The organism is Bradyrhizobium icense (assembly GCF_001693385.1).
Classification (GTDB): domain Bacteria; phylum Pseudomonadota; class Alphaproteobacteria; order Rhizobiales; family Xanthobacteraceae; genus Bradyrhizobium; species Bradyrhizobium icense.
Genome location: NZ_CP016428.1, coordinates 6180618 through 6238288 on the forward strand (window position 1 = coordinate 6180618; position 57671 = coordinate 6238288).

The following is a 57671-nucleotide window of genomic DNA, read 5'->3' on the forward strand; positions in this document are numbered from 1 at the left end:
CTCAATAGCCGTCGTCTCTGCGTTCGCATTGCGTTCGCAGTGACGACGGTTTATCCGCCAGCCCAAACGTCCAGCACGTAGCGGTTCTTCGTGCCGAGATCGTCGATCCAGTGCAGGCCGGCTTCGGCGTCGGCACCCGACTTTTCGCGATAGATTGCGACCAGTGCGGCCTTGACGTCGGGCTCCATCTTGCCGCCGTCGCCGCAGACATATACGATCGCGCCCTGCTCGATCAGGCTCCAGACGCGGTCCTTTTGCGCCGTCACCTGGTGCTGCACATAGGTCTTCGGTCCCTCGGCACGCGAGAACGCGGTGTGCAGCGCGGCGATGCCGTCGTTGGCGAAGGCCTTCAATTCATCCGCATAAAGGAAATCCTGCTCGGGATGACGGCAGCCGAAGAACAGCATTGCAGGTCCCAGCTTGGCGCCCTGCGCCTTGCGGTGCGCGCGCTCCTGCAGAAAGCCGCGGAACGGCGCCAGCCCCGTGCCGGGACCGATCATGATCACGGGTTGGGCCGCATCATCCGGTAGCCGGAAGCCGGCCTTGGTCTCGCGAATGGTTGCATGCACGGTATCGCCGACCCGGCGTCCGGCGAGATAGTTCGAGCATACGCCTTTGTAGACGCCGCGTCCTGAGCTTGCCGGCGCCTCCACCACGCCGACGGTGACGCTGCAGCGTGCCGGATCGGAAGAAGGCGACGACGAGATCGAATAGTACCGCGGCGCCAGCAGCGACAGCATTTCCAGGTAGGCATGGAACGGCAGTTCGCAGGCCGGATGCTCTTCCAAGAGGTCGAACACCGATTTGCGTTTGGCCAGGACGTCCGAGCGATAGAGCTCCGTAGACGCGCCGTCGTCGCCGACATAGGCGAGCAGTTTTGGCTTGGTAACGGGACAGCGCGTGTGCTCCGACATGATCTGGATCTGCTTGCGGGTCGCGATCTGCTGCAACTCGACGAACTCGGTCAATAACCGCCCGACCGAGACGGCATCGCCGACCGGCAATTGCGCGCGGCGGCCTTCCGCGACATGAAGTCTGATCTGGTCGGCCGGCAAGAAGCCGAAACGGCGCGCGACGGAATCGACCAGCGCTGGATCGTTGCGCGGCACCACACTGAGATGGTCACCGACGCGATAAGCGATGCCGGGCGGCAATTCCACCTCGATGTGGCGGGTCGAGCGGTCGGAACGACTGGCGCCGGTCTTGTTCTGCAGTTCCGAATTGACCAGCACCTTCATCGGCGCGACGCCGCCTTGCGCCACGATGGTGTGCACGGCCGATGGCGCCACCGGCTCGATCGAATAAAGCGGCGCGTCGTCGGCGCTGCGGGCGAACCCGGAATCGACGCCCAGTTCCTTCATCGCCGCGGGTGCTGCCGCCGCGAACCATTTTTCGAACTGGCCGTCGAGATCGCTGCGGGCATCGCCCTCGCCGCGGGCGTAGAGGCTGCGCGCCCCATGTACCGCCAACCCCTCGTCGATCAGGCGCGGCACGGATTGATAGGTCGCGGCCCAGTCGCTGTTGCCGCAGCCGAACACGGCGTAGCGCACCTTGGCGAACGCATCCTTGGGCAGGCCGCTGTCCAGCCATTTGACGAACTGCGTGGCGTTATCGGGGGCGGCGCCATTATAGGAGGCGCAAAAGATCATCAGCGCGCCCTGCTCCGGCAGCTTGCCGACATAATCATCGAGTGCGCCGAGTTTTGTGGCGAAGCCGTTGACCTCGGCAAGATCAGCCACCCGCGTCGCCAGCTCTTCCGCGGTGCCGAGGTTTGAACCATAGAGCACCAATAGCGGCGTGTTGTGGCCCGGACGGGTCCGCGCCTGCGGCGCCGCCGCGCTCGAGGCCGCGGCCGCGACAGCGGTACGGCCGGCGAAGACGCCACGGTCCTTGTCACCGCGCGGCCGCACCTTGATCTTGAAACCGTCCGGCTTGACCGTCAGCGTTTCCTTCAAGTGCATCTGGTAGCGATGCACATCGACCAGCTTGAAGCGCTGCAGGATCATGCCGATCGCCAGTGCCGCCTCGTGCATCGCAAAGCCACGGCCGATGCAGGCACGCTGGCCGTTGCCGAACGGCTTCCAGGCGTTTATCGGTCGCTTGGCCTCGGCCTCACGGCTGAAATTCTCGGGATCGAACACGTCCGGGTTCGGACCCCAGACGCTGGGGTCGCGGTGCAGCGCCATCACCAGCACGGTGATGAACGTATTCTTCTTCAGCTTGTACTTACCCCCGCCGATGGCCTCGTCCTGAAGCGGCGTAATGCCGTAGGCGGGTGCCGGCGGCCACAGCCGCAGCGCTTCCTTCAAGATCTGCGTGATATAGGTGAGCTGCGTGACCTGCTGATAAGTCGGCCTGGCGTTGATATCGGGTCCGAGCACCCGGTCGACTTCCTCATAGGCCTTCTTCAGCACCTCGGGATGCTTCAGCAGCGCGTAGATGGTGCACGAGAGCAGTCCGCTGGTGGTCTCGTGGCCCGCAATCAGAAAGGTATTGATCTGGTAGCGGATGTTGATGTCGTCGAGCTGCTCGCCGGTTGAGCGGTCGATGCCGGTCATCATGGCGCCCAGCATATCCTTCTTGGCCTCAGTGGCTTCCGCACTACCGCGGCGCTCCGCGATGATCTCGTCGACCATCTTGTTCATGAACACGACATCCTGCGCCAGCGTCTTGCGCCGCTTCTGCATCCAGAGATTTTCCAGCGGCAGGCCGCGGGTCATCATGATGGTCTCTAGCGAGCGCACCAGCGATTCCACGAACGGATGGTAGTCGCGGCGGTAGAATGAGTTGAAGCGGTAATCGAAGCCGCACAGCCCGATTGTATCGAGCGTCAGCGCCGTCATGTCGTGCACGACGTCGATTTCCTCGTCGGCGTTGAGCCGCTCCCATTTCTTCACGAGCTGCTCGGCGATGTCTACCATGCTCGGGTGATAGGACTGCATCGCGCGGTTGCCGAACGGTTGCAGCAGGATGTTGTGCGCCTTGCTCCAGTTCGGCTCTGTCGTGTCGGCGGTGAACAGCCCGTCGCCGCCGACCGCGCGGACGCGGCGCAGCGAGCCGCGCACCGTCTTGTCGAAACGCTTCTCGTCGGACAGTTCGTCGATCAGATCGTGGCCGGCGACGATGACGATCGGCGCGCCCATCATGTCGAGCCAGAAGATCGGCCCGAGCTCCTTGGAGAGCTTGACCAGATGCTGCACCGGCGCGTTGGGATCCAGCGACAGCATGTTGCCGACGACGGGCTTCTTCGGCGGATGCGGGATCGGACTGAGTTTGTTGCTGGACGCCATTGTCGAAATGTCTCCCCTGCCCTGTCTCAACCGTCATCACGAGCGAAGCGAAGCAATCCATCGCTCGGCGAAAAGAAAGAATGGATTGCTTCGTCGCTGCGCTCCTCGCAATGACGGCTTGTTATGCGGACCTACCCAAATCTTTTCCTGCGCCACTCGATCAGCTTGCTACTGACCTCGTCCGGCTTTTCCTGCTGCGTCCAATGGCCGCTGTCGCGCACGAGATATTTTTCGAGATCGGGAACCAGCCGCTCCATGCCCTCGGTGGCCGACGGCGGCAGCACCGCGTCGTTCTCGGCCATGATCATCAGCGACGGCACACGCACGGTATGGTCAAGCCCTTCCGAGCGCTGCCAGTTACGGGAAAAATTGCGGTACCAGTTGATGCCGCCGGTGAAGCCAGTCTTGGCGAAGGTGTCGACGAATACCTGCTTTTCCTCCGGCGACAGGATCGGCGTGCGCGGATCGTGCTTGGCATCGTAATTCGCGATCATCTGTGGAAACGCCAGATTGAGTCGCGCCGATGCGCCGACGCCGGCAATCGGCTGCTCCTCCGGCGTACCCGCGGGCCGCGCCACCGGCTTGCGCATGAAGGCGTCGAAGGTCTGCTCGACCCGGCTGCCGAAAATCCTGTCAGGTTCGCGGCCAGGATCCTGGAACTGCACAATGTACATTTTGTCGCCGAAGCGCTGCCGAAACAGCTCGATCGGATCCGCCGGCATGCGATCCCAATGCGGGGTGTTGACGCCGATGACGCCGGCGACGCGATCAAGGTGGCGCAGCGGCATCTGCCAGACGACGAAGCCGCCCCAGTCGTGGCCGACGAAGATCGCCTTGTCGATCTGCAGATGATCGAGCAGCCCGACGAGATCGCCGGTCAGGTGTTCCATATCGTAATCCTCGACCGGCTCGGGCCGATCGGTCGCGCCGTAGCCGCGCTGATCCGGCGCAATCACCCGGATGCCGGCTTCGCTCAGGGCCTTGATCTGGTGACGCCAGGAAAACGCAAGCTCCGGCCAGCCATGGCAGAGAATGACCGGCGGCTTGTCGGACTTCGGCCCCGCCTCGTAGTAACCCATGCGAATACCGTTCACGTCGGCGAACTGCAGCGGTGGCATCTCAATCATGGCAGGCCCCTATTCAGCAGCGCTGGTCATGCTCGGCGGCGGCGCGAACGCCGCCTCCAGCGCTTCAAACTCGACCGGAAGCATGTCGCAGAGAACCTGGACGTGCGGAATGATGTTGGCGCCGGCAATGAAGCCGAAATCGAGCTGGTCGCGGTAGCTCTGCACGGTGATGTTGAGCGCGATGCCGTGCGTCGAGATCGACACCGGGAAGATGTGCAGCAACTCGGCACCGGCCGCATACAGCGTCTGCCGCGGCCCGGGCACGTTCGATACGGTGATGTTGGCTGCCGGCGGCAGCACGTCGGAGAGGTTGGAGCGGCTGTAGAGCAACGCAAGGATCTGGGTCACGATCGGCGCGCCCAGCATCGAGAGGTTGGAGACTTGCGGCATCAGTGCACGCAGCGGATGCGACATCTCCTTCGACTTGGTGGATTGCGCGATGATGGTTTCCAGCCGTGTCTTGGGATCGTCGACATCGGTGGCGATCGCGCAGATCATGCCGAACACCTGGTTATTGGCATCGGCATTGCCCTCCTCGCGCAGCGAGATCGGAACCGCGGCGGTCAGGGACTTGTTGGGCAGCGCCCCCTGGCTGATCAGATAGCGGCGCACCACGCCCGATGACAGTGCCAGCACGACGTCGTTGAGCTTGCCGCCGGACGCCTTCGCTACCGCCTTGGCGCGCGACAGCGAGATCGAGGTGCCGGCGAAGCTGCGTTCCGAGGAGATCGTCTTGTTGAGGATGGTCGGCGGCGAGGCCATGCTGGCCAGGCTGTCGCGCGACTTCGGATCCGAAACCTTGCCGACCACGTCGGACACGCTCTTGAGCATGGTCGGAATGCTGCTGGCGAACTTCACCGCGCTCTCGATCTGGAACATGGCGTTGTCGAACAGGATCGAACCGAGATCGCTTTTTCCCGAGCGCGGCAGTTCGAGACTCTTTGGCGCCGCCTTCGGGTCGAATGGCTGGGTCCAGAGCTGCTGGTAGGAATCGATCAGGTTGGCGGCGATGTCGCGCGGCTCCGGCGCGACCTTGCGCGCCGTCGGCGGATCGACCTGACGCGGCACCGGCGTGATGTCATAGATCATGCTGGTGAGCGCGGCGCCGGCGCCGCCGTCGATGCAGGCATGGTGCATCTTGGAATAAAGCCCGATCTCGTTGTCCTTCATGCCTTCGAAGACATAGAACTCCCAGAGCGGGCGGGCGCGGTTGAGCAGCTTCGCATGCATCCAGCCGACGATGCGCTCCAGCGTCGTGCGGTCGCGCGGCTCCGGCAGGCTGGCGCGGAAGATGTGGCGGTCGATGTCGAACTGGTCGTCCTCGACCCAGGAGGGATGATCGATGTCGAGCGGCGCCTTCTCCAGGCGGGCTTTCAGAATCGGCGCGACGTGCAGCCGCGAAGCGATCATCGCCTTGAACTCTTCGAAGAAGTCGCCCTCGTAGCCTTCGGGCAGGCGGAAGATCGCCATGCTGCCGACATGCATCGGCATTTCCGGGGTTTCCAGATACAGAAACGACGCATCCAGCGAAGACAGCTTCTTGGCGTCCGCCATATTCTCCTCCCGCAGTAGAAAAACGCGGCGCCTTGGCGGCGCTTCTGGCGTCTGGAATGTCTTTGTTATTGGAGCATATCCGAAAGCCGACAGCCATCCCGCATCAATTGCAGGGCGGGATCTTTCGCGATCATGCCCTTAGCTCAGGGCGTGGATTCAGGATTGTGCATTTTCGGGGGGCCCATAGGCAATGGCAAATGGTCCTGATCGGTCAAAATGCTTAAATTCGCCCTCTGCCTGCGCCAGGCGGTCGGCTACTGCCCACAATGCTGCGGGGTTGACGCCGAGCCCGATGTGGCTGGCAAGGTGCACCTCGATGTTTTCGGCGGTTGCGGAGGGGCGCAACAGGCTGGTGTGCCAGTTCACAATGCCGTCGGTCCGGGAATAGATCGATGTCGCCGGCACCGGCAGGTCGCCGGCAATGGCCAAGCGGATCTCCGGATTGTCGTCGACGGTTTCCCCCGACAGCACCTCATAAAGCCGCGTGGCGTTGGTCGCCCGGATATCGCTGGTAAACGGGCTGCCGAGCGTGATCACCGAGCGCACCATGTCCGGCATCTGCAGTGCGAGATCGCGCGCATAGACGCCGCCGAGACTCCAGCCGACCAGGCTGACCTTGCGGCCGGTCGATTCATGGATGCGCCGCAGCAGGTCGCGCAACGCAGCCCGCTTGGAAGCGACGCCGCCGAAGTTGCGGCCCATGCTCCAAGCATAGGTGTCGTAGCCAAGCTCTTTCAGATAGCGCCGCATCGGCGCCATCGATAGATCGCTGGCGAGAAAGCCCGGCAGCGCCAGCACCGGATGCCCGTCGCCCCTCGGCGCACGCATCAAGAGCGGCGACAGCAAGAGGCTCGAATTCAGTTCGAACAGCGCCCGCGTCTCGGCCAGCATCAGAAACAGGCTTGGCGGCCGAAGCCGCTGCTCTTCTGTTGCCGCGCCGCCTTCCGCGATGGCCACTCTCACTTGTCCTTCTTGGTCATGCCGCCGAGCCCGGCCATGGTCACGAACATATCCTGGAATCGCTCGGCGATCTTGGGATCGAACGTGAACCAACTCTGGATCAGCGATTCCGGCGAGACTTTTTCGATGTTGGCCATCACCTGCTGCTGCATCTTGTCCATCACGGCGGTCTGCATCGGCGAGACGTCGGGCAGTCCGAAGAACTGCCTGGCCTCCAGCGGCGTGCAATCGATTTCGACGTTAACTTTCATGACCGCTCCTTATCGCGCTGCCCTTGCTGCAGTATCGACACGACGGACCGAGTCATGCAAGGACCAGAGCCGGTCCCCGGTCCCTTCAATTCCCGATATGGTCAACCAAAGCGTTCGATGGCAAACGGCCTGACATCGGCAAACGGGGTCTCGCCGGTCATCATTTCGGCCAGCAGGCGGCCGGTCGCCGGTCCAAGCGTCAGGCCGTGGTGCTGGTGGCCGAAATCGAACCACAGCCCGCCATGGCGGGGAGCCTTGCCGATGACCGGCAGCATATCCGGCAGACAGGGCCGTGCGCCCATCCAGGGCTTGGTATCGACCGGTTCGCCCAGCGGGAACAGCCCGTGCGCCCGCGGCAACGCCCGCTCGACCTGGATCGGCGTTGGTTGTGCATCGCGGTGGGCAAACTCGGCGCCGGTCGTGAGCCGAATGCCGCGGTTCATCGGCGCCAGGAGATAGCCGAGATCGGTGTCCAGCACGGGATGATGCAAGACCGCATTGCCGCGCGGCTTGAGGTGCAGATGATAGCCGCGCTTGACCTGAAGCGGGATCGAATAGCCGAGCGGCGCGAGGATCTGGTCGGACCACGGCCCCATCGCTACCACCACGTCGCGCGCCGTAATGGTGCCTTCCAGCGTGGCCACCCGCCAGCGTCCGCTCGCTTGTTCGAGCGTTCGGGCATCGCCGACCAGATAGCGCCCACCCTTGCGGCCGAACAGCGTTGCATAGGCCTTGGTCAGCCCACCGGGATCGGGCACGAATCCCGGCGCGGGAAAATGGATCGCGCCGCTGAAATCGCCGGTCAGATGCGGCTCGCGCGCGATGATCGCAGGCCGATCCAGCACCTCGCCGGCGACGCCGTGCTGGCGTGCGCGCTCGAGATCCCGCACCGCATTCGCAAGCGTCGCCTCGGAGCGAAACAGCTTGATCCAGCCGGTCCGCCGCAACAGCTCCGGCACATTGGCTTCCGCAATCAGCGCCTCATGCTCGATCAGGCTGCGCTGGATCAGCGGCAATTCGGCCATTGCGCTGTGCAGCGCACGTTCCGGTGAAGAGGCGAGGAAATATCGGGTCAGCCACGGCAGGAAGGCCGGCAAATCCCTGAAATGGTAACGCACCTGCGGTGCGCGGAGAAACGCGTAGCGCAGGATCTGGCCCACGTCCCGCGGAAACATATAGGGAAAGACCGAAGCGCATTCGATCAGCCCGCCATTGCCGTAACTGGTTTCCTCGCCGGCTGTGTCGTGGCGGTCGATCAGAACCACGTTGCGACGGCGTTTCTGCAGATGCAAAGCGGCGCTGACGCCGACCATGCCCGCACCCAGGACGAGAACGTCGGCCTTCAGTTCCGCCATCCGGCACTCCGAAAGTTCAATGTAGCGTGCTTGCGCATGCGTCTTAAGGTGAGACTAGTCATTGCCGCACCGCCGCGCAAACCGGCACGCAGTGCGGGATAATGAAGCTTGCGCGGTGGCTGGACTCTGGCAACATGGCTCGGCAATATCCGGCGGAAATTGCTGATCAAAAGCGGGGAAATCGAACAAATGTCGGTACGTCAGACTTTGCTTGCAGCGGCCACGGCCTCCATCCTTGCCGTGGCAATGGCGCCGGCATCGGCCCAGACCCTGCGCTATGCCAATCAGGGCGACCTCAAGTCGCTCGACCCGTACACGCTGAACGAGAGCACCACCCACGCCCATCTCGCTCACATCTTTGAAGGTCTCACCGCCCGCGACAAAGACCTGAAGATCATCCCCGCTCTGGCGGAGAAATGGGAGACGCCGGAGCCGACCCGCTGGCGGTTCCATTTGCGCAAGGGCGTGAAATTCCAGAACGGCGACCCCTTCACGGCCGACGACGTCGTTTTCTCGGCGGAACGTGTTCAAAAGAAGGGCTCGAACCTGCAGACCCGCATTCCCAGCGGTACCAAGGTCGTCAAGGTCGACGACTACACGGTGGACTTCGTCCTGACCTCGCCCAATCCCATTCTCAATTCGCAATGGGATACTTGGTACATCATGAGCAAGAAGTGGGCCGAGGCCAACAACGCCGTCGAGCCCACGCCGGCGGCAGCAACGACACCGAGCTTTGCCTCGCTCAACGCCAACGGCACTGGCCCCTTCTCGGTCGAAAGCCACCAGCCGGGTGTCAAGACCGTGTTCAAGGCCAACCCGAACTGGTGGCGCAAGCCCGAACACAATCTCAAGGAAATCATCTTCACGCCGATCGGCTCGGATGCCACGCGCGTTGCCGCGCTGCTGTCCGGCGAAGTCGACGTCATCGAGCCGGTTCCAATCCAGGATATTACGCGGGTGGATTCCAGCCCGAACGCTCAGGTGCTGAAGGGACCGGAGCTCCGCACCATCTTCCTCGGCATGGATCAAGTGCGCGACGAACTGCTCTACTCCAACGTCAAGGGCAAGAACCCGTTCAAGAACAACAAGGTGCGCGAGGCCTTCTTCAAGGCCGTCGATATCGAGCTGATCAAGACCCGCGTCATGCGCGGCCTTTCGACGCCTTCGCCGCTGATGATCGCGCCGCAATTGTTCAAGCTGTCCGGCGACTTCACACGTCCGAAATTCGATCCCGACGGCGCCAAGAAGCTCCTGACCGAAGCCGGCTATCCCGACGGGTTCGAAGTCACGATGGACTGTCCCAACGACCGCTATGTCAACGACGCCGCGATCTGTCAGGCCGTCGTCGGCATGCTGGCCCGCATCGGCGTCAAAGTGACGCTCCTGGCCCAGCCCAAGGCGCAGTATTTCGCCAAGGTGCTGAAGCCCGGCGGCTACCAGACTTCGTTCTATCTGCTCGGCTGGACGCCCGGCACGCTCGACTCCCACAACGTTCTGCATGACATCATGGGCTGTCGCGACGATCCGAAGTCCAACCGCGGCGAGGCCAATCTCGGCGGCTACTGCAACAAGAAGGTCGACGAACTGGCCGAGAAGGTCTTGCAGGAATCGGACACGAACAAGCGAGACCTCCTGATCAAGGACGCGTTCCAACTCGCACAGAAAGATTTCGGCTACATCCCGCTGCACCAGCAGGCGCTGGCCTGGGGCGTTTCGAAGAAAGTGAAACTGAGCCAGCGCGCCGACAATCAGGTCATGCTCTACTGGGCAACCAAACAGGATTAGTCGGGCTCGACACAGTCCCGGTGGCTTGACGGCTTCCGGGACTTTTCGTTACAGGCGACAGCGACGCCCGCCGCCGCATCAGAGAGCAGTGAAAGGAATACATGCTCGCTTTCACTCTTCGCCGCGCTATCCAGGCCATCGGCGTCATGATCGCGGTCGGCGTCATCGCGTTCTCGATGTTCCGTTTCGCCGGCGATCCCGTCAACCAGATCGTCTCATTGGACACGCCGGCCGCCGAGCGCGAGGCGGTGCGCAAGTCGCTTGGCCTCGACGATCCCGTGCCGGTGCAGTTCGCCCGCTACTTCGCCAATGCCGCGCAGTTCAAGTTCGGGGTCTCCTATCAGTTCCGTCAGCCGGTTTCGAACCTGTTGATGGAACGAATGCCGGCGACGCTGGAGCTTGCCGCCTGCGCCACCGTTCTTGCCATGGTGTTCGGCATCCTGATGGGGGTCTATTCGGCGCTGCGGCGCGATACGATTCTGACAAAATTCTTCCAGGCGGTATCGCTGATCGGAATCTCGCTGCCCACGTTCCTGATCGGCATTCTCCTGATCTATCTGTTTTCGGTGACGCTGGGCTGGCTGCCTTCATTCGGCCGCGGCGACGTGGTGCGGATCGGGTGGTGGACCACCGGCCTGCTCACGCTTTCCGGCCTCAAGGCGCTGATCATGCCATCGATTACGCTGGGCCTGTTCCAGATGACCTTGATCATGCGGCTGGTGCGCGCTGAAATGCTCGAAGTGCTGCGCACCGATTACATCCGCTTCGCCCGCGCCCGCGGCCTGACCACGCGCGCGATCCATTTCGGCCACGCGCTGAAGAACACGCTGGTTCCCGTCATCACGGTCGCCGGGCTGCAGTTTGGCTCAGTTATTGCATTTGCCATCATCACCGAAACCGTCTTCCAATGGCCGGGCATGGGTTTGTTGTTCGTGCAAGCCGTGCAAAATGTCGACATCCCGATCATGGCCGCCTACCTGCTGATGGTCTCGCTGATCTTCGTCACTATCAATCTGGTGGTTGATATCCTCTACACCGTCGTCGATCCGCGCCTGCGCTCGACCATCCGCCGTCCGGCATAAGCGAGCGATCCGATGTCCGACGCCGTAGTCCAGCACCGAGTTGAGCCGAAAGCGCTAGCGACGCGTTCGGGAGCTAACTGGCTGAAGCGCGCGCTCGACAGCGACATCTTCTACTCGTTCCGCCGCTCCCGGATGACGATGGTAGCGGCGGCCGTAACCGTTCTGTTCTTTCTGCTGGCGATCTTTGCATCGCAACTCGCCGTGCAGAACCCGTTCGATCCGGCGCAACTGCAGTTAATGAATTCGCGCATCTCGCCGCTGTGGACGGCCGAGGGTCAAAGCCCGTTCCTGCTCGGCACCGACGAACAGGGCCGCGACGTGTTTTCAGCCATCCTCTACGGCCTGCGGATTTCGCTCGTGGTCGGCGTGCTCGGCGTCATCTTGGCCGGCACGCTTGGCATCACGCTTGGCCTCATCGCGGGCTATGTCGGCGGCGCGGTCGACGGGCTGATCATGCGCATCGCCGACGTGCAGCTTACCTTCCCCGCTATCCTGATCGCGCTGCTCGTCAACGGCGTCGCCAAATCGTTGTTCAACAACCGGCTCGACGCCGTGAGTACGCTGGCAGTCCTGGTGGTTGCGATCGGCCTGAGTTTTTGGGTGCAATATGCCCGCACCGTGCGCGGCTCGGTCATGGTCGAGAAGAACAAGGACTATGTCGCGGCCGCTCAACTGATCGGCCTTCCTGCGCCCAAGATCATGCTGCGGCACGTGCTGCCGAACACCATGGGCCCGATTCTCGTGATCGCCACCATCAACCTCGCGCTCGCCATCATCACCGAGGCAACGCTGTCCTTCCTGGGCGCCGGCATGCCCGACACCATGCCCTCGCTCGGCACGCTGATCCGGATCGGCAACAACTATCTGTTCGCCGGCGAATGGTGGATCGTCGCCTTTCCCGGCATCGCGCTGGCGGGGCTGATCCTTTCCATCAACCTGCTCGGCGACTGGCTGCGCGACGCGCTCAATCCAAAACTCCGATGACCGTTCCCGTCCTCTCCGTGCGTAACCTCGAGGTGGAATTCCTCACCCGGCGCGAGACGCTGCGCGCCATCAATGGCGTGTCCTTCGATATCGCCAAGGGCGAAGTGCTCGGCGTGGTCGGCGAGTCCGGTGCCGGAAAGTCGGTCACGGGACTAGCCGTGATCGGACTGATCGATCCTCCTGGCCGGATTTCAGGCGGCGAGATCTATCTGTCGGGAACGCGCATCGATCATCTGCCGCCGGAAGAAATCCGCCGTATCCGGGGCAAACGGATCGGGATGATCTTCCAGGATCCGCTGACCAGCCTCAATCCGCTCTACCGGATCGGCGACCAGATCGTCGAAACGATCCGGACTCATATGAACTTGTCGGAAACCGCAGCGCGCAAGCGCGCCATCGATCTCTTGGCCGAGGTCGGCATCCCCGCGCCGGACAAACGCATCGACGCCTATCCGCATGAATTCTCCGGCGGCATGCGCCAGCGCGTCGTGATCGCGCTCGCAATTTGCGCCGAACCCGAACTGATCATCGCCGACGAGCCGACCACCGCGCTCGACGTCTCCGTGCAGGCGCAGATCATCTCGCTGATCAAGCGCCTCGGACGCGACCACGGCACCGCCGTCATGCTGGTCACCCACGACATGGGCGTGATCGCCGAAACGTCAGACCGGGTCGCGGTGATGTATTCGGGCCGTATCGCCGAGATCGGCCCGGTGCAGGATGTCGTGCAGAATCCGTTGCACCCCTACGCCAAGGGCCTGATGGGCGCGATCCCGACGCTCGCCGGCGAAGACAAGCGCCTGGTGCAGATACCGGGCTCGATGCCGCGGCTGTCGGCGATCCCGCCGGGCTGCTCGTTCAATCCGCGCTGCGCCTTCGCATTCGACCGTTGCCGCGTCGATCGGCCGGAGCCGCTCAGGCACGGCTCGCACGCCGTGGCCTGCCATCTCTTCGACACCGCGCCCCATGAAAAGGCGAAGGAGACCGCGGCATGAGCCCGCCCTTTGTCGATGTGAGGAATTTGCGCCGCGCGTTCGACGTCTCGAAGCCGTGGCTCAACCGCGTGCTGGAAGGCGGCCGTCCGGAATTCCTGAAAGCCGTCGATGGCGTGACGTTCGACATCAGGAAGGGCGAGACTTTTGCTCTCGTCGGGGAATCCGGCTCGGGAAAGACCACCGTGGCGCGGATGGTCGTGGGACTGCTGCCGCCGAGTTCGGGCGAAGTCATCATCGACGGCGTGTCGATGACGAATGCCAGGCAAGCGCAGGCGCGGCAGCGATTGCGCCGCCGCATCCAGATGATTTTTCAGGATCCCTATGCAAGCCTCAATCCGCGCTTCCGGGTCGATGCCATCGTCTCCGAGCCGATCCGCGCCTTCGACCTGATCCAGGGCGAGCGCGACATACGCTTACGCGTCGGCGAATTGTTGAATCTCGTCGGCCTGCATCCCGACGACGGCCTGAAATATCCGCATGAGTTCTCCGGCGGCCAGCGCCAGCGCATAGCGATTGCGCGCGCGCTGGCGTCAGATGCCGAATTCATCGTCTGCGACGAGCCGACCTCGGCGCTCGATGTCTCCGTGCAGGCGCAGATCCTCAACCTGATGCGCGACCTGCAGGACAAGTTCGGCCTGACCTATCTCCTCATCAGCCATAACCTAGCCGTGGTCCGCCACATGGCGACCCGTATCGGCGTGATGTATCTCGGCCGCATCGTGGAGATTGCCGAGGGGCGCGAATTGTTCGCCAATCCGCGGATGCCCTACACCAAGATGCTGCTCGGCGCCGTTCCGGATCTCGCGATGTCCGGCCGCCAGCGGATTCCCGTCAAGGGCGAAATCCCCAATCCGATCGATCCGCCGCCCGGCTGCGCCTTCAACCCGCGCTGTCCGCTAGCGTTCGATCTCTGCCGCCGGCAGGCGCCAGCCCTGATCGATGGGGTTGCCTGCCATGCTGTCAACCATCCGGCCGAGACTGCCGCCGCGGTATGATCACGGGGATGGGAGCAATGCGTGGCATGCCGCCGGTTGGCGTTCAGCCTCGCCTGTGGTCAAGTGCAGGGCATCGCGATACCAGCACTGCATTGGACTCCCATGAGCAACATCAATCCCGATCCCTTCACCACCCGGCCGGAAATCGAAGGCACCTTCGGCGTGGTCACCTCGACCCATTGGATCGCGACCGCCGTCGGCATGAGCATTCTGGAAAAAGGCGGCAACGCCTTCGATGCCGGCGTCGCCACCGCCTTCACGCTGCAGGTGGTGGAGCCGCATCTGAACGGTCCCGGCGGCGACGTGCCGATCATCGTGCACGACACCAAACGCGGCCGCGCCGAAGTGATCTGTGGCCAAGGGCCTGCACCGGCAAAAGCGACCATCGCGCATTACAAGAGCGAAGGGCTGGACATGGTGCCCGGCACCGGGCTCCTCGCCGCCTGCGTCCCCGGTACGTTCGAATCCTGGATGCTGCTCTTGCGCGACTACGGCACGATGCGGCTGCGCGACGTGTTGGAGCCGGCGATCGCTTACGCCCGCGACGGCTATCCGCTGGTCGAGCGTGCCTCCGCGACGATCCAGGTCGTCGAGCAGTTGTTCAGGAAGCACTGGACGACATCGGCCGCGGTCTACCTGCCGAACAACGAGGTGCCAAAACCGGGCACGCTGTTCACCAACAAGCAGCTTTCCGAAACCTACGCCCGCATCCTGAAGGAGGCTGAAGGCGCCGGCTCTGACCGCATCGCCCAGATCGAGCGCGCGCGAGAATCCTGGTCGCAGGGTTTCGTGGCGGAAGCGATCGACAAATTCTGCCGCACCCAGGACGTGATGGACGTCAGCGGCTCGCCGCACCGCGGCGTGCTCTCCGCCGACGACATGGCGCGCTGGCAACCGACCGTCGAGGCGCCGCTTACTTACGACTATGGCCGCTACACCGTCTGCAAGCCCGGTGTCTGGAGCCAAGGCCCGGTCATGCTGCAGCAACTCGCCCTGTTGAAGGGGTTCGATCTCGACGGCCTCGATCCGGCCGGTCCCGAATTCATCCATCTGCAGATCGAATGTGCAAAACTCGCCTTCGCCGATCGCGAGAAATTTTACGGAGATCCGAAATTCACCGACATCCCGATCGCGACGCTATTGTCGGATGCTTATAATGACGAACGCCGCAAACTGATCTCGGGGGAAAAGGCCTCGCTCGATTTCGTCCCGGGCTCGGTCGAAGGTTTCGGCTCGGTCGTAAAGCTGCGCCGCGCCGAAGGGCATCGCGACGCGGTCGGCGCCATGGGCGCGGGCGAGCCGACCGTCGGCCGGTTCGGCGAGGTGCGCGGCGACACCGTGCATTTCGACATCATCGACCAGGCCGGCAACATGGTCTCGGCGACGCCGTCCGGCGGCTGGCTGCAATCCTCGCCGGTCATTCCCGAACTCGGCTTCTGCCTCGGCAGCCGCGCGCAGATGTTCTGGCTGGAAGAAGATCACCCGGCAGCACTTGCGCCTGGCAAGCGGCCGCGCACCACGCTCTCGCCCACCATGGCGCTGCGCGACGGCGAACCCTACATGGCCTGGGGCTCGCCCGGCGGCGACCAGCAGGACCAATGGACCACGCAATTCTTCCTGCGCCATGTTCACGCCAAGCTGAACCTGCAGGAAGCGATCGACGCGCCGGCGTGGCACTCCGAACATTTCCCGATCTCGTTCTGGCCGCGCACCGCGCGCCCTGGCGTGCTCGTGGTCGAGAACCGTGTACCCAAGGCAACGATCGATACCCTGAAGAGCCGCGGCCATGTCGTCGAGATCGGTCCCGAGTGGTCGGAAGGCCGCCTCACCGCGGCCTCGAGGGTGGGCCGCCGCCGCCGCGCCGCTGCCAATCCGAGGGGCATGCAGGGCTATGCGGCGGGGCGATGATTTGCAGAGATGATTTGAGATGACCTGGTCGATCATTGCCCGCGATGCCTCAACCGGCCAGATCGGCATCGCGGTCGCGACCCGATTTTTCGCGGTTGGCGCGCGCGTGCCGCATATCGCGCCCGGCATCGGCGGCATCGCGACGCAGGCGCTGGTCAATCCCTATTACGGCATTGACGGTGTGAAGCTGTTGCGCGAAGGCCGCAGCCCGCGCGAAATGGTGGACATTCTGCTCGTTGCCGACGATGGACGCGAGGCCCGCCAACTTCATGTCATGGATATCAAGGGCCGCATCGCCGCGCATACCGGCCGCGAATGCATCGACTGGTGCGGGCATATCCAGGGGGACGGCTTTTCCCTTGCCGGCAACATGCTGGCAGGCGCCGCCGTGCTCGATGACACAGCGAAAGCCTTTGCCGCCAATGCCAGCCTGTCCTTTGCGCAGCGGCTGATCGTAGCGATGAAGGCCGGCGAAGCCGCCGGCGGCGACAAGCGCGGCAAGCAATCTGCGGCGCTGTTGATCCACGGCGAAGAAGAATGGTCCGATCTCGACCTACGTGTCGATGACCATACCGATCCGTTGGCCGAACTTGAACGTCTCGAACAGGTGAGCCGCGAGCGCTGGGTGCATTTCCGCCCCTTCCTGCCGACGCGCAAAAATCCGGCGGGGATCACGGACCGCGCGATCATCGACGCCAGTGTCGCGGCCGCCACAACGGGCAAGACATGACGGCGAGCCCGCGATCGTGACCCTCATGGTGAGGAGGCGCGCAGCGCCGGCTAAATCACGATCTCCCGCATCACCCTTCGGCAATCCATCTCATATTCGAGGTCAATCACCGGCGGCCGTGCAAAATGCCAGGTCAAACCCGAACGCGCGGCGCCGCGGCGAACCAGCGCGTGGGCAAAGACGTGGTGGAAATCGTGGATGGTGTAGGTCTGCACATCCGTCGCGTCTTTCCAGCCGAACCCTAACTCGGCCATGCGCCGCTCCATGACGTCGGCGACGTAACGGACCTTCTCCGCAATGCCCTCGGGACTGACGTCGCGGTAACGGACCGTACGTTCGGCATAGCTCGCATTGCCCTCCTGCGACTCGCCGCTGCCCGCGATCACGAAGCTTGGCGCCGCGCCCTTGCTCGGCCGCGTAAACGAGAAGGCGTAGAACGATGGTTCAGCCGGCGGATCGATCTCCGGGCAGACATTGCTGCGCGCCACCGGATTGGTCGAGCCGTCATAGACGCCCCATTCGCTGAGCGTCTTGACATAGTGCAGGTTGAAATTGCGGAACCCCTCGTCGGTGAATGCCGCCGGCGAGCGCAATTCGCAGGCGCAGAATGACGTCAGCGACCTGCCCGCCGCCTCAATGTATTTTGCGATCTGCGCAAAGCCTTCGGCCAGCGGCAGCCATTTGTCGAAGCGCACCCGCTCGATCTCAAATCCGGGATTGGCTGCGACACCGCCCGAATACTGGAACACGGCGGGAATGAAGCGGTAGTTGCCGGCGGGAAAGTCGCTCGTCATGTTGGCTCCCTGCTTTTTCTATCTTTTAGCATGGAGACACACCGGCGTCGCATCTCCCGGCATGAAAAAAGCGGCGGCAACGATTTCCCGCTGCCGCCGCTTGCTATTCTGCGGTTACAGAGGCTCAGGTCGGCTTGAGCGTCGACCTACCAAGATCGAAATCCGCGATCTCCTTGGTCCGCTTGGAATCGGCCTTGGCCTGGTGATCGGTGGCCAACCAGACATAGACCGCCGGCAGCACGAACAGCGTAAACAACGTGCCGATCGACATGCCGGCTACGACCACGAGACCGATCGAGAACCGGCTGGCAGCGCCCGCGCCCGTGGCGGTCAGCAACGGGATCAGACCGGTAACCATCGCCGCCGTCGTCATCAGGATCGGCCGCAGCCGGATGCGGGCAGCCATTTCGATCGCCGAACGCTTGTCGAGGCCTTCCTTGAGCTGCAGCTCGTTGGCGAACTCCACCATCAGGATGCCGTGCTTGGTGATCAGACCGACCAGCGTCAGCAGCCCGACCTGGGTGTAGATGTTGATCGTCGCCACCCCAAAGAACAGCGGGATCAGCGCACCGACGATCGCCATGGGAACGCTGATCATGATCACCAGCGGATCGCGCAGGCTTTCGAACTGCGCCGCCAGCACCAGGAAGATGATGATCAGCGCGAAGCCGAAGGTGATCGCGAGCTGGTTGCCTTCCTGCACATATTGCCGGGAGTCGGCCAGATAGTCGTGGCCAAAACCAGCAGGCATCTTCTTCGCTTCGCCTTCCAGGAAGTCCACCGCCTGCCCAACCGTTACGCCCGGCATCGGCACCGCCGAGAAGGTCGCTGAATTGAGCTGGTTGTAATGCGTCAGTGCATTCGGATCGGTGGCGGTTTCGATCGAAACGATGGTCGACAGCGGCACTAGCTGCCCAGTGTTGGTCGGGACGTAATAGCCGCCAAGCGCGTCCGGCGACAACCGCTTGTCACGCGGCACCTGCGGGATCACCTGATACGAGCGTCCCTCCAGGTTGAAGCGGTTGACGTAATTGCCGCCCAACAGCGTCTGCAAGGTAGCGCCGACCTGCGACATGTTGATGCCGAGGTCGCTCGCCTTGGAACGGTCGATCGAGACGCGAACCACCGGCTGATTGAATTCGAGGTCGCTGTCGGAGACGATGAACAGACCGCTCTGGCGCGCCGCGTCCTTCAGCTTCGCCATCTGCTCATAGACAGCCTGGAAGCCGGCGGTCGAATTGATCACCATCTGTATCGGCAGGCCGCCGGGCCCGCCCGGCAACGGCGGCAGGTTGAACGCAAACGCCTGAACGCCTTCGATCTTGCTGATCTCCGCCTGCACCAGCGGCTTTAGCGCGATCGAGGAACGCTCACGCTCGTCCCACGGCTTGAGCAGCATGCCGGCGATGCCGCCCTGCGGCCCATTGATGCCGTTCAGGACGAAACGCAGGTCGGTTTCCGGAAAACTGGCAAAGGCCTTGTCGAGCTTGTCGCCATAGAAGTCGATGTAATCGATGTTGGCGTATTTCGGCGCCTTGGTCACGGAGAACACGATGCCCTGGTCCTCTTCGGGCGCGAGCTCCTTGGAGGTGTTCATGTAGAGGAAACCGACCAGACCCAGCATCGTCAGCGCGAACAAGCCGGTGATCGGGCGATAGTCGAGCGAGCGATCGAGCTGGCGACCGTACCAGCGTGTCATTGAGCCGAACACCCTGTTGACCAGCCTTGAGAACCGCCCCTCGTCGGCGCTCTTTAGGAGGACCGAGCACATCATCGGCGACAGCGTCAACGCGATCACGCCCGACACGATCACCGAGCCCGCCAGCGTGAAGGCGAATTCGCGGAATAGCGAACCGGTCAGGCCGCCGAGGAAGCCGATCGGCGCGTACACGGCGGCAAGCGTAATCGTCATGGAGATCACGGGCCCGACGATTTCGCGCGCGCCTTGCAGTGACGCCTGGACGGGCGTTTTTCCTTCCTCCAGATGGCGATGGATGTTCTCCACCACCACGATGGCGTCGTCGACCACAAGACCGATCGCCAGCACCATCGCCAGCAGCGTCAGCAAGTTAAAGCTGAAGCCCATGATCAGCATCAGGCTGCAGACGCCGATCAGCGACAGCGGAATCGTGACCACCGGGATGATGACGGAGCGGAACGAAGCCAGGAACAGGAAGATCACGATGACGACGATCAGCACCGCTTCGATCAGCGTGTTCTTGACCTCGTCGATCGACGACTGAATGAACTTGGTCGAATCGTAGGCCACCTTCATTTTCATCGACGGTGGCAGGTTGCGCTCGATCTCCGGCATCAACGCACGCACGCCCGTGACCAGTGTCAGCGGGTTGCCTTGCGGCGTCGCCTGTACGCCGATGAAGATTGCGCGTTCGCCGCTGAAGGCGACGCTCGCGTCCGAGCTCTGGGCGGCAAGTTCGACGGTTGCGATGTCCTCGATCCGCACGAAACCGCCGTCCTTGGACTTGACGATCATCTTCTTGAACTGTTCCAGATTCCGCAGGTCAGTGTTGGTCTGGACGTTCGAGACGATGAAGTAGCCCTTCGACTGACCGGCCGCGGCCTGGAAGTTGTTGGCCGCTATTGCCTGCGAGACGTCGGTCGGCGACACGCCACGGCCCGCCATGCGCACCGGATCGAGCCACAGGCGCATCGCGAAGGTCTGGCCGCCAAGAATATCGGCGGATGCGACGCCGTCGACCGTCGACAGCAGCGGCTGCACGACGCGCGTCAGATAGTCTGAGATTGCCGAGCCCGAGAGTTCGTCGCTGGAGAAGCCGAGATACATCACGGCCGTGGTCTGGCCGGTCGTCTTGGTCACGACCGGATCGTTCGATTCCTTCGGGATCAAATATTTGACCGAGTTCACCTTCGCGAGAACTTCGGTCAGCGCCTGGTTCGGGTCGAAATTCAGCTTGATGTAGACCTGAATCGTGCTGGTGCCCTGCACCGACGACGAAGTGATGTAGTCGACGCCCTCGGCGGAAGCGACCGCCTGCTCGATCGGCGTGGTGATGAAACCTTGAATCAGGTTCGCCGACGCACCCGGATATGAGGTGATGATGTTGACCACCGTGTTCGACAGCTTCGGATATTGCCGGATCGGCAATACGCTGGCGGCCCGCAGACCGATCAGGAGGATCAGCAGGCTGACGACGACCGACAGGACCGGACGCTTGATGAAGATATCGGTGAAGGCCATCGCAAATCATCCCGCTGGGTTCAGCATTTCCGGGCGCGGCCGAGCCATCAGACCCGCCGCCCATCTTTCGCCGCGGCTCCTCAAGGAAGCCGCATCATGTATCAGTAGCGCGGCGGCTTCGCCGGAATCGCCGGCACCGGATCGTTCGAAATCGTCACGGCAGCTCCGGACTGCAGCTTGAGCTGTCCCACCGCCACGACGCGGTCGCCCTCCTTCAGGCCCTTCAGGACTTCGGCGCGGCCCTCAAGGCGCTTTCCGGTCTGCACGAAGGTGCGCGTCGCTATCAGGCTGGTCTTGCCGTCCTCCTCCTTCTTTTCACTGAGGAGGTAGACCGAGTCGCCATAGAGCGTGTAGTCGACCGCGGTTTCGGGCACGGTGACGACCGGCGGCTTGTCCGGCAGCACCACGGTGGTGGTCGCGAACATGCCGGGCTTGAGGATTCTGTCCGGATTCCGGATCGTCGCCTGCACGCGAATGTTGCGCGTGTCCGCCGCGATCTGCGGCTCGATGGTGGTGATCTTGCCCTCGAAGGTGCGGCCCGGATAGGCGTCGACCGCGATCCGAACGGTCTGGCCGACCTTGAGCTGGCCGGAGTCCTTCTCCGTCACGGTGAAGTTCGCAAACAGCATCGACAGATCGGTCAGCGAGACGATCTGCGTGCCGGCAGTCAGATATTGTCCGACCTCAACCCTGCGAACGCCGAGTTCGCCATCGAATGGCGCCCGCACCAACTTCTGCGAAATGATCGCCTCGGTCCTGGCGATGCCGGCGCTGGCCTGATCGAACACAGCCTGGGCGTTATCCACCGTCGCCTGTGGTCCGACCTGACGCTCGGCCAACTGCTTGGCGCGATCGAGCGAGAGCTGCGCGAGCCGCTGCTGCGCCTTGTAGTTGGCGAGGTCTGCTTGCTCGGGACCGTCGAACAACTGCACCAGCGGCGTACCCTGCTTCACGCTGGCGCCCGCCGTAAACAGGATATCGGTGATGCGACCGTTGACGTCGGAGGTGACGTTGACCTGGTGCACGGCGGCGAGATCGCCGACCGCGGTCAGAAGATTCGGAATCGTCTCAGAGGTCGCCGTGGCGATGTTGACGCTGGTCGGCGGCGGCTTCATGGTCGCGAAGAACTGCGCGATCATCTTGCCGCGGAAGTAGTTGAACCAGACGAGGCCACCAACCAGCAAGGCCAGCAGCGTTCCAACGATGATGACCCACCGCACCATGCGGACCGGCCGCTTGTGCGGCTTCTCCGTTATCGGCTTGCCCGAAATCTTGTGTTCGGTCACGATATTCATGTCATGCACTTTCTGCAGTTACCGATTGTCCCGAATTCGGTGACAGCTCGCCGTCCAGATGAGAAGCAATTGCGGCTTCGGTAAGCCCGATGCCGCGCAGGATGAATTGACACAACTGCCGCTCCAGGTCGGCGGCGTTGCCGTAGGAAAGACAGGGCACGGCCGGAAGCCGCGTCAGCGCCGCCATCAGCACGGTGTGGTGCGCGAACCAGAACAGGTTGAGCGGATCGCTGCCGATCCGCGTCGCGTCGCCGGCCGCTACAGCGCGCTCGATCGATGCTGTGAACACCGGCCCGATCAGGCCGGCGATCTTGTCATAGAGCAGACGCGCGAACTCGCCGTCATCGAGATGGCTCGTCGTCATCAGCCGCAGCCGCTGCGCCTCCTCCTGATCCGAGCCGTCCGACACTTCCATGAAATGGTCAACCATGCTCTTGACCAGTTCAACCAGTGTGGCAGTTGAAGGCTCCTGGCCGAGCAAGTGCGCGAAATCCGGATCGGCCTCGCACTCCTCGGCGAGGATTTCGGCATAGAGCGCAGCCTTGGAAGGGAAGTGCTTGAACAACAGTCCTTCCGAAATGGCCGCGGCCGCCGCCACGCTCTTGGTCGTGGTGCCGGCAAAGCCGTGACGGGCAAAGCACCGCTTGGCGGCGCTCAAGATCAATTGCCGCCGCAAGTCACTGGTCATGCGCAAGGTAGACATGGGCGCGTGAGTAATCACTCACCTTGACGAAGTCAAGGATCCATTGCAGCGCACCAGGCGGATTCTGCCACCGGGTGGCGTCGAAGACACAGCCTCATCGCTTTGTTTGAGCACGATTTTTCGGAAAATCGAGCTTTCGCGTTGCAGACTTATCCCGAATTGGTCGCAACCCCAGGGCGCTTGGATCAATACGCTTTGGATAGTGTGGGCTGAAACCAGCGCCGACTTGACGCTTTGAAAGCGGCGTCTAAGATAGTTGCAAATGCGACTAATTTGACGGCCGCTTACCTTTTCCGTCTTCCCAACGAGTACGGCGAGCCATGAATCTGGATGCGCGCGAACTGGCGGCCACATTCGACCTCGAAAAGCTGACGCCGGAGTTCTATGCCAACCCCTACCCGACCTATCGCGCGCTGCGCGAGAACGAACCGGTCAAGCGGTTGCCGAATGGGTCGTACTTCCTGACCCGCTATGACGATCTGGTTGCAGCCTACAAGAACACCAAGGCCTTCTCATCCGACAAGAAGAAGGAGTTCTCGCCGAAGTATGGCGACTCCCTGCTCTACGAGCACCACACCACGAGCCTCGTGTTCAACGATCCTCCCGCCCACACCCGCGTCCGCCGGCTGATCATGGGCGCACTATCGCCGCGCGCGATGGCCGGCATGGAGCCCGATCTGGTCCGGTTGGTCGACCGCCTGCTCGACGCCCTCGCCGCCAAGGGCAAGGCTAAGGGGAAGGTGGACCTGATCGACGATTTCGCTGCTGCCATTCCGATCGAAGTGATCGGCAATCTGCTCGACGTGCCGGAGAGCGAGCGCGATCCCCTGCGCGATTGGTCGCTGGCCATTCTCGGCGCGCTGGAGCCGGTGATCGGCCCGGACGCCTTCGCCCGCGGCAACAAGGCGGTGAAGGATTTCCTGGCGTACCTCGAAGGGCTGGTGGCGCAGCGACGGGCCAAGCCAGGCAATCCCGACCGCGACGTGCTGACGCGGCTGATTCAGGGCGAGGACAATGGCGAGCGGCTGACTGAAAAGGAGCTGCTGCACAATTGCATCTTCCTGCTCAATGCCGGCCACGAGACCACGACCAACCTGATCGGCAACGGGTTGGTCGCGTTATTGAACCACGCAGGCGAGAAACGCCGGCTGATTGAAAATCCCGATCTGATCAAGACCGCGGTCGAGGAAATGCTGCGGTTCGAGAGCTCCAACCAGCTCGGCAACCGCATGACCGTCGAACCGTTCGAACTCGGCGGCGTAGCGATGCCGCCGGGCACGCCGGTGACGCTGTGCATAGGCGCCGCCAACCGCGACCCCGCGCAGTTCGCCGATCCCGAACGTTTCGATATCGGCCGTACGCCGAACCGGCATCTGGCCTTCGGCACCGGCGCGCATCAATGCGCCGGCATGGCGCTGGCGCGGCTCGAGGGTGCCGTCGCGATCTCGCGTTTCCTCGCGCGCTTTCCGGATTATGCGCTCGACGGCGAACCGGTACGCGGCGGCCGCGTGCGCTTCCGTGGATTTCTCAGCGTGCCTTGCACGGTCAGCTAGCTACGGCCAAACTGCGCAATCCTGCGTCGTAACATCGCAATGTAAGTCATCGCTGCGACGAACGATTCCTGCGCTTGCGCGTTGTTGCTTTCGGGCGGCGAAGCGAGGGAGTGAGATCATGCTTTCGAGCAGCGCTCGCATCGCAGCATTTCTTCTTGGCATCTCCGCGATAGCGGTGAGCACCGGCTCGTTCGCCCAACCTCGAGGAGGCGGTGGTCCGGCTGGAGGGGCTGCGCCAGCAGCCCGACCGGCTGCACCCCCACCGGCGATGGCCCGCCCAGCGGCGCCACCGGCGATGGCCCGCCCGGCTGCGCCCCCGGCCATGGCGCGACCCGCCGCGCCGGCGATGCGTGCAGCTCCTTCGCCGCAACGTCCAGCGATGGCCCCACGGGCCGCGCCACCGCGTATCGCCGCGCCACCGCGGCCGGCCGCACCGCGCGTCGTAGCGCCGCGGCCCGAGATGCGTCGCGCCGCGCCGCCGCAGCGACCGGCCATGGCGAGGCAGCCGGAACCGCGCATCACCGCACCGTCACGGCCGGGCGCATCGCCCGTTGTCGGCGCGCGCCCGTCGCGAAACGAACAGATCGAAACGCGTGCGCAGCAGCGCGAACAGCGTATGCAGCAACGCGAGCAGCGTATCCAGGAGCGGCGGCAAGCCGTGCAGGAGCGACAGCGTGACATGCTGTCGCGCCAGAGCACGGAGCGGCAGGGCCGCATCGATCGCTTGCAGCAGCGTGTGCAGCAATTGCAGTCGCAAAAGCCGGAAGGTCGCCGGGCGCAGCGCGAGCAGCAAAGATTGCTGCAGAATCAAAACCGCCTGCTCCAGCGCGAGCAGCGCATCCAGGAACGTGACCAGGCACGCCTGCAGCGGCTGGGACCACAGCCCTCGGCTGAACGATCCGCCTCTGCCGCGGCTCTGCAGGCGGCGGCTCGCGGGCGATTTTCCGCGCACTTCCGCAGCAATGATGCCCTGCAAGCCCGAGCGGCGCTCACTGCCCGGGAGAACCGCTGGGCTCCGCGCCACGCCTGGCGGCGCGGCCATCGCGCAGCGTTCGTGGCATGGCTCGGCCCGGTCTTCTGGCCCTACGCCTATTCCGACATATTCAGTTACACCTTCTGGCCCCATGCCTATGACCCCGGCTATTGGGCCTACGCTTATGACGACTTCGTCGACACGGTGTTTTGGGGCACGGACAGTCCGTATTCCGCTTACGCCAGATATCCTGAACCCGGTGCCGCAATCACCGATTTGCAATCACGCAAGCGCGCAAGCGTAAGCCGGCAGACTCTCCGACAATTGTGTGGCGAGCCGGATGAGGGCATAACCGCCTGGCCGATTGCGTCGATCGCGCGCGCAGTACAGCCCACCCCCGAACAGCGCGCCCTGCTCGATGAATTGAAGGCTGCTGCGGCAAAGGCCGCCGATGCGTTCAAGGAATCCTGCGCTGATTACTATGGGATGACGCCGCCCGGTCGCTTACGGGCGATGACGAACCGCGTCAAAGCCACGCTCGACGCAGTAAGGATCGTACGGCCGGCACTTGAGCAGTTCTATAATTCGCTGGACGACGAGCAAAAGGCGCGTTTCAACGCGCTCGGCCCGAACGTCGGCGAGCGTTCGCAACAGCCGCCGCAGCAGGAAGCGAATACGCAAACCGAGCGCTGCGGCGAGCCCAAGCCCAGCCTCACGCAGCTACCGATCGAGCGAATCGAAGCCGTGATACGTCCGGCAGGCAAGCAAAAGGACGCGCTCGATCTGTTGAGCAAGGCGACGAACGACGCGGTCCAGGAGTTGCAGGCCGCCTGCCCCGACGACGTGCCGCTCACACCTCTCGGACGGCTGGAGGCAATGGAGAAGCGGCTCGAAGCCATGCTGCAGGCAGCCGCGCTGGTGCAGCCGGCGCTGGACGAGTTCTATGCCACGCTGAGCAACGAGCAGAAGGCGCGCTTCAATACGATGCCGCAGGTCGCAAGCCAGTGACCAAAGCATGCCCACCATCCTTCTTGATGAGGATCGAATGAGGCAATCGCACTTTATCACGCAGCTCGTCCGGCCAACATCCAACAAGCGAGACGCGCGCTTGCGGCACAGTCGGGCGATCTTGATAGGCGCGTTGAGCGGGCTGGCGTGTATGCTTGCTTCGCCTTCCGCCCTGCCCCAGGCGCCGCAAGGCGCGGAGGGCGTCTCAGGACAACAGGCGTTCAACAATGCCTGTCGGACGTGCCACATCATGAGAGAGGGCGACAATCGGCTGGGCCCCAACCTGCACAAGATCGTCGGACGGAAAGCGGGATCGATACCAGACTATGCGTTTTCCAGCGCAATGAAGGAGGCAGGATTCGTCTGGGATGAGGAGAAGCTCGATCGCTTCATTGCAAACCCCGATGAGGTCGTGCCCGGCAACAGCATGAAGCCGTATGGCGGCCTCTCATCGAGCGAAGATAGAAAAAAGATCATCGCTTTCCTTGCTCAATCACGATAACGCCGCAGCCTGGGCTTTTTTCGAGAAAAGGGCCCCGGTCACTTCACCGCGCCAATGCCAAAGCGCGCTCCATCGCCTGCGTCACGATGACCGCAGAGCGTTCGTCGAGATGTACGCCATCCGCCCAGCGCAGCTCGCTTCGGTTCACTTCGAGCCGCAACCATCGGATCGAGTCCGGAAATGCGGCGTGGATGATTTCCCGCGTGACCGCCGCATATCGCGAGCCTTCAATCGGCTCGGAACAAGGCAGCTCGAACAGGAATACCCGCACCCCACGCCGCTCCAATACCTGGATCAGCTCCTCAATTCGTTTCGCGTTAAACTGTACTGCATCCGTCGGATCTTCCGCATTTAATTGCTGTAGCGCGCGATCCGCATAGACCCGATTATCGAAATCGTTCGGCGGCTGTGTAAGCAATCCGCGCAGCTCGATCGCGACCTGCTCGAGCGTCCGCGGCGCGTGAAGCCGCTGCTCATAGGCGGCTACCGCAGCCCTGACCGGGCGAAAGAACAACGGCTCGGCATCGCCGCGTGAGTAACGTTCGACCAGCGCGGCGTCGGTCGAACGGGCGAGAATATTCGCTTCGACCAGAATGAATTTCGGAAGCTGCGGCTGGTTCGCGACGATCTCCAGCCCGGTGAGCGGGGAGCCGCCCGCAAGCGCCAGATTTCTCAGTTTGGGCGTTGCAAAATACTCTTCCTTGAGGCGGAACGTGATCGAGCTGCCCACCAGCACGACGTCTGGCACCGGCTCGCGCAGGTATCGGCTCAAAGTGATCAGCGTGCCGTCCCGCGTCGTGGCTGCCGGCATTTGCAGCCCGCTTCCGAAACGCACGGTAGCGAAGCCGCAGGCGATCAAGACGATCGCCGCCCCGGCACCGCATTTTATCAACCACCGAACGGCAGACAATTTTTCCTCGCTCTCTTTGTTTTGAGCATGATCTTTTCGGAAAAACGGTTCCCACCTTTCCGGATCATGCTTTAGAACTGAAAGTAGATGAACGACGTTTCGAGACCGGCTTCCAGATACATCAGGGCGGCCATCGAGCCGTAGAGGTATGGCTCCGCCCAGCGCAACCTTCCCTCGGATAGTGGACGAAAACCGAGGTGCTGAATCATGACCGGAAGCGAATAGAGCAGCGCCAGGCTGTAGAACAGTTTTGTCGGATTGGGATTCGTGCTCGGCGTAAACATCCCCGCGAGGTAGCCGACCGCATGATCGAAGTTCGGCAGCTTGAAGAAAATCCAGAGCATGGTGACGCAGACGAAGACGACAGTCATCCGGGCTGCTCGAAATGCCGCAAAGTCGATCGACGCCAGCCGCGCCAACAAGGGGCGTTCGAGCACCAGCAACAGGCCGTGCAATAGTCCCCACATCAGGTAGCTGAGGCTGGCGCCGTGCCAGAGGCCGCCCAGCCCCATCACGATCATCAGGTTCAAATAGGTGCGCCATACGCCGTGACGGTTGCCGCCGAGCGGGACGTAGAGATAGGTCCGCAGCCAGGTCGACAGCGAGATATGCCAGCGCGTCCAGAACTCGGAGAACGAGGTCGAGATGTAGGGAAGATTGAAGTTGATCGGCAGGCGATAGCCGAACAGCAGGGCAAGACCGATCGCGATCGCGGAATAGCCGAAGAAATCCGCATAGATCTGATAGCTGTAGAGGAAAACCAGCAGCCAGCGATCCTGGGTCTGCAGCGTCTCGTAGAGCGGGAAGCTCATGTAAGACGTCATTTCATTGAGGTTGTTCGCAACGTAGAGCTTGAAGAAAAACCCGGTCAGGATCCATTTCGCTGCCTCGACGAACGGAATGTCCGCAAAGTATTTCGTCTTGATCTGCGGCATGAACATTTCCGCGCGCGTGATCGGACCGGAAACGAGCTGCGGAAAGAAGATGATGTAGAGGAATACGCCGGTCAGCGTCGGCGGCGCTCCCTTCTGCCGGGTCAAATCGACCAAGAGACTGATGTTGTGGAAGACGAAGAATGAAATGCCGATCGGCAACGGCAGCTTCAGAAGAAAATCGAGCGGCGCGAAATCGACCAGGCTGGGGGATGCCGGATCGATGAACAGCAATTTGTATTTGAAGAACGCCAGCAGCGCGAGATTGAAGGCGATACCGGCCGGCAGCCAGAGTTGCCGGTTTCGCAATGCCAGGACCAGGAAGAGATATGTTCCGAGAACCGCGACGGCCAACAGCGCCAGCAGTACAGGCTGGCCATAGCCGTAGAAGAACAGGCTGGCGAAGACCAGCAGTTGGACCTGAAAGGCTCGCAGCGCCGGAAGGTAATACGCCGCAAATACGATCGCGACGAAGATGCCGAACTGCCAAGAAGTAAAAGTCATGCCGCCCCAACGGTAGTTGGGGAAGCTCTAGCATTTCGACCCGGGAGGGCCTAGCCGAAACCCGGATTGCGGGGTGCGGAGCGGATGTCGGGAAGTTCTAGTTCCCCGCAGTGTTGAAGCGGGAAAGGTCGCAATCCCGTTCGGCATATCGCACGCGCCGCAGGCCCTCGCGGTCCTCGACCACGGTCGGCCGGCAGCGTTCCCTCCAGGCGGCCTGCGCCGCTTCATCGGCCTTCAGTTCTTCGGCGGTCCGCGGAACGATCTTCACGGTGCCGCGGCTGCCGACATAGAAATTGGTTTGCTGGCTGGGAAGCAGCGGCGCGCCGGAGGCAATGGCCGCGGCCTTGGCATCCGCTGCGGCGCGCGCCGCGCGGGCGGCCTGGGCGGCATCCGCGGCATGGCCGTGGTCCATCGCAAATTGCGCGGATGCGGAGGATACCGAAGCGACGACGATCGAGATTGCAATGAAGACGCGCATGGACACTGCCCCTTGATGAATGCGTCTGTCAGGAATGACCGACAAGCATTGAGGCGGCGTAAAGCTGTGTAACTAACCGGATCGCAATTTGGTCGATAAAGGTTTAGCGGTCTTTCGGGCGCACTGCGCGTCGTCAGCCGTTCATCGAGCTGCAGGGCTCGGAGTTCTCCTCGCCCGCGGCGAGGAGAAGCGCGCTACTCGCTGCGGCCGAACTCGCAGCCCTTGCGGGCGTAAACCAGGCGGACGACACCTTCGTTGTCGTAGGTGCGCTTCGGCTTGCAGAACGCTTCCCACTTCTCGATGCTGGCGCGCCTTGCCTTTGCGTCTTCCTGATCCTGCGCCTCGTTGCGTACCGGATCGTCCAGATACGACGTCGTGCACACCCGGCCGTAGAACTTGCTGGAGGTACAGCGTTCCACGACCTGCCAGGCCTGCGCCGATGTCGACAGCAGAGTGAGGGCCGCAATTGCGTAAAGGATTTTCATGTTGTCGCTCATCGCTCGTGGAGACTTTCTCCGTGCGATTAGCTAGCGCCGGAGTTTATCGAGGCGCAACGGTAACCCTTTGTTAAGCTAAATACCCGCGCAAAAGGTTAAATCTGGAACCGCGCGCTGTCTCTTCACGCGACGCTATCACAACCAGAACGCGCGTCAGTTCACATACGAGACAACATCGTCCGCCATTGAGACAGCGAATGAGCGACTTCGATTGACGGCTGCTACACCACGGTCCGATGCCGCGCGATACAGGTTCTCAAAACCTCGTCCATCGGCCTCGCCCACCAGTCATTGGAGAAGATTTCGATCTCGGAATAGCCGGCAAAGCCCTGCGCCTCGACCGCCGATCGCACAGATGTGATGTCGATGACGCCGTCACCCATCATGCCGCGGTCGTTGAGGATGTCTTTGGTCGGCACCAGCCAGTCGCAGACGTGAAACGCCAGCAATCGATCTTTGCCCGCGCGCGCAATCTGCGGCATCAATTCCGGGTCCCACCAGATGTGATAGACGTCGAGCGCCACACCAAGCGCGCCGGTGCGCTCTGGATCGAGTTGGTCGCAAATATCGAGCGCCTGCTTCGTCGAGTTCACGCAGGCGCGGTCCGCGGCGTAGGCCGGATGCAAGGGCTCGATCGCGAGCGGCATGTCGGCCTCTCTCGCATACTCCAGCATTTCCGCGATCGCGTCATGGACCTGCGTTCGCGCGGCCACGATGTCTTTCGAGGCAACGCTTCCCGGCCGCGAATATTGCGGCAGGCCGCCGACGACCAGCACGATACAGGGAGCACCCAGCGCCTTGGCTTCGTCCACCGCGCGGCGGTTGTCGTCGCGCGCCTCTATGCGGTGCGCCGCATCCGCCGTGAACATGCCGCCGCGGCAGTAGCCAGATAGTTCAAGCCCGGCGTCGTGCACCGCCCGCACCGCGCGGTCGAGGCCGACGGCCGCGACCTGGTCGCGCCAGGGGTCGATGGCGCGAATGCCATGCCGTGCGCAGGCGTCGATGATGGCGATGAGATCGCCCTGCTTGCGGACGGTCGCCGTGTTCAGCGACAGCCAGCGATGATCGCTCGAGAAATCGCGCATCAGGGTTCGATGCCGCGCGTTGCCAGCACCGTCTTCATCCGCCGTGTCGCCAGTTCGGGGTTGGAGAGCAGCCCGCACCTGTCGGCGAGGCGGAATAGTTCGGCCAGATGCAGCGTCGAGCGCGTGCTCTCCTGCCCGCCGACCATGGTGAAATGATCCTGATGGCCGTTGAGATAGGCCATGAACACGATGCCGGTCTTGTAGAACCGCGTCGGCGCCCGGAAGATATGGCGCGACAGCGGCACCGTCGGCCCCAGCACGTCGTGGAAACCGGCCGCGTCGCCGGCCGCCAGCCGTGACAGCGCGTAGGATGCCGCCGGAGCGATCGCGTCAAAGATGCCAAGCAACGCATGCGAAAAGCCTTGCTCGTCGCCGGCAATCAGTTCGGCATAGTTGAAATCGTCGCCTGTATACATCTTGACGTTCTTGTCCAGGCGACGGCGCATGTCGATCTCGCGCTGCTTTTCGAGCAGCGAGACCTTGACGCCGTCGACCTTGGCCGCGTTGGCATTGATGATCGCGACCGCTGCGTCCATCGCCCTTTCGAGATCGGCGGTGCCCCAGTAGCCAGCCAGCGCCGGATCGAACATGTCGCCGAGCCAGTGGATGATCACGGGCTCGCGGACCTGGCCCAGCACGCGGTTATAAACCTTGGCGTAGTCGTCGGCGCTGCGGCCGAGTTTTGCCAGCGCGCGCGAGGCCATCAGGATGATGCGCCCGCCAGTTTTTTCCACCGCGGCGATCTGCTCCTCATAGGCACGGATCACGTCGTCGAGGCTCTTTGCGTCTTCCACGGCAAGGTGGTCCGTGCCGGCGCCAGAGAATACCAGCGCGCCGCCCCTCGCCTTTGCGGCCCGCACCGAGCGCTGGACCAGCTCCAGCGACGTCGGCCAATCCAGCCCCATGCCGCGCTGCGCGGTGTCCATCGCCTCGGCGACGCCGAGGCCGAGATCCCAGACATGCTCTCGGAACGCGATGGTACGGTCCCAGTCGATCGCAGCGCTGAGCCAGGGATCGTTGTCGGCCAATGGATCGGCCACCACATGCGCGGCCGAGAAAGCCACGCGGTTGAGCGTGCCTTCAAGCTTCGCCGGAAACGTCCGCGATGCCGCCAGGCGATAGGTCTCGACCGAACGATCCGCCGTCGGCAGCTTCAACGATAGCGATGACATCGGCAGGACTGGCCTGTTCATGCTTAAGCCTCCTCACACCTCGATCGGGGCGACGTCGATCCAGCGCCGCTCGCGCCAGCTCTGCAGCGCGCATTCGGCAAGCTGCACGCCCTTGGCGCCTTCCAGCAGCGTGTACTTGTACGGCGCGTCCTCGCAGACGTGGCGGATGAACATTTCCCACTGCTCCTTGAAGCCGTTGTCGTAGACGACGTTTTCCGGAACCTTCTGCCAATCGGCGTAGAAATCATGGGTGCGCTTCTCGTCCGGATTCCACACCGGCCGCGGCGTCGCCTGCCGGGCCTGGATCACGCAATCGGTCAGGCCCGCCACCGCCGAGCCGTGGGTACCGTCGACCTGGAAGGTCACGAGGTCGTCGCGATAGACCCGCGTCACCCAGCTCATGTTGATATGCGCGATCACGCCGCCCTTGAGGCGGAAGGTGGCATAGGCGGAATCATCTGCGGTCGCCGTGTACTTCTTGCCCTTCTCGTCGAAACGCTCGGGGATATCGGTGGTGCCGAGGCAGGAGATGCTCTCGACCTCGCCGAAGAGATTGTCGAGCACGTAGCGCCAGTGGCAGACCATGTCGAGAATGATGCCGCCGCCGTCCTCGCTGCGGTAATTCCACGACGGCCGCTGCGCCTCCTGCCAGCCGCCCTCGAACACCCAGTAGCCGAACTCGCCGCGCACCGAGAGCATGCGGCCGAAGAAGCCGGAATCGCGCAGGAAGGCGAGTTTCTTCAGACCCGGCAGGAACAGCTTGTCCTGCACCGTGCCGTGCTTGATGCCCTTGGCCTTGGCGAGCTTCAGCACCGCGACCGCTTCTTCGAGATTGGTCGCGATCGGCTTTTCGCAATAGACATGCTTGCCGGCTTCGATCGCCTTGGTCAGCAGCGAGGGGCGCGCCTGCGTGGTCGCGGCGTCGAAGAAGATCGTGTCGTCCTTCGCGGCGAGCGCCTTGTCGAGATCAGTCGACCAGCGCTCCACATTGAAGCGCTTCGCAAGACGTTCCACCTTCTCCGCGTCGCGCCCGATCAGGATCGGGTCGGGCAGCATGCGGTCGCCGTTCGACAGCAGCACACCGCCCTGGTCGCGGATCGCGACGATGGAGCGGACCAAATGCTGGTTGAGCCCCATCCGGCCAGTCACGCCGTTCATGATCAGGCCGAGGCGTTTGGTCGTCATACTGCTTTCTCCAGGGGAATTGCTGTGGGCTGCGCGAGCGGCGACATCGCGGACCAGTCCGGATGCACTGCCGTGGCGAAGCCGGGTGCGATCAGCGATCCCGTCAGGAGATCGCCGTCATGGATCGCGAGCCGGACCTTGCCGCCGTCGCGGGCATAGAGATCGGGATGGCCTGCGAGAAACGCCTCGGCCTCAGTAGCCGGCGTATCGCCAAAGCCATCGACATAATGGTGGCCGTTGCGTTCGGCATGGGTGACGCCGATCAGCGCACCCAGCGCGAGATCCTGCTGCACCCCGAGTCCTGCCTGGCAGGTCAGGTCCTCGCCGGCGATGAAGCATGTCTCGCCGGAGGCGCTCCATTTCGCCGCGCGCGTGGCGTTGATCACCGACTTGTAGATGCCTTTGCAGGATTTCGAGGAGATGCCGCGATAGCCGAGCGCCCGCGCCACGGGGAAGGCGTCGTAGGAATCGTCGGCCTCGTCGACGATAAAATCGCGCCGCGCCAACGCGCCGAGCGGCGATTGGCGCGTAATGTCGCGCGGCATCGGCTGCTCGATGTAGAGGAGCTTTTGCGCGATCGGCCGCAGCGCGGCGTCGCCGTCAAGCCGCTCGACCAGCGCATTCAATGCCTTGAGGTCGGCGTACTGTTCATTGGCGTCGAGCGTGACACGATAATCGTACGACAGCGTCGCCAGTTCACTGCCGATCCGGATCAGCCGATCGGCATCGTGCGCGGGGTCGCCGTTTAGCTTGAGCTTGAAGTAGCGCGCGCCGGCGTTTTCTCTGACGTCGGCGACGCCGCCCTCGCCTTCGACCTTGTCGTCCATGCCCACGGTATGCCGGATCGCGACGCGCTCCAGCCGCTTGCGGCCAGCAAGAAGGCGCGACAGATCATCATCGTCGAGATCGCGCGACAGCCGCGCATCGACGCCGGCAATGTTGGCCGCCATGCCATCGAAGAAGTTGGCACCGATGCAGCGGAGCAGCGCATCCAGGATCGCCTTGTCGATTTCGGCCGGCCCGTACGCTGCAGCGAGTGGCGGAATATCTACCCGCGCGCAGGCCTCGATCTGCGCGCCGATGCAGGCCGCATGCAGGCCGAACGCCGTCTCAAAGCCGGAATGCGCCAGATAGATATCCCGCGCGATCATCAGTGAGCGCCGCAGTTCAACGACGGTCTCCTGCGGCGACAAATGCGGCCGCTTGTCGAACCACTTTGGCACCAAAAACTCTGCGCTGGCTCCAATCGCCGTGCCCCTGCCTTCGACCTCGATCTCGACGCGTACAAAGGCCTGCGGCGTCGCATTGATGACCACCGCGCCGAACCGGAAGGGCCGGGCGAACTGCACCGGTCGTTCAAAGAAGGCAACGTCCTTTACGGCCAAACGATACGGCATCGAGCCAGCTTTCAGTCCAGCGCGCTTTGCGTGAAAAAGTGCTTGCGGATCCGCTGCACCAATTCGGTGAAGGCGGGATCGGCCATCGCGTCCAGCGAACGCGGGCGCGGCAGGGGCACGTCGTAGATCGCTGCGATCGCGCCGGGCCGTTCGGTCATGACAAGCACGCGATCGGCCAGGAACACCGCTTCCGGTATCGAATGCGTGATCAGCAGCACGGTCTTGCCGGTCTCGCGCTGGATGCGCATCAACTCGACGTTCATCTTCTCGCGGGTCATGGCATCGAGCGCGCCGAACGGCTCGTCCATCAGCATGATCTTGGGATCATGCACCAGCGCCCGGCAGATCGAGGCGCGCTGCTGCATGCCGCCGGACAATTGCCAGGGCAATTTCTTCTCGAACCCTTCGAGACCGACCAGCTTCAGCAGCGCTTTCGCACGCGGCAGATATTCGCCGCGCGGCAGCTTCTTCATGTCGATCGGCAACATCACGTTGGACAGGATGTTGCGCCACGGCAGCAGCAGCGCGTTCTGGAACACGATGCCGACATTGCCGTGCGGTTTTGTGACTTGCTCGCCTTCGACCAGGATCTCGCCAGTGGACGGCGCCAGCAGGCCCGAAATCATTTTGAGCAGCGTGGACTTGCCGCAGCCGGACGGACCGACCACGACAAAGAACTCGCCCTCGTTGATGTGGAAATCCAGCGGCCGCAGCGACGGCACGTCGCCGTCGCGCGAACGATAGGTTTTTGAGACGCCCGACAGGGTGATCCCTGCCGCCGCGCCCCCGGCGCGATCGGACACCAGGCGCAGATGCGCGGCTGGTTGCTCGGTTTCCGATGGTTTGGTTGCCGGGTTCATTTAGTCGAGTCCATTCGGGAAAGCCTCTCTCCATCGTCGTCCCTGCGAACGCAGGGACCCATACGCCGTGTCCTTGCATTCGGGCACGGGGGTAGAGACCTTTTACAACAACTAGGGCCGGCGGTTATGGGTCCCCGCGTGTGCGGGGACGACGATGGTTGCGTCATCAATGGCTCACGAACCGCCCTGCGGCAGGTAGTCGTTGGTATAAAACGCCTTCGGATTATCCTTGGCCTTGGCATCCAGCCCGCCATATTCGACCATCAGATTGACCGTGTCGGTCATGTTCTGGTCGGTCACCTGGAACGGCCGCTTGCTCTTGGTTTCAGCCGTGCGGTACAGCGGGATCGTCAGCTCAAAGCCCTTCGTCAGCGTCTCGAGCTTGCCGCCCTTGGGGTTGGCGTCGAGGATCGCCTGCGCCGCGCCCTTGGGGTCCTTCTCGGCGGCTTCGACCGCTTTGGTCGTCGCCGACATGAAGCGCTTGACCAGATCGGCATTGGCCTTGACGAAGTCGGTGTTGGCGACGACGCCCGAGCAGACCATGTTGATGCCGTAGTCGGCGAACTTGATGGCGTTGACGTCCTTGCCCGTTGCGTCCTTGATCTTCATCGACTGGTCCATAACGTAGCCGAGCAGGAGATCAGCCTGGCCGTTGATGACGGCGTTCAGCTTGGTCTGACCGTCGCCGGCGACCGTCTGGAAATCGCTTTCCTTCAGGCCGGTCTTCTTCAGGAACAAGGGCCAGATTTGCGTCATGGAATCGGCCGGCGTGATCGCCACCGTCTTGCCCTTGATGTCCTCGGGCTTCTTGATGTTCTTTTCGACAAAGCCCATCGCCGACATCGGGCTGGTCTGCAGCAGCACGCCGGTAGAGATGATCGGCGCGCCCTTCACGGCAGCGCGCATCATGGTGGGCACGTCGACATAGCCGAAATTGGCAGTCTTGGCCGCAACCGCCTGCGTGGTCGCCGCCGAGCCGCGGCCTTCCTGGATTTCGAGGTCGATGCCCTCGGCGGCGTAGATGCCCTTGGCCTTACCGTAATAGAACGGCGCGTGCTCGCCATAGACGTACCAGTTCAGCATCAGCACGACCTTGTCGGCGGCCGATGCCGGAAGCACCGAAAGCGCGGTCCAGATCAGGGCGGCGGAGATCGCCGTTATCACTCGTATCATGGTCATCCTCCCGTTTGGTGATGCAGCCCTTGGATAGGCCGCCTGTTGGTTGGCTCAGGAAGCAAAAACAATGTCCTCGCGCTGGCTAACGTGCCAGGGAATCACGAGGCGTTCGATCCGATCGACGACCCAGAACAGCACCACGCCGAGCAGCGCCAGGATCACCAGCGCCGCAAACATCGTCGGCAGGTCGAAGGTGCCGATCGAGCGCTGCATCACATAGCCGATGCCGGAATTGGAGCCGACGAACTCGCCGACCACGGCACCGACGACGGCGAGCGTCACCGACACTTTCAGGCCGGAAAAGATCGCCGGCATCGCATGCGGCAGGTTGACGGCGCGAAACACCTGGAAGCGGCTGCCTTGCATCGCGCGGGCGAGATCGACCATGTCGGGGTCGACCGACTTGAAGCCCTGTACGGCCGAAACCACCACCGGGAAAAACCCGAGCAGGAACGCCGAAATCACCTTCGGAATGATGCCGAAGCCGAACCACACCACGAACAGCGGCGCGATCGCGATCTTCGGCACGGATTGGGAGAATACCAGCAGCGGATAGACATAGCTCTCCACCGTCTTCGATCCCGCAATCAGCATCGCGACGGGAATACCGAACACCGCCGACAGCAGGAAGCCGCAGATGGTGGCGTAGGTAGTAGGCCAGGCCTGCCGCAGCAGTTCCGGCCAGTCCGTCCGCAGCACAGCCACGACATCGCCCGGCGCCGGGATCTGGTAGGCCGGAATCTGGAACAGGCGGATGGTGAGGTCCCACATCACCACGATGAACAGCAGGAACAAAAACGGCCGCACCCACGCCGCGTTCAGCGCTTTCGACACGCCACTCTCGCGCTTCAGCTCGGCCACGTCCCGCTCCCTGTCATCGTCTTATGGGCCGGAAATTAACCCGTTGGATAAATACTGGCAAGCCAGTTTTTGTGCGGCGAAATGGCTTGTTCCGTCGACCCGCGAAGGCGAGGCCTATAAGCACAGCCGCACACTTTGCGAAGGTTGGGGCCGCTCCCCGGTGGAGCTAATTGGGTCGGGCGCTACGGGTTCCTGCGGTTCGCGGGAACGGCGGCTCACACCGGTTGATGCGCCGGCGGCCGCACGCCCGGCTTCTCGGCCTTGCCGAAATCCGCGGTCGATTTCCCCGTCAGCGCCGCCAGCACCAGGGCCACCATGTGGGCAAGCCGCTCGTCCCTCGCCTCCTTCTTCAGGAGGTCGCGGCCGAAGATAACGGAAAGCGTCGCGCTGTTGGAGAGATAGAAGAAGCACAGCGCGGCGATCGAGATATAGAGCTGGACGGGGTCGACGGCGACGCGGAAATCGCCGCTTTCGACGCCGCGCCTCACCACGGTGCGGATCATCTCGACGAACGGCGAGTGCATCGATTTTACCTTGGTCGAGCGCTTCAGATGGCGCGCTTTTGCAAGGTTCTCGGTGTTGAGCAGCGCCAAAAATTCCGGGTTGCGAAGGAAATAGTTCCAGGTGAAATCGATCAGCCGTTCGATCGCTTCCGGCGGATCGAGATGTTCGAGGTCGAGCCCGCGCTCCTCGGAACGGATCTTCTCATAAGCGCCTTCCAGCACCGCGAGGTAGAGGTCTTCCTTGTTGCCGACATGGTAGTACAGCATGCGCTTGTTGGCGCCGGCATTGGCCGCGATACGGTCGACGCGCGCGCCGGCCAGGCCATGGGCGGCGAATTCCTGCTTGGCGGCCTCGAGAATGCGGAGCCGCATCCCCGCGGGGTCGCGCTGCCATTTCTGAACGCGTTTTGCCTTTGCCAAATCAATCGCCCGTTGGTCGCATCGGGCAAGCTGTAGCATGCAGGGAAGCGTTTGAGAATGAATCGCGCCGCGCTTTCCTTCACCCCCCGCTAGAGGGGGAGGGTCGGCTCACGTTGAGCGCAGCGAAACGTGAGACGGGGTGGGGTGATCTCTCCACTCGGGCACGGATCGAGGGGATGGACCGTCACCCCACCCCGCCGCTTCGCGTCGACCCTCCCCCTCCAAGGCCCTCCAGGGGAGGGTGAATGTCGCCTCACGCGTCCTGCCCCGTCGACGGCTGCACCAGCAGCGTCGGCACGCCGCAGGTGCCGTTGCGCACGGTCATGACCCGCGTTCCCGGCTTGCGGCCGGTGCGGACTTCCGAGACGTCGACGCCCGCCTGGACGAGCCGCGCATGAGTGGCGTCGATGTCGGCGACGCGCCAGCACAGGCCGCGCAATTTGTCTTGAAGTTCGTCCTGAAATTTGTCCTGCGACGTATCCGCCTCCTTGCCCGGCCGGTGCGTGACCTCGACGATCAGGTCGCCGCAACGGAAGAACATCAGCCGGCCCCAATCCGGGTGCGATCGGTCGAGCGCCATGTCGAGGCCGAGCCGCGCGCCGTAGAGCGCAGCGGCGCGTTCGGGGTCCGACGTCGAGACCACGACATGGTCCAGCGCCGTGATCGATCCGGGCGTGGTTCGCACCGACAGTGGGCGCTCCTTGTCGCGCTCGAGGAAAAACAGGCGGACGCCGCGCGTGGCCTCCGTTGCCGCCCGCGTGCGCTTCCACGACAGCACGGCGCCCGAGATCGCGTCGCGGCTTTCAACGTCGGCGATCACGTCCGGCTTCAGCGTCAGCCGGTCGAGCCTGCGATGCATCTTGGCGATGTCGCTGGTTCGGAAGCAGATGCTTGCGAGTCCCTCGCCCTGCGCGGCCAGAACGCTGCGAATCCGGTCGGCGTTGGCGTCCTCGCCGCTCGGCGCCATCAATTCCAGCGTGGTGTTGTCGAGCGTGAACAGGACGCGATCGGCGCCGTCGCCGCTGTTCTGCCAGGCCGGAGCGCGGGCAAACAAGGTCTGGTAAGCGGCGGAGGCCGCGTCGATGTCGCCGGTGAGAACGACGACGTGATCGAGGCCGGTGATCACGGAAACAGCCCCCGCACGTTCTTGGCGGCGCGCACCTTCTCGACCCCGATCGCCATCGCCGCCGTGCGGTGCGGAATCTTGTCCGCCTTCGCTCGCTGCAGCATATGATCGAAAGCGCGATCGAGGATCGCATATTCGCGCCGCGTCACTTCCTCCTCCTCCCAGAATAATTGCTGCAGGTCCTGCACCCATTCGAAGTAGCTGACCACGACGCCGCCGGAATTGCAGAGAATGTCGGGGATCAGGAACACTTCATCCTGGCGCTTCTCGAGCACCAGATCGGCTTCCGGCGTGGTCGGGCCGTTGGCGCCCTCGGCCAGCACGCGGCATTTGAGATTTTCGGCGACCGTCGCATCGATCACGCGCTCCATCGCCGCCGGCACCAGCACGTCGCAGGGCAGCGTGAGGATTTGCTCGGGATCGAAAGTCAGCTCGTTGGAGAACCCCGCGATGCTGCCATGCGCGCCCGCATGTCGCATCAATGCCGGAATATCCAGCCCGTTCGGATCATGCAGCGCGCCGGTGTGATCGCTGACCGCGATGATCTTCAGGCCATATTGCTGCAGCTCCAGCGCGGCGTAGGAGCCGACATTGCCAAAGCCCTGAATCACGGCGGTCGCGCTGCCCGGATTGATCGACAGCTCCTTCAGCACCCGCTTGGCGAGATAGGCGACGCCGCGCCCGGTTGCTTCGCGACGGCCGAGCGTACCGCCGGATGAGACCGGCTTGCCGGTCACGATCTCTGTCACGGTCTGGCCCTGGTACATCGAATAGGTGTCCATGAACCAGGCCATCACCTGCTCGTTGGTGCCCATGTCGGGCGCCATCACGTCGGTATGCGGACCGACGAACGGGATCATCTCCTGCATGTAGCGGCGCGACAGCCCTTCCAGTTCGCGCTTGGAAATGGTGGAGAGATCGACGTTGACGCCGCCCTTGGCGCCGCCATAGGGCAAACCGACAAGGGCACATTTCCAGCTCATCCAGATCGCGAGCGCCGCGACCTCGCCGATGTCGACAGAGGGTGCAAACCGCGTACCGCCTTTGGTCGGACCGAGGGTGAGATGATGCTGCACCCGATAGCCTTCGAATACCGCGACCGTACCGTCGTCGCGGTGGATCGGGCAAGAGACAGTAACCGCCCGCTTCGGCATCAGGATGCGGCCGCGCTCGTCCATCGGGATTTCCAGATGGTTGGCGATGACGCCAAACTGGTTAACCGCCATGTCGAACACGGGACCGGAATAAACCGTCATCATTTCCTCCACTTTTGTCGCGCCGGTGGGGAAACCCGGGCAGCCGTCAGCCGTTATACGACGGTATGCCCAAGCCCCCCTTAAGGACGGTCGCAGTCTCCTCTATACTCCCATCTCAAGCTGCAAAGACGGCACGGTTGCGAATAATTTCAGCGAATGCATCCGATAACCGGTGCTAATGTGTGTACGCCGCGCCGGGACCATCTTTGCCCAACATTCTGCAGGACATGACGGAAAACGCATGCAGGCCCTCTTCATCGGACAGACCTATATCGACGTTACCTTCATCACCGACCACATGCCGACCGGCGACGAAAAACATGTGGCCTCCGCCTACGCGGTGTCGTTTGGCGGCAACGCCGTGACGGCGGCGTTCTGCTGCGCCAAACTCGGCATCGTGCCGGACCTGATCGCGACCATGGCCAACGACTGGCTCGGCCGCATGTTTCAGGACATGGCCGCGAAATATGGAATCTCGATCCATCCGCGCAAGGTCAATTCCTCGTCACTTTCCTTCATCATGCCGAAGGACGGCAAGCGCGCCATCGTGCGCTGCCGCGACGACGAGCACATTCATCCCTTCCCGATGCTGAACTTGAAGGGCTGCCGCGCACTGCATGTCGATGGCCATCAGCCGGACGCCGCGATCCACTACGCAAAACTCTGCCGCGAGGCCGGCATCCTGACTTCGCTCGACGGCGGCGGCCTGCGCACCAACACGCATGAGCTGCTGGAATTCATCGACGTCGCGATCGTGGCCGAACGGCTGTGCGAACAGATGGACAAGACGCCGGAGGCCATGCTGGATTACCTGAAGGGCCGCGGGTGCCGGATCGGTGGCGTCACGATGGGGGAGAAGGGCCTGTTCTGGTATGACGAAACCGGCGCCGTCCGCCGCCTTCCCGCGCTTCCAATTCCACCCGAACGCGTCATCGACACCAACGGCGCAGGCGATGTCTTTCACGGCGCCTATGTCTACTCCTATCTCGCCAATCCCGCTAAAAGCTGGCAGGAGCATTTCGAATTTGCGCGAGCGGCCTCGACCTTCAAGATCCAGCGCCTCGGTAACGAGGCCGGCCTGCCGACGCTGATCGATATCGACGCAATCACGCGGGAATTTCGGGTACACGCCTGAGCAGCGGGGGGCTATTACGCATGGGGCGTGTGTTCGTCGCCGGCAGCATCAACATGGATGTAGTGGCGATGGCCGACCGGCATCCGAAGGTCGGCGAGACCGTCGCCGGCAGGCAGGTGCATTATTTTCCGGGCGGCAAGGGCGCCAACCAGGCCGTGGCCGCCGCGAAACTCGGCGCACCGTCGACGCTGATCGGCCGGCTGGGCATGGACGTGTTCGGTCAACAATTGCGGCAGTTTCTCACCGCGCAAGGCGTCGAGCTCGCTCTGGTCAAGGACACCCCGGACGTCCATACCGGGACGGCCGTGATCACGATCGCCGACGCCGACAACACCATCGTCGTCGTGCCCGGCGCCAATGCGCGTGTCAGCGCCGACGATGTCGCCGTCCCCTTGCTGGCCAAAGGCGACGTTGCCGTGAGCCAGTTCGAAATTCCGCAGCCCACGATCATCGCCTTCTTCAAACGGGCACGCGCAGCTGGGGCGACCACCATCCTCAATCCAGCGCCGGCGACCCTCTGTGGCCCCGAGCTGCTCGACCTCGTCGACATCCTGATTCTCAACGAAACCGAGCTGGGACTTCTCGCACAGACCGAGCTTCACGATACCGACGAACCAGCCCGGTTCGTCGAAGCAGCGCGGCGCCTGCCAGCCGGCCCTGACAGGATTATCTGCGTTACACTTGGCAAGCGCGGCGTGCTCGCACTTGTCGGCGACGAGCCCTCGCTGATTGCGGGACGCGCCGTGAAGGCCGTGGACACCACTGGTGCCGGCGATTGCTTCGTCGGCGCCCTCGCCGCGCAGCTTGCCAACGGAAAGGCGATCCGCGACGCGCTCGAATACGCCAATGCCGCCGCATCGATCTGCGTGCAGCGAATGGGCGCCGCGCCGTCGATGCCGACCGCAGCCGAAGTGGCGAGTGTCCTGCAAGCTTAAGTCAGCGCGCTCTTCAGGTCGAAGCTCGCATCGGCCGCCTGCTCGGGCGTGATCGAGCCATGGGCGGCAAGCAGGCGCCTTCCGAACATGTGATCGCCCGCGCGATTGACAGACTCGATCCCGACGAGTTGCCCGCCCCTGTAGCAAAAAGCCGAGAATGCCGCCTTGGCCTGATCGCCGCGCACCACCACACGGTCGTAGCCGGTGGTTAGCCCCGCGATCTGCAGCTTGTCGGGCCCCTGATCGCTCCAGAACCAGGGCAGGCCGTCATACGGCTTGGCATCGCCGGTCAGCCGGGCCGCGACGCAGCGCGCGTGGTCGGTGGCGTTCTGCACCGACTCCAGCCGCAGCGAGCCGCCGAAACGCGGGCTCGCAAACAGCGCGCAGTCGCCAATCGCCGAGATATTGGGATCGGCGGTCAGCAAGTGCTCATCGACCATGATGCCCGACGCGACCGGCAGGCCGGCCTCCGCCGCCAGTTCCACATTCGGCAACACGCCGACGCCGACCACAATCAGGTCGGCTTTCATGTGCCGGCCGTCGCTGAGGCTGACGCCGGTGACCTTGTGCCCGTCGCTTTCGATGCTGGTGACCTGGACGCCGAGGTGAATCCGGATGCCAGCCGCGGTATGCCGCGACTGGAAGAACTCCGAGATCTCCGACGTCACCGCGCGCGCCATCACGCGCGTGGCAAGTTCGACGACGTCGACTTCGAGGCCCTTGGCCCGCGCCGTCGCCGCAAACTCCAGGCCGATAAATCCGGCGCCGATGACGACCACGCGTTGGCCTTCGGTGATGTAGTCGCGCAGCGACTGGCTTTCGTCGAGCGTACGCAAGTAACGCACGCTGTCGAGATTGGCGTTCGGAATATCCAGCAGGCGGTTGCGTGCGCCCGTCGCCAGCACCAGATGGCCGTAATCGAGCGAAGCGCCGGAGGCGAGCGCCACCTTGCGGGCGGCGCGGTCGATCGACACCGCACGATCGGAGATCAGATCGATTTTCTGGTCGAGATAGAATTTTTCCGGCCGGAACATCAGGCTGTCGGGCCCGCCGGTTCCTTTCAGATAGGCCTTGGACAGCGGCGGCCGCTGGTAGGGCAGATGGCCTTCATCGTTCAACAACACGATGCGTTCCGCAAAGCCGTGCTGACGCAGCGAAGCTGCAAGCTGATAGCCGGCGTGGCCCGCGCCGATGATGACAACCGTTCCTGTCGTCATCGGGACATCCTACGTTCGAGCACACGGGAATGACCCATGTCGTTTCCTCTCCAGTGATTTTGGCTTGCCTGCCTCGTCCCTTGGGAGCGGCGCTCGTGTCCGTCCCGAACGATGACGGCGCTATCTGACCTCATGAAACGACGAGACGCAAGGGCGTCGGCGGCCTTGAGGGTGGCCTTTGCCGCATTTGCCGGTCCTGGCCGGGGATTGTCACGTGTTGCCTTCTCTATTTAAATGCCCGGCCCATTCGCCGCCCCCCGGAGGCCTTGCCATGTCGACTTCCGATGATACCGCCGCCCCTGCCCTGCTCAGGATCGAAGGTGCGATTGCCACGATCACGCTCAATCGCCCCGCGGCCTTCAACTCCATCAATCTGTCGATCGCGCAAAAGCTCGAGCAGCTCGGCGCCGAGGTCGAGGGCAATGACGACATAAGGGTGCTGGTGATCGAGGGCGAAGGCCGCGCCTTCTCGGCCGGCGGCGATCTGCAGACGATCGGCGCCGCCGCCGCAAACGACACCATTGCGCCCGTGGTCGGGGAATTGCTGAAGCACTACCACGCCTTCATCGAAGCGGTGCGGCGGATGCCGAAAATCGTGCTGTCCAGCGTTCATGGCTCCGCCGCCGGCGCCGGCATGGGGCTCGCCTTCGTTACCGATCTGTGCATTGCCGCCGACGATGCTCGTTTCACGCCGGCCTATGCCAAGATCGGCGTCTCGCCGGACGGAGGCAGCACGGTCGGCATGGTCGGGACCGTCGGCACCCGCCGCGCACTGCAGATATTTCTGGCCGAAGACAGCTTTACCGCGCAGCAAGCCTATGAGTGGGGCCTGGTCGCGCGCGTCGTTCCAGCGGCAGAGCTGAAGGCCGAAACGCGCAAATTCGCCGAGCGGCTGGCACAGAGCCCGCCGGCGGCGATCGCCGGCACGAAGTCGCTGGTCTATCAGGCCGCGGTGACGCCGACCAAGCAGCAGCTCGATGCCGAGGAAGCGAAGATTATCGATGCCATGCAAACCGATGAATTTCGTGTTGCGGTGAAGAAGTTCACCAGCAAGTCGAAATGAGAGCGCCGAGCGAGAACTAGATTGCTGTCGTCCCTGCGAACGCAGGAACCCATAACCACAGGCGTTCGTTGTTTTTCGAAGCCGTCATGCATCTCGCTCTATCTAGAGCACAACGCGGTATAGGTCGCTGCGTTCGCAGGGACGACGGCGAGGTCGGGCAAACGTACGGCGGACAAGCTAGTCCTTCCCCTGCCCGCGCATGAAGTCGAAATCGCAGCCTTCGTCGGCCTGAAGAATCGTCTCGTTGAACAGATGCGCATAGCCACGCCTCGCCCAATCGGGTGTTGCGGCTGGCGCAAGCGCCGCGCGCCGCTTTTCCAGCTCCGCCTCGTCGACGAGCAAGTCGATGCTACGCTTCGCCACGTCGAGCCGGATCATGTCGCCGTTCTTCACCAGCGCCAGCGGACCGCCGACGGCGGATTCCGGCGTGATGTGCAGCACGATCGTGCCGAACGCCGTTCCGCTCATCCGCGCGTCCGATATCCGTACCATGTCCTTGGCACCGCCACGCGCTAGCTTCTTCGGGATCGGCAGATAGCCCGCTTCGGGCATGCCGGGCGCACCTTTGGGGCCGGCGTTGCGCAGCACCAGCACGTCGTCGGCGTTGACGTCGAGATCGGGATCGTCGACCCGCAGCGTCATGTCCTCGACCGATTCGAACACCACTGCACGCCCGGTATGCTGCAGCAGTTTCGGGCTGGCCGCCGATTGCTTGATGACGGCCCCGCGCGGCGCGAGGTTGCCATGCAGCACCGCCATCGCGCCTTCGGCCTTGATCGGATTGTCGCGCGGACGAATCGCGTCCTGTCCCGGCACGTCCTCCGCACCGGCAACGATCTCGCGCAGAGTCTGCCCGGTGATGGTCTTTGCATCGAAATCGATGAGGTCACCGAGCTGCGCCATCAGCTTCGGCACACCGCCGGCATGATGAAAATGCTCCATGTAGTGCTCGCCCGACGGTTTCAGATCGACTAGCACCGGCACCTCGCGGCCGAGCCTGTCGAACGTCTCGAGGTCGATCTTGTGCGGGGAGCGATGAGCGATCGCGGTGAGATGGATCAGGCCGTTGGTCGAGCCGCCAATGGCCTGCATCACGACCTGCGCGTTGCGGAATGATGCCGGCGTCAGAATCTCGCTCGGCCTCGGTCCCTTGGCTTTGGCCATTTCGGCGGCCACCCTGCCGCTGGTCTCCGCCGAACGGAACCGCTCGGCATGCGGCGCCGGGATCGTTGCACTCATCGGCAGCGACAGCCCGAGTGCCTCGGTGATGCATGCCATGGTGCTGGCGGTGCCCATCACCATGCAGGTGCCGACCGAAGGCGCCAGCCGGCCGTTAACGGCTTCGATCTCGTTGTCGTCGATTTCGCCGGCGCGATATTTCGCCCAGAGCCGGCGGCAATCGGTACAGGCGCCGAGCACTTCGCCCCTGTGATGCCCGACCACCATTGGCCCTACGGGAATGACGACGGTCGGCAGGTCGGCTGAGACTGCGGCCATGATTTGCGCCGGCAACGTCTTGTCGCATCCCCCGATCACGACCACAGCGTCCATCGGCTGAGCGCGGATCATCTCCTCGGTGTCCATCGCCATCAGATTGCGCAGATACATCGAGGTCGGATGAGCAAAGCTTTCCGCGATCGAAATCGTCGGGAACACCATCGGCATCGCGCCCGACAGCATCACGCCGCGCTTCACCGCTTCGATGATCTGCGGAACGTTGCCGTGGCAGGGATTGTAGTCGCTGTAAGTATTGGTGATGCCGACGATCGGCCTGTTCAGCGCATCATCCGAGTAGCCCATGGCCTTGATGAAGGCCTTGCGCAGGAATAGCGAGAAGCCAGCATCGCCATAACTCGTCAGTCCCTTGCGAAGTCCGTCGGCCATTTTTTCTTCCTATCGTCGTAGATGGCACTTAAGGAGCCCGACCGATTATTGTCAATGCTTGATCATTTGGCGCGGGGAGCGGGGTGCGTCGCCCAACATACCGCAGTATTATTGACAATAATGCGCTTGCGTGTTGACTTTCCATCCAAACTGGAAACGCTCATGAACCAACCGTTGCGCATTGGCATCGTCGGCGCCGGCATGGTGAGCCGCGATCATCTCATCGCCTGGGCGAGCATATCAGATCAAACCCGCGTCGTAGATTGCTATCGGCTGTCGGGCTGGGAGGCTTTGCGATGAAGCCGCAGCAAGCGTCCGCCGAAATGCCTGCCCTCTCACGCGAGGAGGAACAGGCGGAAGTCATCCGCCGGCTGGAAGAGGACATCATCTTCGGCCGCTTCGCGCCGGGCTCGCGGCTGGTCGAGGACACGCTAATGCAGCGCTACGGCGCCAGCCGGCATTTCGTCCGCCAGGCGCTATTTCAAATGGAACGCCAGGGCATCGTGCTGCGCGAGAAAAACATTGGCGCCACGGTGCGGTTCTATTCGGCCGAGGAGGTGCGCCAGATCTACGAGGTGCGGGAAATGCTGACGCGGCAGGCGGCGCTGATGATTGCGCTGCCCGCCCCCGCCAGCCTGATCGAGCAATTGAACGAGCTCCAGCGGCAATATTGCGCCAGGGCCGACGCAGAGGATTTGCGCGGCATTCACGAGACCAACGACGCGTTCCACGTCGCGCTGTTCTCGGCTTGCGACAACCCCTATCTGGTTCGCTTGCTGCAGGACTACATGAACCTGACGCTGCCGATGCGCGCCAAGAATCTGGCCGACCGGGACGGGCTGGCGCTATCGCGCCGCCAGCATGAACTCATGATTGAACTCTTGAAGGGCCGCGATAGCTGGGCGCTGGCGCAGCTCTGCGTCGATCATATGCAGTTCAGCAAGTCGGATTATCTCGGGCGCATCGCCGAGGATGAAGGCAAGCGCTAGCGCTTGCTCCAATCCACGATCCGGCTCTCGTCGCCATCGAACTCCATGCTGCAGAACGTGCCGCCCTGGTAGTAATCGCCGACCGGATCAGGCTTCAGTTTGGCCTGCTCGGCCATCGCATGTTCGCGGAAATCCTCGGCCCGGCCGGTCGGCCGATAGCCGAGTTCGTAGGCGCGGTGATTGTCCCACCAGGCTCGCTCGTTATAGGAGGCGCCGTAGAAGATCTCGAAATGGATGTCGGGATGGTCGAGCCCGATGCAACAGAGCTGCACCAGGTCTTCCGGCTTCAGCCAGATCGAAAGCCTGCGATGGTCGAGCGGCTTCTCGCCGAAATTGCCGATCCGGATACAGGTGACGCCGAGCCCGTGCTTGTCGGCATAGAGCGCACCGACCGCTTCGCCGAACACCTTGCTGACGCCGTAACGGCTGTCCGGCCGCGCGGTGACGTCGGTGCCGATCCGGTGATGGCGCGGGTAGAAGCCGACCGCGTGGTTCGACGACGCGAACACCACGCGCTTCACGCCCTTTTTCCGCGCGGCTTCGAACAGATTGTAGCCGCCGATGATGTTGGACTGCAGGATCGAATCCCAGGGACCTTCCACCGAGTAGCCGCCAAAATGCAGGATGCCGTCTACGCCTTCGCAAATCGCCTCAACCTGTGCCATGTCGGCGAGATCGGCCGCCTTGAACTTCTCGTCCTTGCCGAGATCGGCCGGCGCCTTCAAATCGCTCAGCAGCAGGTCCGGATAGATCGGCGGCAGCAGCTTGCGCAAGGAGGTGCCGATCCCGCCGGCGGCGCCGGTCATCAATACGCGTGGCATTTCGTTCCTCGTAAGTCTCGCAACCGATTTGCGGTCATTAGCAGGTAATGATAGCTAACCCAAACGCTCCGGGAACGCACCAACGAGAACAGCAAATGTCCGATGCAGCATCGCATTCCGCCGGCTGGCGCCCGGCGACCTGTTACCCCGATCCGGCCATCCGCGCGCTCGATCCGCGCTTCGAAAAATACTGGCTCAAGCTGTCGGCGGTGGAGCGGCTGACCACGGGCTTGCGCTGGGCCGAAGGGCCGGTTTGGTTCGGCGACGGGCGGTATCTGCTGTGCAGCGACATTCCGAACCAGCGCATCATCAAGTGGGAGGAAGAGACCGGCGCGGTCAGCATCTTCCGCAAGCCGTCGAACTTCGCCAACGGCAACACCCGCGATCGGCAGGGACGCCTGATCACCTGCGAGCATGGCGGCCGGCGGGTAACGCGCACCGAATATGACGGTTCAATCACGGTACTGATCGATTCCTTCGAGGGCAGGCGGCTCAACTCGCCGAACGACGTCGTCGTGAAGTCCGACGGCTCGATCTGGTTCACCGATCCGGTGTTCGGCCTGCTCGGCAATTACGAGGGCTACAAGGCCGATCCCGAGATCGACGCCAATGTCTATCGGCTGGATGTCGCGACCGGCAAGGCCACCATCGTAGCCGAGGGCGTGCTGGGACCCAACGGGCTCGCTTTCTCGCCGGATGAAAAAATCCTCTACATCATCGAGTCCCGCGGTGTGCCGAACCGCAAGATCCTCGCTTATGACGTCTCGCCTTCCGGCGACAAGCTTTCCGACAAGCGCGTGTTCGTCGATGCGGGACCCGGCACGCCGGACGGCTTTCGAGTGGATATCGACGGCAATCTGTGGTGCGGCTGGGGCATGGGCGACCCCGAACTCGACGGCGTGGTCGTTTTCGCCCCCGACGGCGTCCTGATCGGCCGCATCGCGCTACCCGAACGCTGCGCCAATCTCTGCTTCGGCGGCGTGAAGCGCAACCGCCTGTTCATGGCCGCGAGCCAGTCGATCTACGCGCTCTATGTGAACACGCAGGGCGCGCCGGGCGGATAGGTTCTATCCCTTCTTTTCCTGCACGGCGGCGTTTTGCTTGACGAGCGCGTCTTCAAACGCCTTCTCCAGCGTCGCCGCATAGGCGTTGAACTCACCTGGGCTGACGAACGGGTTGGGACCGCCTTCGGCGAGCTTGGCGCGCTTTTCCGCCATCTTGTACATTTCCGGATGCGGCGCGAGCAGCACGTCCACCTTCATGTCCTTCGCCCGCACGAACGTCTTCCGGTAATCGGTAACGATTCCGGAATAGGTCGGATTGGTGACGAGGCGATTCAGCGCCACCGTGCCGCTGCAGAAGATCAGGACCGAGCGCGTGGCATCGCCGTCCTTCACCGCGAATTCCCAGCTCGTGCAGCCCGGCGAATGGCCGGGCGTTTCGCGGGCCGTCAGAGTGACGTCACCGATCTTGACCGTGTCACCTTCGCGAACCGTGCGGTCGACCTTCACAGGCGGAAACGCCAGCGCGGTATTTTCCTGCGCGCCAGGATAGTAGCCGCCTTCGAGCAGCGGTTTGTCGGCTTCGCCGGCGACCATCTGGCCGCCACTGGCCTGTTTCATCTCGGCAAGGCCGCCGGTATGATCGATGTGGGCGTGGGTGTTGAGGAGGTATTTGATGTCGGTGATCTTGAAGCCGAGCGTTTCGATGTTCGCTTTGATCTGCGACGTTGATTCCGGCATCACCGTATCGACCAGGATATGACCTTGCGGCGACGTGATCAGATAGGACGCCAGGCCGTCGGTTCCGACGTAGTAGACGTTGCCGATCATCTTGAACGGCTCGGTTGGCGTGTTCCACTTTACCCTGAGGGCCGCGAGCAGATCCTTCGGCGTCTGCGCCTCCGCGGTGGCAGTCAGCGACATCAGCGCGACGAGTGCAACGGCAATTTTCCTCACGGGCATCCTCCACACTCTTCTTGTTAGATCGTCGCTGTATCGGCGGCGCGCATCGACGTTGGCTTCAGCCTGACGACGATTCTGGTCAAAAAAATGCCGGCCGCGGTTCCGCAGCCGGCATCTTTCACGATCGGCGCGAGCGCCGCATCAATTACGCCGCGTTGTAGCCGGCGACCGCCTTTACCTCGAGATATTCCTCGAGGCCGTACTTGCCCCATTCGCGGCCGTTGCCGGACTGCTTGTAGCCGCCGAACGGCGCGGTGCGATCGTTCGGCACGCCCTGCAGGTTGACGTTGCCGGCGCGGATCTGCCGGGCGACGCGACGCGCGCTTTCCACCGTATCGCCCGAGACGTAACCGGCGAGACCGTAGGGCGTGTCGTTGGCGATACGCACCGCATCGGCTTCATCCTTCGCGCCGATGATCGTCAGCACCGGTCCGAAGATTTCCTCGCGCGCAATCGTCATCTCGTTGGTAACGTCGGCGAAGATGGTCGGGCGGACGTAGAAGCCCTTGTTGACCCCCTCCGGCAGACCGGGGCCGCCGGCGACGAGAGTCGCGCCTTCGTCGATACCCTTCTTGATCAGCGCCTGGATCTTGTCCCACTGGCCGCGGTTGACGACGGGGCCGATGGTGGTGCCTTCGGCGCGCGGATCGCCGGCCTTGGTCTTGTCGGCGACACCCTTGGCGATGGCGGCGACTTCCTTCATCTTCGACAGCGGCACGATCATCCGCGACGGCGCGTTGCACGACTGCCCGGAGTTGTTGAACATGTGCATTACGCCGCCGGTGACGGCCTTGGTGAGATCGGCGCCTTCGAGGATGACGTTCGGCGATTTGCCGCCAAGCTCCTGGCTGACGCGCTTCACGGTGGGCGCGGCGCGCTTGGCGACGTCGACGCCGGCGCGGGTCGAGCCCGTGAACGAGATCATGTCGATGTCGGGATGCTCGGCCATCGCCGCGCCGACTTCAGGCCCGAGGCCGTTGACGAGGTTGAACACGCCCTTCGGCACGCCCGCTTCATGGAGGATCTCGGCGAAGATCAGCGCCGAGGTCGGCGTGAACTCCGAGGGCTTGAGGATCATCGTGCAACCGGCAGCGAGCGCGGGCGCCACTTTGCAGGCGATCTGGTTGAGCGGCCAGTTCCAGGGGGTGATCATGCCGACGACGCCGAGCGGCTCGCGCACGACCACGGCCGAGGGAAGCGTCTCTTCGAAGTGGTAGTTCTTCAGGACTTCCAGCGTCGACATGATGTGGCCGAGGCCCGCACCGGCCTGCAGCTTTTCCGCCATCGGCAGCGGCGCGCCCATCTCGTCGGAGACGGCGGCACCGATGTCCTTCATGCGGCCCTTGTAGATCGCGATGATCTTTTCCAGGAGCGCGACGCGCTCCTCGCGGCTGGTCTGCGAATAGGTCACGAAGGCGCGCTTGGCAGCGGCAACGGCCTTGTCGAGGTCGGCCTTCGAGCCGAGCGCAACTTCATACATCGCTTCTTCGGTCGCCGGATTGACGACGGGTGTGGACTTCTTGACGGCGGGATCGACCCAGGCGCCATCGATGTAGAATTGCATGCGATTGACCATCGGAAACCTCTTTATCTCGGGGCAATGGAGGAGGAACGGAAGCGTTCGGCAGGCATCCTTGCACGAAAGCCAGGGCAGTTGAACCCGCCATATGCGGGGTGCCGCGTTGCGGCAGGCGCTGGATATAAGGACAGGGATGCGACGGTGACAAGGTGCCTCCATTTCCTGTCGTCCCTGCGAACCGCAGGGACGACAGTTACTAACGACGGCTAGACCGCCATCTTCCGATGCCGCACCGGCGCGCCTACGGTGAGGCTTTCCGCCGCATCGATGATGGCGTTGGCGTCGATGCCGTAGTGGCGGTAGAGGTCGCCAATCGTACCGGTCTGGCCGAACTGCTCGACGCCGAGCGCTTCAGTGCGGTGGCCGCGGACGCTGCCGAGCCAGCCGAGCGCGGCCGGATGGCCGTCGATCACGGTGACGAGGCCGCAGTCGCGCGACAGCGGCGCCAGCAGCTTTTCGACATGGCTGAGATGCTGGATGCCACGGCGGTCGCGCCGCAAATTCCGCGCAGCGGACCATCCCGCATGCAGCCGGTCCGCGGAGGTTACCGCCAGCAAGCCGACATCGCGGTGGCTTTCGCCGATGAAGCCCACCGCCTCGATCGCCTCGGGCGCGACCGCGCCGGTATAGGCGATCACGATATCGCAATTGGCGCCTGGCTCCCGCAGCCAGTAGGCGCCCGCGGTGATGTCGCTCTGCAGGGCCGGTGTCATGATACGCTGCGGCTGGTCGACCGCGCGGGTCGACAGCCGCAGATAGATCGAACCGCCCTCGCCGTCTTCGCGCTGCATGTGGCGGAAGCCGAAAGCCATGATCACGGCAAGTTCATCGACGAACGCCGGCTCGAACGACGCCAGCCCGTCCTGCGCCATGCCGATCAAGGGCGTCGCGATCGACTGATGCGCGCCGCCTTCCGGCGCCAGCGTAATGCCGGATGGCGTCGCCACCACCATGAAGCGCGCGTCCTGGTAACAGGCGTAGTTCAGCGCATCGAGGCCGCGCTCGATGAAGGGATCGTACAACGTGCCGACCGGCAGCAGCCGTTCGCCGTTGATCTGATGCGACAGCCCCAGCGCCGAGAGCATGATGAACAGATTCATCTCGGCAATGCCGAGTTCGAGGTGCTGCCCCTTCGGCGAGAACTCCCATGTGTAGGCGGACGGGATCTTCTCCTGCCGGAACAGGTCGTGGTTTTCGGCCTTGGCGAACAGCCCGCGGCGGTTGACCCATGCGCCGAGATTGGTCGAGACGGTAACATCAGGCGATACGGTTACGATGCGCGCGGCCAGTTCGGTATCGCCGCGCGCGAGTTCGTTGAGCACCAGCCCAAAGCCTTGCTGCGTCGACATCTGCGCCGCCGGCTTGAAGGTAAGCCGCTCGGGCACCTCGATGTCAGGCGCGGTCAGCCGGCGGCGGCCCTCCTGATTGAAGGGCGCGGCGGCCAGGAATGCTTCGAGTTCGGCCGGCGTCTGCGACAGACCTTCGAACTTGTCCCATTCGTGGCCGGGGCGGATGTTCTGCGCGGCGCGCCACTTCTCCATCTGCGCCACCGTCATCAGGCCGGCGTGGTTGTCCTTGTGGCCCTGCATCGGCAGGCCGACGCCCTTGATGGTGTAGGCGATGAAGCAGACCGGGCGATCATGGTCGATCGATTCAAATGCCTCGATCATGCTGGCCATGTCGTGGCCGCCCAGATTGGACATCAGCGCCAGCAACTCCTCGTCGCTGCGGCGGTCGATCAGTTGCGACACCTGCCCCTGATCGCCGATGTCGTCCTGCAGATGTCTTCGGAACGCCGCGCCGCCCTGGAAGCACAGCGCGGCATACATCTGGTTCGGGCAATTATCGATCCAGCGCCGCAAGGCCTCGCCACCGGGCTCGGCGAACGCCGCCTGCATCAGGCGGCCGTATTTGACGATCACGACTTCCCAGCCGAAATTGCGGAACATCGTTTCGAACTTCGCCCACAGCCCTTCACGCACCACGGCATCGAGGCTCTGGCGGTTGTAGTCGACCACCCACCAGGTATTGCGCAGCGCGTGCTTCCACCCCTCGAGCAGCGCTTCGAAAATATTGCCCTCGTCCATCTCGGCGTCGCCGACGAGCGCAATCATCCGCCCCTCGGGCCGCTCCTTCATCCAGCCATGGGCGGTGACGTAATCCTGTACCAGCGAGGAGAACAGCGTCTGCGCCACCCCTAGTCCCACCGAGCCAGTGGAGAAGTCGACGTCGTCGGCATCCTTGGTGCGCGACGGATAGGACTGCGCGCCCTTGAAGCCGCGGAAATTTTCCAGCTTGTCGCGGGTCTGATGGCCGAACAGATACTGGATGGCGTGAAACACCGGGCTCGCATGCGGCTTCACCGCGACGCGGTCCTGCGGACGCAACACGGAGAAGTACAGGGCCGACATGATGTTGGCGAGCGAGGCGGATGAGGCCTGATGGCCGCCGACCTTCAACCCGTCGGTATTGGGCCTGACGTGGTTGGCGTGATGGATGGTCCACGACGACAGCCACAAAACCTTGCGCGCCAGCGCGGTCAGCATTTCCAGGCGTGCGGGCTCGATGGGCATGGCCGTGCTCCGGAGGCATTCAGTATGCGCCGATTTTAGCGGACCGGGAGGTGTCAAAATTCTCAATTTCCTGCGACATGCCGCCCGATATTGGGATAGTTTCCCACAAACAGCCTCCAAACCCTGAGTTCATCCCAATGCCCTCCCTCGACGCCATCGACCGCAAGATTCTTGCCCTGCTCCAGTCCGACAGCCGCATGACCATGCAGGAGCTCGCCGACAAGGTCGGCCTGTCCGTGTCGCCCTGCCATCGCCGCGTCAAGCTTTTGGAAGAGCGCGGCGTCATCACCCGCTACATCGCGACCGTCGACCAGAAATCGTTGGGCTTGCATGTCAGCGTCTTCATCTCGATCAAGCTGGCGCGGCAGAAGGAGGAAGACCTCAACCGGTTTGCCAAAGCGATCTCGAAATGGGACGAGGTGCTGGAGTGTTATCTGATGACCGGCAACCGCGATTATCTGTTGCGCGTGGTCGCTGCTGATTTGTCCTCCTACGAAGCGTTCCTGAAGAACAAGCTGACGCGGCTCGACGGCATCGCGTCCATCGAGTCGAGCTTTGCGCTGAGTCAGGTGAAGTATTCGATCGCGCTGCCGGTGTGAGTTGCTGTCGTCTCTGCGAACGCAGGGACACATAACCACGACCGTGCGTTATTGAGGGAAAGCCGTCGACCATTCTCCTAAGGTAACAACCGCCGCGGCGTATGGATCCCGGATCGCGCTCGCTACGCTCGCTTGTCCGGGACGACGGCGCTGGGCGTTGCTCGAGTTCGAAGGCTTCTCGGTTCAATCACTGCTGCCTCAGGAATACTGGGTCACCCGCCGGAGCCTGTCATCGGGCGCGCTTCGCGCGACCAGTTGGCGGGTGACGACAACGGAGTGTGCGTTCGCGATCTCGCGGCATCATCTGCCCGAGGTTTGCATCTCAACTTCCCGCCCTCTTGTTCAGAGGACGCAGGAAAGACCGGGTGCGCGCCGCACCCGCGGTCTCGTGTGCAATTGCGCATCAAGAACACGCACACGAGCATACAGGTACAGCGGGAGCATCCCGGCCTTCCCTGCGCAATGGCTTTACGGCTTACTTCGTGCTCTTCCCGGAGAACGGCGTTCTTGCCTCCGTCGCTCCTGAGAAGCTTTCGCTTCTCAAAGAACTTAACGCCAGCACCGCGGCGCCAGAACCACACGACTTCGCCGTACGCTTCCGGCGCCTACGTCCTGCGCCTTCCGCGTCCACCGCATCTCACCGCACGTTCGTGACGATCGCGAGCGCCCCTCAATGGATGAGACGGGCGGAGTTATGCCGATGATTTGCCCCTCGTGTTAAGCGAAATATTCTTGATTCATTTTGATTCCAGGGCTTGACACGATTTCTGAAAATCAGAAGTGATTTGCCTGTCTCCTCTGCCGACCTTGCAATTACTGGGTGTTCGATCCACCTTCCCAAGGGGCGGTATATCAGACGCGGTCTATCGAATTGGAACGGTTGGACGATCTCGAAGCCTTCCTGGCGGTCATCGAGAAGGGCAGCCAGGCGGCGGCCTCACGTCATCTTCGTCGCCCGTTGCAATCCCTCAACCGGTCGCTGATGGCGCTGGAACGCGCGCTCGGCGTCGAGCTCGTCAAACGCACCACGCGGCGTTCGGAGCCGACCGAGGCCGGGCGGGTATTTTACGAACGCATCAAGCCGGCGGTCGCAGAAATCATCGAGGCGCGAGCCGAGGCAGCCAATCTGCGCGGCGAAATTCTGGGGCCGTTGAAGGTTGGTGCGCCTGTCCTGTTTGCGTCATCCTACGTGGCGCCGATCGTCAGCCGCTTTCTAAAACTCTATCCCAACGTGGATGTCGAGCTTCGCGCCTCCGACGAGCAGGTCGATCTCATTGCGGAGGGACTCGATATTGCCGTTCGGATCGGCGACTCCGCCGATGAATCCCTGATCGCCCGGCGATTGCATACGCTGCGCGTGGTCATCGTCGGCGCACCGTCTTATTTCGCCGAACATGGCCGGCCGCAGCATCCAGACGATCTCGAGCAGCACGCCTGCATCTTGCGGGCCGGCGCCGAGGTGATCGACAAATGGCCGTTTCGCCTC

The 57671-nt window shown here is 63.0% G+C and carries 49 protein-coding genes (1 of these 49 only partly in view); 18 read left to right on the top strand and 31 right to left on the bottom strand.

Annotation, left to right across the window (positions count from 1 at the left end; translation table 11 throughout):
- Positions 1–50: 50 nt before the first annotated feature.
- From LMTR13_RS28840 to LMTR13_RS28865, 6 genes are all read right to left on the bottom strand, one after another.
- Positions 51–3290: a bifunctional cytochrome P450/NADPH--P450 reductase gene (locus LMTR13_RS28840; protein WP_065730732.1), complete on the bottom strand. Its 3240-nt coding sequence runs from the start codon at positions 3288–3290 to the stop codon at positions 51–53.
- 131 nt (positions 3291–3421) lie between these two features.
- A complete protein-coding gene (locus LMTR13_RS28845; protein WP_065730733.1) occupies positions 3422–4417 on the bottom strand; it encodes an alpha/beta fold hydrolase in 996 nt (331 codons plus the stop codon).
- 9 nt (positions 4418–4426) lie between these two features.
- Positions 4427–5971, bottom strand: coding sequence for a WS/DGAT/MGAT family O-acyltransferase (locus tag LMTR13_RS28850; RefSeq protein ID WP_065730734.1), 1545 nt, complete (start codon positions 5969–5971; stop codon positions 4427–4429).
- Between the two features lie 156 nt (positions 5972–6127).
- A complete protein-coding gene (locus LMTR13_RS28855; RefSeq protein WP_156796046.1) occupies positions 6128–6862 on the bottom strand; it encodes an esterase/lipase family protein in 735 nt (244 codons plus the stop codon).
- A 68-nt stretch (positions 6863–6930) separates the two neighbouring features.
- Positions 6931–7182, bottom strand: coding sequence for a DUF6489 family protein (locus tag LMTR13_RS28860; RefSeq protein WP_057839511.1), 252 nt, complete (start codon positions 7180–7182; stop codon positions 6931–6933).
- Positions 7183–7283: 101 nt separating this feature from the next.
- On the bottom strand, positions 7284–8537 hold the full coding sequence (locus LMTR13_RS28865) for an NAD(P)/FAD-dependent oxidoreductase (RefSeq protein WP_065730735.1): 1254 nt from the start codon (positions 8535–8537) through the stop codon (positions 7284–7286).
- Between the two features lie 189 nt (positions 8538–8726).
- On the opposite strand from LMTR13_RS28865, the gene LMTR13_RS28870 reads away from it, so the two are divergent.
- From LMTR13_RS28870 to LMTR13_RS28900, 7 genes are all read left to right on the top strand, one after another.
- On the top strand, positions 8727–10322 hold the full coding sequence (locus LMTR13_RS28870; protein WP_065730736.1) for an ABC transporter substrate-binding protein: 1596 nt from the start codon (positions 8727–8729) through the stop codon (positions 10320–10322).
- A gap of 101 nt (positions 10323–10423) precedes the next feature.
- Positions 10424–11404 (top strand): ABC transporter permease, encoded by a 981-nt coding sequence (locus LMTR13_RS28875; RefSeq protein ID WP_057844461.1) that lies wholly within the window; start codon positions 10424–10426, stop codon positions 11402–11404.
- Positions 11405–11416: 12 nt separating this feature from the next.
- Positions 11417–12388, top strand: coding sequence for an ABC transporter permease (locus tag LMTR13_RS28880; protein ID WP_065730737.1), 972 nt, complete (start codon positions 11417–11419; stop codon positions 12386–12388).
- Positions 12385–13383, top strand: a complete 999-nt coding sequence (locus LMTR13_RS28885) for an ABC transporter ATP-binding protein (protein ID WP_065730738.1) — start codon at positions 12385–12387, stop codon at positions 13381–13383. The genes LMTR13_RS28880 and LMTR13_RS28885 overlap by 4 nt, the downstream gene beginning before the upstream one ends.
- On the top strand, positions 13380–14378 hold the full coding sequence (locus tag LMTR13_RS28890; RefSeq protein ID WP_065730739.1) for an ABC transporter ATP-binding protein: 999 nt from the start codon (positions 13380–13382) through the stop codon (positions 14376–14378). The genes LMTR13_RS28885 and LMTR13_RS28890 overlap by 4 nt, the downstream gene beginning before the upstream one ends.
- 102 nt (positions 14379–14480) lie before the next feature.
- Positions 14481–16286: a gamma-glutamyltransferase family protein gene (locus tag LMTR13_RS28895; protein ID WP_065730740.1), complete on the top strand. Its 1806-nt coding sequence runs from the start codon at positions 14481–14483 to the stop codon at positions 16284–16286.
- A gap of 19 nt (positions 16287–16305) precedes the next feature.
- Positions 16306–17016, top strand: a complete 711-nt coding sequence (locus LMTR13_RS28900; RefSeq protein WP_065730741.1) for a DUF1028 domain-containing protein — start codon at positions 16306–16308, stop codon at positions 17014–17016.
- A 50-nt stretch (positions 17017–17066) separates the two neighbouring features.
- Here LMTR13_RS28900 and cnbZ read toward each other — a convergent pair whose 3' ends face one another.
- The 4 genes from cnbZ to LMTR13_RS28920 all read right to left on the bottom strand — a co-directional run bounded on the left by cnbZ (position 17067) and on the right by LMTR13_RS28920 (position 23028).
- Positions 17067–17810 (bottom strand): 2-amino-5-chloromuconate deaminase CnbZ, encoded by a 744-nt coding sequence (gene cnbZ / locus LMTR13_RS28905; protein WP_065730742.1) that lies wholly within the window; start codon positions 17808–17810, stop codon positions 17067–17069.
- A gap of 124 nt (positions 17811–17934) precedes the next feature.
- Complete coding sequence (locus LMTR13_RS28910) at positions 17935–21030, bottom strand: MexW/MexI family multidrug efflux RND transporter permease subunit (RefSeq protein ID WP_065730743.1); 3096 nt, start codon at positions 21028–21030, stop codon at positions 17935–17937.
- A 101-nt stretch (positions 21031–21131) separates the two neighbouring features.
- A complete protein-coding gene (locus tag LMTR13_RS28915; RefSeq protein WP_065730744.1) occupies positions 21132–22325 on the bottom strand; it encodes an efflux RND transporter periplasmic adaptor subunit in 1194 nt (397 codons plus the stop codon).
- A 1-nt stretch (position 22326) separates the two neighbouring features.
- Positions 22327–23028 (bottom strand): TetR/AcrR family transcriptional regulator, encoded by a 702-nt coding sequence (locus LMTR13_RS28920; protein WP_065730745.1) that lies wholly within the window; start codon positions 23026–23028, stop codon positions 22327–22329.
- A gap of 320 nt (positions 23029–23348) precedes the next feature.
- On the opposite strand from LMTR13_RS28920, the gene LMTR13_RS28925 reads away from it, so the two are divergent.
- On the top strand, positions 23349–24581 hold the full coding sequence (locus LMTR13_RS28925; RefSeq protein WP_065730746.1) for a cytochrome P450: 1233 nt from the start codon (positions 23349–23351) through the stop codon (positions 24579–24581).
- Positions 24582–25110: 529 nt separating this feature from the next.
- Here the strand turns inward: LMTR13_RS28925 and LMTR13_RS42995 are convergent.
- Complete coding sequence (locus LMTR13_RS42995) at positions 25111–25623, bottom strand: hypothetical protein (RefSeq protein WP_236843182.1); 513 nt, start codon at positions 25621–25623, stop codon at positions 25111–25113.
- A gap of 12 nt (positions 25624–25635) precedes the next feature.
- Between LMTR13_RS42995 and LMTR13_RS43000 the strand changes: the two genes are divergently transcribed.
- Together LMTR13_RS43000 and LMTR13_RS28935 are read left to right on the top strand one after the other, a co-directional pair.
- Positions 25636–26562, top strand: a complete 927-nt coding sequence (locus LMTR13_RS43000) for a Spy/CpxP family protein refolding chaperone (RefSeq protein ID WP_236843183.1) — start codon at positions 25636–25638, stop codon at positions 26560–26562.
- Positions 26563–26569: 7 nt separating this feature from the next.
- Positions 26570–27064 (top strand): c-type cytochrome, encoded by a 495-nt coding sequence (locus LMTR13_RS28935; protein WP_335622049.1) that lies wholly within the window; start codon positions 26570–26572, stop codon positions 27062–27064.
- Positions 27065–27107: 43 nt separating this feature from the next.
- Here LMTR13_RS28935 and LMTR13_RS28940 read toward each other — a convergent pair whose 3' ends face one another.
- From LMTR13_RS28940 to LMTR13_RS29005, 14 genes are all read right to left on the bottom strand, one after another.
- The gene (locus LMTR13_RS28940; RefSeq protein WP_156795840.1) at positions 27108–27875 is read right to left on the bottom strand and encodes a hypothetical protein; all 768 of its coding nucleotides are present in this window, start codon (positions 27873–27875) and stop codon (positions 27108–27110) included.
- A 170-nt stretch (positions 27876–28045) separates the two neighbouring features.
- The gene (locus LMTR13_RS28945) at positions 28046–29410 is read right to left on the bottom strand and encodes an MBOAT family O-acyltransferase (RefSeq protein ID WP_065730748.1); all 1365 of its coding nucleotides are present in this window, start codon (positions 29408–29410) and stop codon (positions 28046–28048) included.
- Between the two features lie 97 nt (positions 29411–29507).
- A complete protein-coding gene (locus LMTR13_RS28950; RefSeq protein WP_065730749.1) occupies positions 29508–29888 on the bottom strand; it encodes a hypothetical protein in 381 nt (126 codons plus the stop codon).
- 194 nt (positions 29889–30082) lie between these two features.
- The gene (locus LMTR13_RS28955) at positions 30083–30373 is read right to left on the bottom strand and encodes a hypothetical protein (RefSeq protein ID WP_156795841.1); all 291 of its coding nucleotides are present in this window, start codon (positions 30371–30373) and stop codon (positions 30083–30085) included.
- A gap of 233 nt (positions 30374–30606) precedes the next feature.
- Entirely contained in the window at positions 30607–31470 is an 864-nt protein-coding gene (locus LMTR13_RS28960; RefSeq protein ID WP_065730751.1) for a sugar phosphate isomerase/epimerase family protein, read from the bottom strand.
- Positions 31470–32663 (bottom strand): dihydrodipicolinate synthase family protein, encoded by a 1194-nt coding sequence (locus LMTR13_RS28965; protein ID WP_065730752.1) that lies wholly within the window; start codon positions 32661–32663, stop codon positions 31470–31472. Before LMTR13_RS28965 ends, LMTR13_RS28960 begins: the two co-directional genes overlap by 1 nt.
- A 12-nt stretch (positions 32664–32675) precedes the next feature.
- Entirely contained in the window at positions 32676–33827 is a 1152-nt protein-coding gene (locus LMTR13_RS28970) for a Gfo/Idh/MocA family protein (RefSeq protein ID WP_065730753.1), read from the bottom strand.
- A complete protein-coding gene (locus LMTR13_RS28975) occupies positions 33824–35224 on the bottom strand; it encodes a beta/alpha barrel domain-containing protein (RefSeq protein WP_065730754.1) in 1401 nt (466 codons plus the stop codon). The genes LMTR13_RS28970 and LMTR13_RS28975 overlap by 4 nt, the downstream gene beginning before the upstream one ends.
- Before the next feature lie 11 nt (positions 35225–35235).
- Positions 35236–36084: an ABC transporter ATP-binding protein gene (locus tag LMTR13_RS28980; RefSeq protein WP_065730755.1), complete on the bottom strand. Its 849-nt coding sequence runs from the start codon at positions 36082–36084 to the stop codon at positions 35236–35238.
- Between the two features lie 174 nt (positions 36085–36258).
- Positions 36259–37257 (bottom strand): ABC transporter substrate-binding protein, encoded by a 999-nt coding sequence (locus tag LMTR13_RS28985; RefSeq protein ID WP_065733050.1) that lies wholly within the window; start codon positions 37255–37257, stop codon positions 36259–36261.
- 54 nt (positions 37258–37311) lie between these two features.
- Positions 37312–38121, bottom strand: a complete 810-nt coding sequence (locus LMTR13_RS28990; RefSeq protein WP_057844504.1) for an ABC transporter permease — start codon at positions 38119–38121, stop codon at positions 37312–37314.
- A gap of 215 nt (positions 38122–38336) precedes the next feature.
- Entirely contained in the window at positions 38337–39044 is a 708-nt protein-coding gene (locus LMTR13_RS28995; RefSeq protein ID WP_197520931.1) for a TetR/AcrR family transcriptional regulator, read from the bottom strand.
- Positions 39045–39297: 253 nt separating this feature from the next.
- Complete coding sequence (locus LMTR13_RS29000; protein ID WP_065730756.1) at positions 39298–40170, bottom strand: VOC family protein; 873 nt, start codon at positions 40168–40170, stop codon at positions 39298–39300.
- Positions 40167–41426 carry a Glu/Leu/Phe/Val family dehydrogenase gene (locus tag LMTR13_RS29005; RefSeq protein WP_065733052.1) on the bottom strand — a complete coding sequence of 420 codons (1260 nt, stop codon included), beginning with the start codon at positions 41424–41426 and terminating at the stop codon, positions 40167–40169. The genes LMTR13_RS29000 and LMTR13_RS29005 overlap by 4 nt, the downstream gene beginning before the upstream one ends.
- A 241-nt stretch (positions 41427–41667) precedes the next feature.
- On the opposite strand from LMTR13_RS29005, the gene LMTR13_RS29010 reads away from it, so the two are divergent.
- Complete coding sequence (locus LMTR13_RS29010; protein WP_065730757.1) at positions 41668–42561, top strand: sugar kinase; 894 nt, start codon at positions 41668–41670, stop codon at positions 42559–42561.
- A gap of 20 nt (positions 42562–42581) precedes the next feature.
- Positions 42582–43496, top strand: coding sequence for a ribokinase (rbsK, locus tag LMTR13_RS29015; protein WP_065730758.1), 915 nt, complete (start codon positions 42582–42584; stop codon positions 43494–43496).
- Here rbsK and LMTR13_RS29020 read toward each other — a convergent pair.
- Positions 43493–44713 carry an NAD(P)/FAD-dependent oxidoreductase gene (locus LMTR13_RS29020; RefSeq protein ID WP_065730759.1) on the bottom strand — a complete coding sequence of 407 codons (1221 nt, stop codon included), beginning with the start codon at positions 44711–44713 and terminating at the stop codon, positions 43493–43495. The genes rbsK and LMTR13_RS29020 overlap by 4 nt on opposite strands.
- A 271-nt stretch (positions 44714–44984) precedes the next feature.
- Between LMTR13_RS29020 and LMTR13_RS29025 the strand changes: the two genes are divergently transcribed.
- On the top strand, positions 44985–45776 hold the full coding sequence (locus LMTR13_RS29025; RefSeq protein WP_065730760.1) for an enoyl-CoA hydratase/isomerase family protein: 792 nt from the start codon (positions 44985–44987) through the stop codon (positions 45774–45776).
- A 177-nt stretch (positions 45777–45953) separates the two neighbouring features.
- Here LMTR13_RS29025 and LMTR13_RS29030 read toward each other — a convergent pair whose 3' ends face one another.
- Positions 45954–47660 carry an IlvD/Edd family dehydratase gene (locus LMTR13_RS29030; protein WP_065730761.1) on the bottom strand — a complete coding sequence of 569 codons (1707 nt, stop codon included), beginning with the start codon at positions 47658–47660 and terminating at the stop codon, positions 45954–45956.
- Positions 47661–47822: 162 nt separating this feature from the next.
- Between LMTR13_RS29030 and LMTR13_RS29035 the strand changes: the two genes are divergently transcribed.
- Entirely contained in the window at positions 47823–47960 is a 138-nt protein-coding gene (locus LMTR13_RS29035) for a hypothetical protein (protein WP_156795843.1), read from the top strand.
- Positions 47961–47983: 23 nt separating this feature from the next.
- Positions 47984–48649 (top strand): GntR family transcriptional regulator, encoded by a 666-nt coding sequence (locus LMTR13_RS29040; protein WP_418219815.1) that lies wholly within the window; start codon positions 47984–47986, stop codon positions 48647–48649.
- Here LMTR13_RS29040 and LMTR13_RS29045 read toward each other — a convergent pair.
- Positions 48646–49470 carry an NAD-dependent epimerase/dehydratase family protein gene (locus LMTR13_RS29045; protein WP_065730764.1) on the bottom strand — a complete coding sequence of 275 codons (825 nt, stop codon included), beginning with the start codon at positions 49468–49470 and terminating at the stop codon, positions 48646–48648. The two genes, LMTR13_RS29040 and LMTR13_RS29045, sit on opposite strands and share 4 nt — an antisense overlap.
- Before the next feature lie 95 nt (positions 49471–49565).
- On the opposite strand from LMTR13_RS29045, the gene LMTR13_RS29050 reads away from it, so the two are divergent.
- A complete protein-coding gene (locus tag LMTR13_RS29050) occupies positions 49566–50534 on the top strand; it encodes an SMP-30/gluconolactonase/LRE family protein (RefSeq protein ID WP_065730765.1) in 969 nt (322 codons plus the stop codon).
- A 3-nt stretch (positions 50535–50537) separates the two neighbouring features.
- On the opposite strand, the gene bla is transcribed toward LMTR13_RS29050, so the two are convergent.
- The 3 genes from bla to LMTR13_RS29065 form a co-directional block, all read right to left on the bottom strand.
- Complete coding sequence (bla, locus tag LMTR13_RS29055; RefSeq protein ID WP_065733053.1) at positions 50538–51428, bottom strand: subclass B3 metallo-beta-lactamase; 891 nt, start codon at positions 51426–51428, stop codon at positions 50538–50540.
- Positions 51429–51579: 151 nt separating this feature from the next.
- Positions 51580–53010, bottom strand: coding sequence for an aldehyde dehydrogenase family protein (locus tag LMTR13_RS29060; RefSeq protein ID WP_065730766.1), 1431 nt, complete (start codon positions 53008–53010; stop codon positions 51580–51582).
- Positions 53011–53219: 209 nt separating this feature from the next.
- Positions 53220–55586: a transketolase gene (locus LMTR13_RS29065; protein WP_065730767.1), complete on the bottom strand. Its 2367-nt coding sequence runs from the start codon at positions 55584–55586 to the stop codon at positions 53220–53222.
- Positions 55587–55723: 137 nt separating this feature from the next.
- Here LMTR13_RS29065 and LMTR13_RS29070 point away from each other — a divergent pair, with 137 nt between their 5' ends.
- Both LMTR13_RS29070 and LMTR13_RS29075 read left to right on the top strand, forming a co-directional pair.
- On the top strand, positions 55724–56185 hold the full coding sequence (locus LMTR13_RS29070; protein WP_065730768.1) for an Lrp/AsnC family transcriptional regulator: 462 nt from the start codon (positions 55724–55726) through the stop codon (positions 56183–56185).
- Between the two features lie 880 nt (positions 56186–57065).
- A protein-coding gene (locus tag LMTR13_RS29075) for a LysR family transcriptional regulator (protein ID WP_236843184.1) crosses the window boundary here: on the top strand, positions 57066–57671 show its 5' portion. 279 nt of this gene lie beyond the right edge of the window; the window shows 606 of its 885 coding nt (coding positions 1–606); its start codon is at positions 57066–57068; its stop codon lies off the right edge, out of view.

Coding starts and splice junctions, on each gene's coding strand:
- LMTR13_RS28840 (WP_065730732.1), bottom strand. CDS start 3,290: ATGGCGTCCAGCAACAAACTCAGTCCGATCCCGCATCCGCCGAAGAAG.
- LMTR13_RS28845 (WP_065730733.1), bottom strand. CDS start 4,417: ATGATTGAGATGCCACCGCTGCAGTTCGCCGACGTGAACGGTATTCGC.
- LMTR13_RS28850 (WP_065730734.1), bottom strand. CDS start 5,971: ATGGCGGACGCCAAGAAGCTGTCTTCGCTGGATGCGTCGTTTCTGTAT.
- LMTR13_RS28855 (WP_156796046.1), bottom strand. CDS start 6,862: ATGCTGGCCGAGACGCGGGCGCTGTTCGAACTGAATTCGAGCCTCTTG.
- LMTR13_RS28860 (WP_057839511.1), bottom strand. CDS start 7,182: ATGAAAGTTAACGTCGAAATCGATTGCACGCCGCTGGAGGCCAGGCAG.
- LMTR13_RS28865 (WP_065730735.1), bottom strand. CDS start 8,537: ATGGCGGAACTGAAGGCCGACGTTCTCGTCCTGGGTGCGGGCATGGTC.
- LMTR13_RS28870 (WP_065730736.1), top strand. CDS start 8,727: ATGTCGGTACGTCAGACTTTGCTTGCAGCGGCCACGGCCTCCATCCTT.
- LMTR13_RS28875 (WP_057844461.1), top strand. CDS start 10,424: ATGCTCGCTTTCACTCTTCGCCGCGCTATCCAGGCCATCGGCGTCATG.
- LMTR13_RS28880 (WP_065730737.1), top strand. CDS start 11,417: ATGTCCGACGCCGTAGTCCAGCACCGAGTTGAGCCGAAAGCGCTAGCG.
- LMTR13_RS28885 (WP_065730738.1), top strand. CDS start 12,385: ATGACCGTTCCCGTCCTCTCCGTGCGTAACCTCGAGGTGGAATTCCTC.
- LMTR13_RS28890 (WP_065730739.1), top strand. CDS start 13,380: ATGAGCCCGCCCTTTGTCGATGTGAGGAATTTGCGCCGCGCGTTCGAC.
- LMTR13_RS28895 (WP_065730740.1), top strand. CDS start 14,481: ATGAGCAACATCAATCCCGATCCCTTCACCACCCGGCCGGAAATCGAA.
- LMTR13_RS28900 (WP_065730741.1), top strand. CDS start 16,306: ATGACCTGGTCGATCATTGCCCGCGATGCCTCAACCGGCCAGATCGGC.
- cnbZ (WP_065730742.1), bottom strand. CDS start 17,810: ATGACGAGCGACTTTCCCGCCGGCAACTACCGCTTCATTCCCGCCGTG.
- LMTR13_RS28910 (WP_065730743.1), bottom strand. CDS start 21,030: ATGGCCTTCACCGATATCTTCATCAAGCGTCCGGTCCTGTCGGTCGTC.
- LMTR13_RS28915 (WP_065730744.1), bottom strand. CDS start 22,325: ATGAATATCGTGACCGAACACAAGATTTCGGGCAAGCCGATAACGGAG.
- LMTR13_RS28920 (WP_065730745.1), bottom strand. CDS start 23,028: ATGTCTACCTTGCGCATGACCAGTGACTTGCGGCGGCAATTGATCTTG.
- LMTR13_RS28925 (WP_065730746.1), top strand. CDS start 23,349: ATGAATCTGGATGCGCGCGAACTGGCGGCCACATTCGACCTCGAAAAG.
- LMTR13_RS42995 (WP_236843182.1), bottom strand. CDS start 25,623: ATGGCCGCGCCGCCAGGCGTGGCGCGGAGCCCAGCGGTTCTCCCGGGC.
- LMTR13_RS28935 (WP_335622049.1), top strand. CDS start 26,570: ATGCCCACCATCCTTCTTGATGAGGATCGAATGAGGCAATCGCACTTT.
- LMTR13_RS28940 (WP_156795840.1), bottom strand. CDS start 27,875: ATGCCGGCAGCCACGACGCGGGACGGCACGCTGATCACTTTGAGCCGA.
- LMTR13_RS28945 (WP_065730748.1), bottom strand. CDS start 29,410: ATGACTTTTACTTCTTGGCAGTTCGGCATCTTCGTCGCGATCGTATTT.
- LMTR13_RS28950 (WP_065730749.1), bottom strand. CDS start 29,888: ATGCGCGTCTTCATTGCAATCTCGATCGTCGTCGCTTCGGTATCCTCC.
- LMTR13_RS28955 (WP_156795841.1), bottom strand. CDS start 30,373: ATGAAAATCCTTTACGCAATTGCGGCCCTCACTCTGCTGTCGACATCG.
- LMTR13_RS28960 (WP_065730751.1), bottom strand. CDS start 31,470: ATGCGCGATTTCTCGAGCGATCATCGCTGGCTGTCGCTGAACACGGCG.
- LMTR13_RS28965 (WP_065730752.1), bottom strand. CDS start 32,663: ATGAACAGGCCAGTCCTGCCGATGTCATCGCTATCGTTGAAGCTGCCG.
- LMTR13_RS28970 (WP_065730753.1), bottom strand. CDS start 33,827: ATGACGACCAAACGCCTCGGCCTGATCATGAACGGCGTGACTGGCCGG.
- LMTR13_RS28975 (WP_065730754.1), bottom strand. CDS start 35,224: ATGCCGTATCGTTTGGCCGTAAAGGACGTTGCCTTCTTTGAACGACCG.
- LMTR13_RS28980 (WP_065730755.1), bottom strand. CDS start 36,084: ATGAACCCGGCAACCAAACCATCGGAAACCGAGCAACCAGCCGCGCAT.
- LMTR13_RS28985 (WP_065733050.1), bottom strand. CDS start 37,257: ATGATACGAGTGATAACGGCGATCTCCGCCGCCCTGATCTGGACCGCG.
- LMTR13_RS29005 (WP_065733052.1), bottom strand. CDS start 41,426: ATGACGGTTTATTCCGGTCCCGTGTTCGACATGGCGGTTAACCAGTTT.
- LMTR13_RS29010 (WP_065730757.1), top strand. CDS start 41,668: ATGCAGGCCCTCTTCATCGGACAGACCTATATCGACGTTACCTTCATC.
- rbsK (WP_065730758.1), top strand. CDS start 42,582: ATGGGGCGTGTGTTCGTCGCCGGCAGCATCAACATGGATGTAGTGGCG.
- LMTR13_RS29020 (WP_065730759.1), bottom strand. CDS start 44,713: ATGACGACAGGAACGGTTGTCATCATCGGCGCGGGCCACGCCGGCTAT.
- LMTR13_RS29025 (WP_065730760.1), top strand. CDS start 44,985: ATGTCGACTTCCGATGATACCGCCGCCCCTGCCCTGCTCAGGATCGAA.
- LMTR13_RS29030 (WP_065730761.1), bottom strand. CDS start 47,660: ATGGCCGACGGACTTCGCAAGGGACTGACGAGTTATGGCGATGCTGGC.
- LMTR13_RS29035 (WP_156795843.1), top strand. CDS start 47,823: ATGAACCAACCGTTGCGCATTGGCATCGTCGGCGCCGGCATGGTGAGC.
- LMTR13_RS29040 (WP_418219815.1), top strand. CDS start 47,984: ATGCCTGCCCTCTCACGCGAGGAGGAACAGGCGGAAGTCATCCGCCGG.
- LMTR13_RS29045 (WP_065730764.1), bottom strand. CDS start 49,470: ATGCCACGCGTATTGATGACCGGCGCCGCCGGCGGGATCGGCACCTCC.
- LMTR13_RS29050 (WP_065730765.1), top strand. CDS start 49,566: ATGTCCGATGCAGCATCGCATTCCGCCGGCTGGCGCCCGGCGACCTGT.
- LMTR13_RS29060 (WP_065730766.1), bottom strand. CDS start 53,010: ATGGTCAATCGCATGCAATTCTACATCGATGGCGCCTGGGTCGATCCC.
- LMTR13_RS29065 (WP_065730767.1), bottom strand. CDS start 55,586: ATGCCCATCGAGCCCGCACGCCTGGAAATGCTGACCGCGCTGGCGCGC.
- LMTR13_RS29070 (WP_065730768.1), top strand. CDS start 55,724: ATGCCCTCCCTCGACGCCATCGACCGCAAGATTCTTGCCCTGCTCCAG.